Origin of the sequence: Bacillus fungorum (assembly GCF_002746455.1) — a bacterium.
In the GTDB taxonomy this organism is placed as follows: domain Bacteria; phylum Bacillota; class Bacilli; order Bacillales; family Bacillaceae_G; genus Bacillus_A; species Bacillus_A fungorum.
Genome location: NZ_NWUW01000004.1, coordinates 173,015 through 230,685, shown reverse-complemented (window position 1 = coordinate 230,685; position 57,671 = coordinate 173,015). Strand labels below are relative to the sequence as shown.

Below are 57,671 nucleotides of genomic sequence, written 5' to 3'. Positions count from 1 at the left end.
GCACCGCCAAGTACTGATTTCGGAATAATAGTTGTAATAGCTGCGATTTTTGGAATGAACCCAAGAACGATTAACATACCACCACAAGTATAAATAATAACGCGATTTCTTACTCCTGTTAATTGAACAAGTCCTACGTTTTGAGAGTATGTTGTATATGGAAACGCGTTGAAAATACCACCTAACACCATTGCTAATCCTTCTGCGCGATAGCCTTTTGTTAATTCTTTTTCACCGATCTTTTTATTGCAAATATCAGATAATGCAAAGTAAACACCTGTTGCTTCTACAATCCCTACGCAAGCAACGAGAATCATCGTAATAATTGGCGTTAATTCAAATGTTGGTGTACCAAAATAAAATGGCTGAATACCATGGAACCAATCCGCTTCTCCAACCGCTTGTAAACTAACTTTCCCCATGAAAGCTGCAACAATTGTACCGAACAATAGACCTAGTAAAATAGAGATTGAACGAATAAATCCATCAAAAAAACGATACATAATGATGATAAATAGTAACACGCCAAATGCTAACGCTAAGTTTTCAAGACTTCCGAAATCTTTGCTTCCTACTCCTCCAGCCATATCATTAATAGCAGCTGGAACAAGTGTAACTCCAATTACAGTAACGACAGATCCTGTTACAACAGGTGGAAACAGTTTTACAAGCTTTCCAAATAATTTCGCAAAAATAACAACGAATAACCCGGCAGCAATAATTGCTCCATAAATAGAAGACACGCCGTATTGTTTTCCGATTGCAATCATCGGCCCAACCGCTGTAAATGTACAACCAAGTACAACTGGAAGTCCAATACCGAAAAAGCGATTTGATAATGCTTGTAAAATTGTCGCAACGCCGCACATTAATAAATCAATTGAGACTAAGTATGTTAACTCTTTTTGATTTAAACCAAGTCCGCCGCCGACAATAAGCGGAACGATAATTGCGCCAGCATACATAGCAAGCATATGCTGCATACCAAGCGATGCGATTTTAAATGGATGTTGCTTCATCGTTTATTTCACCTCCGCAGTTTCTTGCTGTACAAATGTAACTGTGCCGTTATCAAGTGATGCAATTTCTGCTAGTGATTCAACACGAATTCCTTGTTCACGAAGCTTCTTTCCTCCATCTTGAAATGCTTTTTCAATAACAATTCCAATTCCTGCAATACTCGCTCCAGCTTGCTCTACTAAACTCATTAAACCTAAAGCAGCCTGGCCGTTTGCTAAAAAGTCATCGATGATTAATACACGATCATTTTCATCGATATGATTTCGAGATAATGAAATTTCATTTGTTTCTTGTTTTGTAAATGAATATACGCTTGCAACATACATATTATCTTGTAACGTTAACGATTTACGTTTTCTTGCAAAGATTACTTTTACACCAAGCTCTAATGCAGCCATAACTGCCGGTGCAATGCCTGAAGATTCAATCGTCACGATTTTTGTAATGTTCTCTTCTTTAAAACGTTTAGCAAATTCTTTTCCGATTTCTTGCATAAGTACTGGATCAATTTGGTGATTTAAAAAAGAATCTACCTTTAATACGTCACCAGATAAAACCTTTCCTTCATTCAAAATCTTTTCTTGTAATACTTTCATGTTTGTTCCCCCTCTTATGCAATAAAAAAACTCCAAAAGCCGCCACCACTCGTTACAAGTGAGAGACGCGCTTTTGGAGTTTCGCAAAAAAAGAATGCTAAACAAGCAAATATATTCGTCCTCACTCATAGTCAAAGTATTTACGGTACTTCGGTAGAAACTTGCAGGCCATATCCCCGCGATTATATGAGTGTAGCTAACTATTTATTTTATAGAAGGATTATAACGCAATTTTTATACTTTGAAAAGCATTTCTTAATAAAACACGTACAAATGTTATAAAAATATCATTTTCGTTCGATTTTTGTAAACTCTTACATATCATATTAAATCTTTGTTAAAATGATTGGCCCATCTTTTGTAATCGCAATTGTATGCTCATATTGAGCTGATAATTTCCCGTCCATCGTTCTCGCGGTCCATCCATTTAAATCTACTTTAGAATATCGCATACCTACATTGACAATAGGCTCAATCGTAATTACCATTCCTTCTTCTAGCTCCGGCCCTTGCCCTTGCTTACCAAAATGAAAAATTGCTGGTTCTTCATGAATTTCTTTACCGATTCCATGTCCCGTAAAGTCTCTTGCGACAGAAAAACCTTCATTTGCTACATAACTTTCAATTGCATAGCCAATGTCTCCTACACGATTACCAATTACCGCCTGATCAATCCCTTTATACAAAGCATTTTCAGCTACTAACGATAACCTTTCTACTTCATCAGAAACTTTTCCAACTATATACGTCCAAGCAGAATCTGAAAGACCACCATTTAAATTTACTACCATGTCAATTGTTACAATATCACCCTCAGTTAAAGGAACATCGGCCGGAAACCCATGACACATTTCATCGTTTACAGATGCACATATCGCATATGGATACCCATTGTAACCTTTCTGTTCAGATGTTGCACCATGCTTTTCTAAATACGCTTCAACAAACGTATCAATTTCTTTTGTCGTAACACCCGGTTTCATCATTTTCGCAATTTCTCTATGACATGAAGCAAGTAACTTTCCAGATTCGTGCATCAAATCTATTTCATTTTTCGTTTTAATTGTAATCATGCTATCTCTCCTTACTAAACTTGCTATTTGCTATTTGCTATTAAACTTCAATCATACACATCATCTATCAAAATTTCAAAACTCCCAATTACAAAAAGTATTATTTATTTCTTAATCATTTTACATATATAATTCATCTTCAAAAACTCAAAACAACTACCATTTGTTTTTTGAATAAACGTTCCAACAGCTTCAAATCCTGCTCTTTTATACACTTTAATTGCTCTTTTATTAAATGTCGCTACTGATAGCGTTATATTATTACAACTATATTTTTCTTTACTAAAATCTAATCCAGCGTTTACGAACTGTAAACCTAATCCACTTCCAGTTATATCAGGTCTCATTCCCAGCCCTATATCAACCGTTCCATTATTTATTTTACAAAAACTAAAGAAACCAATGAGAGTGCCATTTTCCTTCACAGAAAAAGTATGATCTCCTCTACTCTCATCATGTAAAAATTCAGCTAAATCTTCTTCATCTGCCTCTATATCGTAAAAGGAATATTCCCCTTCATAATGCCAGTTATATGCAATTTCTTCCGCTTCTTCTTGCGTCATTACTGTATATGTATAAACCATTCTTCTACCCCCTTAAAAAAAAGAGCTGCAATTAAGAGGCCACTGAAAAAGTCCACCTAATAAGAAAAAGGAGACCACCACCTACTGTATACAGGTGATGGTCTCCTTTGTTTTTCTATATATTGATAAAATACACGTTATTTTTTCAAAGCAATCACTTTTTCAGTGCCTTCGCAATTAAGCAGCTCTTTTTTATAACTCATAAATTTCTTTATACTTCGCTTCTAAATAATCCGCTAAGTAGTTTGCATTTAAGCCTTCGCCTGTTACATCTTCTAAAATTTCAAGTGGCTTTTTCGTTTTACCATATTGGTGAATATTTTCTGTTAACCATTCACGAATTGGCGTTACATTTCCTTCTTCTAATAATGCATCAAAGTTCGGAATGTCTTTTAACATTCTTTGCTTAAATTGTGCTGCATACATATAACCAAGCGCATAAGATGGGAAGTATCCAAATGAACCGCCAGCCCAGTGAACATCTTGCAATACACCTTGCGCATCACTTTCCGGACGAATTCCTAAATATGCTTCCACCTTATCATTCCAAGCTGCTGGCAAATCCTTCACTTGTAATGTGCCATCAAATAATTCTTTCTCAAGTTCATAACGAACCATAACGTGAAGCGGATATGTAAGCTCATCTGCTTCTATACGAATGAATGATGGTTTCGATTCGTTAATCGCATCGTAAAACTCATCTACTGATATATCATTGAATTGACCATCGCTATACTCTTTTAATAAATCATAATTTTTCTTCCAGAATGATTTATTACGACCGATAAAGTTCTCAAAGAATAATGATTGTGATTCGTGAATACCCATAGATGTTCCACTACATAGCGGTGTACCTTCAAATTGTTCTGCAATATTTTGTTCATATACAGCATGACCACATTCATGAATTGTTCCAAACACAGCCATACGGAAATCTTTTTCATCATAGCGTGTCGTAATACGAACATCTCCTCTATTTAATGTAATCTCGAATGGATGTACCGTTTCATCAAGACGACCTGCTTCAAAGTCATAATTCAATTGTTTTAATAGCTCTAATGTAAAGGTTTTTTGTTTCTCTTTTGAAAAATGTTCTGATAAAGCACTAGTCTTTAATCTCTTTTGCGACTCTGATATTTCTTTTACGAGCGGAACGATACGCTCACGAAGTTGACCAAATACGTGATCTAACACTTCTACTGTAATACCAGGTTCATACATATCTAATAATGTATTATATTTATATGTTTCGTAACCCCAATATGTAATGAATTTCTTTTTATATTCAACTATTTGTTCTAAATACGGACGGAACATTTCAAAATCAGATTTTTCGCGTGCTTCTTCCCACACACTTTCTGCTTTCGCTTCTAATTTCACATACGCTTCATATTCCGCTTGTGGAATTTTCTTATTTCTATCATATTCTTTACGACACTCTTCAACCATTTTCTTCGTCGTTTCAGAAAGTTTGTCTTCACTTATTAAAGCTTCAAGCTCTATTAAATAATTTCCCATCTCCTCTGAAGTCGACATGGCAAACACTTCTGATGAAAGCATACCAATTACTTCTGATCGCTGGTCTACACCTTTTTTAGGCGCACCTGTTCTTAAGTCCCAAAACATTAAACTTAATGCTTCTCCGTAGTTCTGTATCTTCTTCACATATGTTAAAAATTGTTTTTCTACTTCATATGTAGCTACTGTCATCGTATAAAAACCTCCCTTTTCTACCTCAAACTTAATTCGACATGAAAATCTAAATTCCTTTTATAATAGAAAAAAAGCTTGGCAAACGCCAAGCTCTCTCCTTATAATTCTTTACCTTCTACTGGTAGTACCTTTTTCACCGCTTCTACCACTTTCTCATCTTCTGTATCAGATAAGAAGATTGATATAGCACCTTTATCGTCGCTCGTACGAATTAAACGACCAATCCCTTGACGAAGACGTAAAATCATATATGGTACATCTACATCCCAGAATGGATCATTTACATGTTTACGCTTCGCTTCAAACACAGGATCGTTTGGAGGGAATGGTAATGACCAAATAATAACATGTGATAATGATGAACCTGGAATATCTAAACCTTCCCATAAATGAACGGCACAAAGTACAGTCGCTTCTTCATTTTGGAAACGTGAAACGAGCTGACTAATTTCTTGATCCCCTTCATATAAGAACGGAACTGACATTTGTTCTTTACTTACATATTCTTTGAACGCCGCAAGTTCTTGCGTTGTACGGAATAATACAAGAGTACGTCCATTTGTCTTTTGTATATTTTCAAGTGTATATTGACACTTTCTTTCCCATTCATTTTCTCTCGTATGCGATAGTAAGTTTACTGCCATTTGTTCTTCGTAATCAAATGGTGAAGCAACTGAGAATGATAAGTAATCTTTTACCCCTAGGCTATTTGCTGTAAACGTGAATGAATCGTTGTTAGATAATGTAGCAGAAGAGAAAATATACGGGATTTTCTTCGAGAACACTTTCTCTTGTAATACTTCTTCAACTGCACGTGGCATAATTACTAACGTGAAGGCTCCATCACCTTCTTCACCCCATGTAATTACATTTTTCTCGTGCATAAACAGACGAAGTGAATGTTCTAATACATCTAAATGTTCATCAACGATATTTAAATCATACGTGTTTACTGTATGCATTTCACTTTCAAATACTAATGCATCACCGACTTCACCAATTTTCGCATAAAGTCGCTTCGCTTCAGCAGTTACTTTTTCTGTCACAGTAATTTCTAAACGATCAGAACCGGCAATTTCCTTTTTATTCTCTTGTAACACATCAAAGAATCGCTCTGTTTGCCAAATTGTTTCTTCTACTAAATGTGCAAACTCTTCACGAATATCATTTTGTAATAATCTTGTTAAAAGTTGCTCCATCATCGTTTGCTTTAAACGGTATGTTAAAGCTTTTTGAGCTGCATATTCTACAAGATGTCCTTCATCGAATACAACGCAGCTACTTTCTGGTAATAACGGCATTTGCCCTTCACGCTTACGAGCATCGTACGTCCAAATATGATCCATATAGAAATCTTGAGAACAAATAATTAAATCTGCTGCTTTACGATAATGCTCACGAGAAAGAGTTTGACCACAACGATGACGCGAATCGCAAGTGAAGCAATCTTGGAAGTAATCCCAGTTTACTTTCGACCATTCCTCATCATTTAAAAGCGGAAATTCTTTTCGGTCACCATAGTGAGTAAAGTTTTGCATCGTACCGTGATCGAATACAAACTGTGGTAATTCGTAGTATACATCTTCAATTACTTCTGGAGCTCGTCCACTCATAACATCTTCAAGTTTACGTAAACATAAATAATTATCCATTGATTTTGCAAGTCTTACATCAACAGATAGTCCTAGTGCTTCAGATAATTTAGCAATGTCCCCTTCTTCTTTCACAAGCTGCTCAATTAACGTTTCATCTGCACAAGCGATAATAGCTGGCTTTCCAGTATAACGTGCATAACAAATTGCATATAGAAGATATACAATTGTTTTCCCAGTTCCTACACCTGCTTCTGCGAACATAACTTTCTTTTCTTGGAAAGCACGTTCTAATTGAAACGCCATAAAAATTTGTTCATCACGCTCTTCAAAGCCTTTTTCCGGAAGGATGTCGTAAAACACATCTCCAATCCACTCATTCAACTTATCATAAAAATTATCTTGTTTTCCTACTTCAAATGGTAATCTCTTCTCAGTAAACATCCTTAGCCTCCAACCAAAAAGTTTTTCTATAAAAGATACAACAACCGCTACTCATATGTATACAGTCGCTTTCCCCTGTTGCAATACATAGAAATACACGAAAAAAAATTTCCCTTCCGAAAAAGGAAAATTTTCTTCTATATTAATGACTTTAAATACCGTTTATCAATCGCTGTTTCATGTGAAAGAGCTGACAAATATTCTTCTTGTGCTTTTTGTATTTCATCTACCATCGCACCTTGACTATCCACTTCTTTTCCGAGCTCATCATACGTGCGGTGAATAGCCTTTTGAATCATTGATAATTGGAAACTATCCATATCAGTTCCTCCTTTACGCATTACATAATAGCCAGTATATGCGCGCTGGAGGAGTTTTATACTATGAATTACGCGGTGGACGTTTTCCGAAGTATTGGTAGTAATCTGTACGGATAAATCCGTTAAACAGTTTACGCTTCTTCGATGCATCTTTTCCGTAGCACTTCTCAAATGCTTCGTAACTTGTTAATACATATGCTGACCATGTATCTAATGGACGGAATACTTGTCCCATTTCTTTATACAATTGTTCAACAAGTGCTTTTTCACTTAAACGTTCTCCGTATGGAGGATTCGTTACAACATAGCCATAATCCTCTTTTGTTGTGAAATCTTTTACTTGCATTTGTTTAAATGTAATTAAATCACCTAAACCTACTTCTTCTGCGTTATCTTGGGCAACTCGAATCATACGATGGTCAATATCTGATCCAATGATTTGCAGTCGTTGATCATAATTCGCTAAATCTTCGGCTTCTTGACGAGCTTCACGCCAGTTTTGTTTACCTACCCAGCCCCACTCGTCAGACGCGAAACCACGATTAAATCCTGGTGCAATATTTTGTCCAATTAATGCTGCTTCAATCGGAATTGTACCTGATCCACAGAATGGATCAACAAATGGACGATCTGGCTTCCAGTTTGTTAATTTAATTAAAGACGCAGCTAATGTTTCTTTTAAAGGAGCTTCCCCTTGATCCATACGGTATCCGCGTTTATGAAGTCCAACACCACTCGCATCAATCGTTAATGTTGCAATATCTTTTAACATTGCGATTTCAATACGGAATAACGGGCCATCTTCTTCAAACCACGTTGTACGTTTATATGTTGTTTTTAATTTTTCAACGACAGCCTTTTTAACGATACGTTGACAATCCGAAACACTGAATAACTCAGATTTTAAAGATTTACCGATAACAGGGAACTCACCGTTCTCTGGAATATAATCTCCCCAGTTTAATGCTTTCGTTTTCTCAAACAGCTCATCAAATGTTGTCGCTTTAAATTCACCAACTTTAATTTTCACACGGTCCGCAGTACGTAACCATAAATTTGTTCGACAAATCGCCTTTTCATCTGCTTCAAATGTTACTTTGCTGTTTTCTACTTGGCATTCATAACCAAGATCACGAACTTCTCGGGCAACTAATGCTTCAATACCCATTGCCGCTGTTGCGATTAAAGTAACTTTTCCCATTTGCATTCACCTCTTATGTATAATCAAACAATAATTAATAGCAATATGTCCTATTAATTATTACATTTTACGAAGAATTTTCTCATTAACCATTTTAACTCATAAATTATAACTTCATACAAATAAAAAGCCCTCCTCTAACAAAGGAGAGCTGAGTTATTTCATAGTTGGTTCATAACGTTCTGTAAGCCATGTTCTGTTCCTTTGTACTGCAAACGGCCCACGCCTCGTACTCCGGTGGCAATCATCTATCTACAGGTTATACAACCTGTCCTTTCCCATCGTTCATTTCCTTGGAAAAGATTCCCCTACCATTATTTGGGTTTCTCGCTCGTGGGGTTTACCTCGTTCCACTCCTATCATTTCTTCAAGGACTTCGTCACTGTGGCACTTTAAAGGTAGTCAAACCATATCCGAAAGGACTTAGGTTTTTTCCCTGCCGTTAAACCAGCCTTACAGCCAGAATACCCTAGCTTATGAATTGGCTAGGCACGAACACTACAGCCATCTCAGGCCGTGCGAGCATGGACTTTCCTCTACAACGTTGGCGTTGCAGCGATTACCCAAACGTTATGACATCCATTAGTATAGTGGAAACAAAAAGATTTTGCAATGTTTTTTTCTATGTAAACTGCTTTAACCATTTTCCACCAGAAATTATTCGTATAACTTACTTCCAAATACAGCTTTTTCTAAATTAGATAGACGTTTTAAAATATCCGTATTCGTGCTGTTATATACCGGTTGTGCAACTGGTGTCTGTACAGGTTGTTGTGGAACTTGCGTTGCTGCTAGTTTTTGTTCTTCTAGTTCACGTTTTAAACGAGCATTTTGTTGCTTTAATTGCTCAAACTCCTTGTGGAAAGCTTCATAGTCTTTAATGATCATATCAAGAAACTTGTCTACTTCTTCTTGTTGATAACCTCTCATACCTGTTTTAAATTCTTTTTCTAAAATATCTTTCGCCGTTAATTTAATTTTATCCGAAATCATTTTCTTCACCTCAAATTTTTGCCAAAACTTTCATTAACTAAATTTTTTCAGAAACAATGCTTTTTGTCAATCATATATACGAGTACTATATTACATATTACTCAGCATTATTCCATTGTTCCTCTTCTATTATATCTTGTAAATCGGAAAAAAGAATGAAATAACTGTGATAATTTTCTATTTCTCCTTTTTTCTTTGCTGCTTCTACAATATATTTAGGGCTCCCTGGTTTTTCTTCATCATATACAGCTAAAAGCGCATCACTTTTTTCAATAAAAAATTGATTTTTTAATTTAAATTGCTCTGGGCTTTCGTACTTCCGTTTCGTAATACTATCAATATGGTCTGCTTGAGAGAGAATAAATTCGTAATATTCACGGTTATCTTCCTTCCAGCCTTCTTCTTGTTCTAAAAACGGAGTAAACACCGCTAATTTTAAATCTGGATATTCTACTTGAATTTCAAAAACAACTTCAGCAGCCCATAATTCGACCCCTAACTGCCCACTTATTATCACCCATTCCAAACCCTCTTCTACAAAAGTAGTTAATTTTCGGTGCAATGCCTTTTTTATACATTCCACCCCTGGATGATCATTTTTAAATATACCAAGTTCAAATGGTTTATATCCCGTTACAGCAATAACTTTCATATTAACACTCCAATTACAAAAAAAGAACTAGCATTTTGCTAGTTCTAACATATCATTTACTATTTAAATATTCCACCAACGTTTGGTCCAATATTCGGACCTACTGGTGATACATTTGGTCCTGGTCCGAATGGTGATACATTTGGTCCTGGCCCAAATGGTGATACGTGATGTCCATGATGGCCATGACCACACGGTCCACATCCGCCCCCGAATCCGCCCCCGAATCCTGGATCAACTGGGTCTACAACATTTACATTTGAGTTTGTTTGTGGGAAGAAGTTTTGGTTTTTAATTTGTTGATGGTGTACATGTGTTGTATGTGTCGGGAAAATGTGTGGCACCACCGTTGTTGAAAAAGAATGTGTGACGCATTGTTTCGTCGGATGAATGACAGGAGCAGTCGTACAAATAGGTCCTGTAGGCTTATGCCCTCCAAAGCAAGGATGACAATGATACATAGTTTTTTCTCTCCTCTCTCATAAAAAAAATCTGATTACACTTTACAATATGAGAAAAGAGGGAAAGCCGTTTGTTATATATACCCATTTATTACAAGGAAATTTGTCTAGTCCCTACTTCATATACAATACTTTTTGTAGACAAACCTCCAAAATTACTTACCAAAAAATCCTCCAACTTGCTTTACAATACCTGTCACTTGATTCATCGCATTCATCATTTGTCCAGCTGTATTCATCATTTTATTTACATCATAGTTACCATCTGAATTTTTAAATTGAGAAACAAAACTAGAAAACTGACTCGGTTGCTGTTGTTGTTTTTGTTTATTCTGCATCGGATACGGTTGTTTTGGTGGATAAAACATCGCTTGTTGATTTCCATAAGGGGATGGCGGCATATAATATTGCGAATTCATATACGGTTGCTGTTGTTGGTTCATATATGGTTGCTGCGGTTGTTGCTGATTCATAAACGACACTTCAAATGGTTGATAGTAATTTTGGTTTCCATAATAAGGCTCGAAAGGATACATATTATACCGTAAATATGTATCTGTATTATATTGGTACATATTTTGCTGTGTATATGGATTAGCTTGCTGATATACGTTGGGTTGTTGAAACATGCATTCTCTCCTCCTTCACATAAGTTTCTACATATATAATATGTACCTGCAAAATAATATGTGTGACGGAGTATCTGTCTATTTTTGTCGGAAGTTTAAATTTTTAAAAAATTAAAAAAGAAAACCCTTCCATGCTATGATAATGAAGAAGAAGATTCTCATGGGGGAGGAATCAACATGGTATTAGGGGATTTAAAACAAGCGTTTTCTCAAAAAAAAGGGTATTACACAGAAAATGTAAATGAATTGTTAGACTTTGCGAGACATTGGTATCTCGAAGGAAAAATATGCATTTCAGATTATCGAACATTAATAAAAGAATTAGAAATAAACGGGGCAACAAAACCTACAACAATGACAGAAGCATAAAAAAAACAAGAGGGTTTCCCCTCTTGTTACTTACATTGCTCAATTATATTTTGCAAAGTATACGAAATGGCTTGGTGTGTTTCAAAGAATCGCTTACCTTTACCTTTATTTACAAAACATTGCAACACATTTGTTTGTAAATTATCGTACACTTGATCAATTTGCTGTACATGTATATACTTCGGTTTTTCTTCCTTAATCCATTTATAAGCTAATTCTTTCCACACTTTTAATTCTGCATCTACCATATCTACGAATGGTTTCATATCCTTATAAAAATCGTATTCAATCATTTCTCTTTTTTTCACATTCGCTTCATTATTATGCTGCATAAGTTTTTCCGAAGACTGTATTAATGCTTCATACTTCATTTTATTCCCACCTTATTATGCACTCACTACGACGTTTTGAAATGCCTTCACCCAATTCCCTTTTTCTTCGTGATGCACTAATTTATTTTCCATATGCTCAATATGCATTTCGGTTATTTCTATCTTATTGCATATTTTTTCCCTTTTATCCTTCAATGCATGATTCATTCTAATCCCTATATTCATTTGCAGCAAATCGAGAGAACTTAACATTTGATCCATTGTTTTCATTACATCTTCCTTCTGAACCATCGCCATATACAAAACGCCCCCTTCTTTGCTTTTCCTTTGTCATGTAATTTCGCCGAATGATTCCTCACTCCTGCCCACATGACAAAACTAGTTGTTATTCGTCAAAGAAATCATTTTGTATGTCATTTATAGAAATGGTAACAATACAAAAAGGAGGTGTATGAAAATGCCAAAAAATAAAAACGAAAAAAAGAAAAAACAAAACAAACAAAATAAACCCGAGACCGGCAATCCAAAGTTAGATGGTCCAAACTTCCCTGCTACATAAAGTGAAACTTTAATGCTTTTACAAAAAGCTAAATTCTGAAACGTCCTTGATCTCTTATATTTATTACGTTTTGAGATTAAATTTTTAACACACATGGCAGGATTACTTCACATTAAGAAGTCCCGTCTTCATTTATGAAGACGGGACTTCTTTTTTATTATATCACGAACTCATCCATCCTTTTAACAAAACGATTTATAATAGAAGCAACATAGATTTGCTCCCTTTTTCTTTTATACCATTCTGTTATATCGACTTCCCCCTTATAGTCTTCCAATAAAAATAGCTCATTTATTTCCATACCTCTACAAAACCAATCTCTCTTACTTATTTCCTTATGTGTAACAACAGGATAAACCTCCCTAAGGGCTGGCGTACAAGATTTTCTAGCTTCTCTTACATAACATTCATAATCTGCTCTTGATCCTGTGTGTATAGTTTGCAATGCAAACCTATGGAATAAACTTTTGTAATTTGGATGAAACAGTAATTCCGCTAATTTCTTCCCTAGTTCTATACGCTTTTGTAACGTTTCAAATTGATAAACTGAAAAACCATACATATTCCCTTCAACGGTTGGAAAAATAACGGCACTAACATGAAGCATTTCTTGTAATTTAAAAAGTGCTGTATGGAATACATGTTTTTTAAAATATGCATTCTCAATAACTGGTTTTTGAATTTTATTTTGTTCATTTATAATAAGCGCTATCATGAGCCTATTTATATCTTTTTCCTCCCAAAAATATATCCATTCTTTTTCCATGAAAATTGATACGTTGAAATATTGTAACAAATAGAATAGTGGCACCTGCCTCCTCTTACTTTCTTCGTATAACAACAGCTGAGGAAATGCATCTAAAAAAATAATCCAATTCGCTTCTTCATAAGTCAGAAACAAATGTTCTTTTACTGTTTGAGGTAAAACAGTAGCATAATACCTCCCTTTTAAATCAGTCATATTCCATCCCGCATTTCTCGAAACCATACTCGCCAAAAAGGCCCACCTGATTTCACTATTTCTTACATAAAATTCTTGATAAGACTGTGTTCGAGAAATGTTATCCATATTAGCTATTTTCGTTTCCTTCTTAATGTTGTAAACGATTGTTTTTTCTTCTTCTGTACAAACCATATTTTTACGATATTGTTCAATTTTTCTATAATCATTCCATGTAAACATAAACTAGTCATCATACCTTTCTTCAAAAAGGTCACATCTTTTTTCATTTTTTGTTATAATCACCTTTGTAAGTAATTCTTAGTAAGTTGGGAGTGGACACACTATGACCATTCGTTACCCAAATGGAAAACGGTACAATCAAGCTTCACAACCTCATAAAACACCAATTAAAAAACATGCTTATAGTAATAGAGGTATGTCCCTTGAAGAGGAATTGAATGAAACAAATGAATATTACTTAACCCATAATATTGCCTGTGTACATAAAAAACCTACACCTCTTCAAATTGTAAAAGTAGATTACCCCGCTCGAAGTGCTGCAGTGGTAAAAGAAGCGTATTTTAAACAACCTTCTACAACAGATTACAACGGTGTATATAAAGGGAAATACATCGATTTTGAAGCGAAAGAAACAAAAAACAAAACCAGCTTTCCACTTCAAAACTTCCACCTTCATCAAATTGAACATATGAAGCAAGTAATCGCTCATAATGGAATCGCATTTGTTATTATTAAATTTACACTTTTTGATGAACTTTATTTATTAGATGCAAAACATATTATTGCATTTTGGAATCGTCAAAATACTGGTGGACGAAAATCGATTACGAAAGAAGAAATAGTAGAGCATGGATCTTTATTATCATGCGGTTATCACCCTCGGATTGATTATATCCGTGTACTAGACACCGTTTATTTTTCGTGATAGAGTCATCACTAAGGCTCTTTTTTCGACTTTTGGGGAGAGAATGAAAGGTAGGAGAAAGTATAATGTCAGATAATTATCGTTCTCGTACAGAACGAAATCATGTAAAAAATCAAAAGCAAGAAACAAATACAGAGAAAAAACCAAAGAAAAAAGGCTCCTTTTTAAAAAAATTCCTTATAGGTTGTCTACTTCTTGGTATCGTTGGTCTTGTAGCTGGCGTTTCCGCTTTCTTTGTTATGGTGAAGGACGCTCCAAAATTAGACAAATCAAAACTTGTCAATCCTTTATCAACAAAGTTTCTTGATAAGAATGGGAACTTTTTCTATGAATACGGTGCTGAAAAAAGAACCCACGTCACTTATGATCAAATTCCAAAAGTAGTTGAAAATGCATTCCTTGCAACTGAGGATTCACGTTTCTATGAGCATAATGGAATTGATTTTAAACGAACTACAAAAGCAGTTATGGAAAATGTCACTGGAGGATTCGGATCTCAAGGTGGTAGTACGATTACACAACAAGTAGTCAAAAACTATTTTCTAACGATGGACAAAACTGCAAAGAGAAAAGTACAAGAATGGTACCTATCTTATAAATTAGAGCAACAATACTCTAAACATGAGATTTTAGAGATGTACTTAAATAAGATTAACTTAGGTAACCGTTCATATGGTATTGCAACAGCAGCCAAAAAATATTATGACAAAGATTTAAAAGACTTACAGTTACATGAAGCTGCTATGCTAGCTGGTTTACCCCAAGGTCCTAATATTTATGATCCAACAAAACAAGACAACGTTGAACGAGCTACACAACGTCGTAACGTCGTATTATCATTAATGCATCGACATGGTTATATAACAAAAGATGAAATGAATAACGCAATGAAAATCCCTGTAACTGAGGGTCTTCAACCGTCTTCAGAAGTAACTGAGATGAAGTATCAAGCATTTTTAGATGCTGTTGTAAAAGAAGTTGAAAAAGAATATCCGGATATAAATATCGGTTCAGATGGTTTAACGATCCATACAACACTTGATCAAGATGCTCAAGATTACGCTGATAAAATTATGGATGGCAATCTTATTAAGTATCCGAACGATCAATTCCAGGGATCATTCGTATTTATGGATACACAGTCTGGAGAAGTTCGAGCAATTGGAGCTGGGCGCAAAGAAAGTAAGTCTACTTTCAAAGGTCATAATATGGCCATTGATTTAAAACGCCAAGTTGGTTCAACCATGAAACCAATTTTCGACTACGGTCCAGCAATTGAGAATTTACAATGGTCTACATACCATCAATTAAATGACTCAGAGTATACGTATTCCAATGGTAAAAAAATACGAAATGCAACAAATAGTTACAAAGGTGACGTTTCACTACGTGAAGCTTTGAAAAAATCATTAAACATCCCGGCTTTAAAAACAGCCCAAGCGGTTGGCCTTCCTAAGTCACAAGCGTTTGCTGAAGGCTTGGGTATGACATTTAAAGACGGTAAAACATATGAATCAACAGCAATTGGTAGTAACGATAGTTCTCCATTACAATTAGCGGGGGCATATGCAGCCTTTGGTAATGATGGTAACTACAATAAACCGCACTTTGTAAAAGAAGTTATCTTCCCGGATGGGAAAAAGAAAAGTTTTAAACCGAAAGAACAACGTGCGATGCAAGACTACACAGCTTACATGGTGACTGACGTTCTTCGTGACGTAGTAAAACCTGGTTCTGGTGGTACAGGTCCAACAGCATACGTTTCAGGTGTTGATGTAGCCGGTAAAACAGGAACACAAAACTTTGATGAAGACGTTATTAAAAAATATGGTATTCCGGCCGATGCAAACCGAGATAGCTGGTTCGCTGGATATACACCGCAATATACAATGGCAGTATGGACTGGTTACGAAAAGGATGGTCCAGAAAATTATATTGGCGATCGTTCTACTAGAATTGCGCAACAAATGTTCCAAGTAATGATGAGCAAATTCGCTACAGATAAATCTCGTTTCGAACGTCCTTCTTCTGTACAAGAAATAAACGGAGAGTTATATGTAAAAGGTGCGAAAAAAGATGCAATTAAACAAATTAAAGTAGATGCACCTAGTGGTCTTAATGTCACTTTCGATGGTGCTAGCACAGTTACACTAAACTGGTCTGGACCAGCAGAAGTTGATGCGTATGCAGCAAGCTATAAAGCGACTGACGGTTCAAGTGGTAGTTTATCAATAAAAGGTACGACAGCTACTCTTGGTGGTATTAAACCAGGCGTTACTTACAGCTTCTCTGTAGTAGCGAAAAAAGGTACTGGAACAAGCCCTGCAGTTGGTGCATCCTTCACTGCGCCTGGTGGAACTCCAGACCCAAAGAAAGCTGAAGAAGAGGCTGCTAAGAAGAAGGCTGAAGAAGAAGCTCAGAAAAAAGCTGATGAGGAATCTCAGAAAAAAGCTAATGAAGATAAACTAAAACAAGAAGAAGCTCAGAAAAAGGCTGCTGAAGAACAGCGTAAACAACAGGAGCAACAAGAACAAGAACAACAACGTAAACAACAAGAAGAAGCTCAAAAGAAAGCTGAAGAAGAAACTGCTAGAAAGAAAGCCGAAGAAGAAGCTGCTAGAAAGAAAGCTGAAGAAGAGGCGGCTAGAAAAAAAGCTGAAGAAGAACAACACAAGCAACAAGAACAACAACAAAATACCGGAGGAGATACACCTCACGCAGACGGAAATGTTGTTACAACAGAGTCTTAATCCAAAAAAGAAGTCCTTTCTCTTAACGAGAAAAGGACTTCTTTTTTGTTATCATTTTCTTTACATAAAGCTTTTCTAATTCAATATACAACTGCGCTAACTGAATATAAGAATGATAATTATTCGATTTCTTTATAATGAACGAATATCGCTCTATAAAATTAACTGGTTGTACTTCCAATTTACTCGTGTAATCTTCCATTTCGGTCAAACTATGAACAGGTTGCTCATTTAGCCAATATACAATTGATAACAAATGTGCTGCAAAAAGAATCATTGGGCCTTCAGCTTCTTGCTTATTTCTGTTTCGAAATAGTGTAGCAATCTCTTCATGCTTATTTTTCCATGCATTCAACAGTATAGGAATACTATTTTCAATTTCATTCCACGGCTCATATTGTCTTTCAATATCAAATATAAAGTAAGTATTTTGTATTATTTCTTCAAAAGATTGTTCTGTATGATACTCAATCGAATTTTTATTTTCTTTAAAAAATGGTAATGAACGGAATTCTTTCGGTATCTCTATCACTCGCTCCATCCTTTATTTCCCCTTCATTCGCTTCTTTCCTTCACGACATACTTCTAGTAAGCGGCACTCTTCACATTGTGGACGCTGTGCTTTACAGTGATAACGCCCAAAGAAAATCATACGATGATGTGTAACGCCCCATTCATCCATCGGAACTTTCTTCATTAATGTCTTTTCCACTTCTAACACCGAATCTTTCCATCTACAAATCGCTAACCGTTTACTGACTCTCTCTACATGCGTATCGACCGCAATTGCCGGAACTCCAAACGCTACCGACACTACAACATTTGCCGTCTTTCTTCCTACACCTGGTAATTTCGTCAGTTCGTCACGGTCTTTTGGAACTTTTCCGTTATAATCATCCAGCAACATCCGGCACAATTTTTGAATGTTTTTTGCTTTATTTCGGTATAATCCAATAGAGCGTATATCTTGTTGTAACTCTTCTAGAGAAACACCTAAATAATCTTCTGGTGTTTTATATTTTTGAAATAAATTTTTCGTCACTTTATTTACAAGTGCATCTGTACATTGTGCAGATAATGCCACCGCAATTACTAATTCAAATGGATTATCATGAATTAATTCACAATGTGCTTCTGGATACATATCCGCCATTGTGTCTAAACAATAGCGAATTTGCGTTTTATTTAACATATACTTCCTCCTACATTACTGCTCCAACCAATTATAAAAAGGCACTTTTCCAGTAAATTTCGTCTCTTGTTTTGTCGTTTGCTGCGTTCGTTGTTGATTTGCTCTAAATTTTCGTCCTTGGTTTTGGGCTTGATCTACTGTTTTAATACCATTCTTCTTCCACTCAAATAAAATACGATCAATATATCGGAAATTAAGCTTACCACTCATTACAGCTTCCCTGAGGGCCGCTTGAATTAAATTCGGATGATGTTGATCTTGATCTTCCCACATTCCCAACGTTTCACATTCAAATGGAGAAAGTGGTCTTCCAAATTCTTTTTCAAATACTGTATATAAATTTACTTGCAGTTGTTTTATTTCTTTTTGTTCTTCCTCTATTGATTCATTCATTAAGAAATGCAATATTTTTTCCCATAGCGGTTGTAAAGAATAACTTTCACACATCATCGCTTCTGATTTTTGTCCACCTTCTAGTGATAAAAATCCTTTTTGAATCAATGTCTGAATTACTTCCATACATTTCATTTCAGTAATTGTCATCCGTTCTGAAATCTCTGACGGAGTCGGAAACGAATTGCCCGATTCTAAAAATGTGTGTACATGAAGTACAACCATAAATTCTGTTTCATTTAACCCTAGTTTTTTATAATGCATCATAAGTAATTTTGGAATTGCAATGCTTCCCTGTTCAAACCACTGTAACATCATTTTCTTTTTCATCACCAAACACCTCGCTCTCTAGTATAACACACCTTTTGCTATTTCTTTTTGCCACAATTCGTCAAAAAAACCTCCCTATTATGTAGGAAGGTTTTTTTGTATTGCGTTAATAAAATATACAATTAAGCTTGCACTTTACTTTTCATAAACGTATGAATACGTTCTAATGCTTTCTCTACTTGTTCAAGAGATGTCGCATATGATAAACGAACGTTATTTGGAGCACCGAATCCTGTACCTGGTACAAGGGCCACTTTTTCCTCTTCTAATAGAGCTTTTGCCCAATCATCAACAGTTTCGTATCCTGATAAAGCTACAGCTTCTTTTACATTAGGGAATAAATAAAATGCACCTTGTGGCTTAATGCAAGTAAATCCAGGAATTTGAATTAATTTATCATAAATAATGTTTAATCTCTCTTCAAATGCTTGACGCATTGTTTCTACAGGTTCTTGTGAGCCTGCATATGCCGCGATTGCGCCGTATTGAGCGATTGAAGTAGGGTTTGACGTACTATGACTCGCTAAGTTCGTCATCGCTTTAATAAGCTGCTTATTTCCTGCTGCATATCCAATACGCCATCCTGTCATAGAATGAGATTTAGATACACCATTAATAATAAGTGTTTGTTCTTTTAATGCATTAGAAAGCTGGGCAATTGAAGTATATTCCGCTCCACCATAAATTAATTTCTCATAAATTTCATCTGAAACGATTAAAATATCATGTTCTAAACATACTTCTCCAAGCTGTTGTAATTCTTCTTTGCTGTAAATCATTCCTGTTGGATTGCTCGGTGAATTAATAATAACTGCTCTCGTTTTCTCTGTAATTGCCTCACGTAGCTGCTCTGCTGTAATTTTGTACTCATTACCTTCCAGACCTTCTACATAAACTGGCTTACCTCCAGCGAGTTTTACTTGTTCAGGATAACTTACCCAGTAAGGCGTTGGGATGATAACTTCATCTCCTTCATCAAGTAATACTTGGAATAATGTATATAATGCATGCTTTGCGCCGTTACATACAATAATTTCAGACGGATCATACGCAATTCCTTGATCACGAGTAAACTTCTTCACAATTTCTTGTTTTAACGCTTGTAATCCACCTGTTGGTGTATACTTCGTATGTCCTTCTAACATCGCTTTATGTGCAGCATCCATAATATGTTCTGGCGTATTAAAGTCAGGTTCTCCTGCCCCTAATCCAATTACATCATGACCTTCTGCTTTTAATGCTTGCGCCTTTGCTGTAATTTCTAAAGTTGCAGATGGTGTTAAAGCAGCTACTCGCTTTGCTAATTTCATTTGTAGTTCCCCCTACATCTATTTTTCAATGCTATATCGTCGTAAAAACTGACCATCTTTAAATGCAAGATAGTAATAACTATAACGATTTTCATCATCAATATATGTAACTTCCCATAATGGTATATTGTTTTCAAAGCCTAATTTTGCTTTTAAAATTTCTTTCGGCTTACTTTTTGATTCTTTACTTTCATCTCCGACTTGTTCAATCGTTCTTTGTAAAGCATCTTTTTCAGAAATACCTTCGCTCTTTTTCCTTACTATTGTTTCCCCTTTTTTCTCAGGCACCCAAACGATAAGTTGCTCTCCTTTTTCATCTGTACCTTGTACGACTGTATATGAAGATTCTCCGTTATAATAATCAACAGATTTTACTTTTGTAAGCTTTGCCTTTTCTTTCGCAATTTCTACAGATTTTGCCTCTTTCGGAAGTTTCTTTTCCATTGCTTTATTATAAACATACGCCCCATATATTCCGCTAGCAACGATTACGATAACGATTGCAAAGATCCACTTTTTCATTGTATCACTACGTTCTGTAAATCGTAAATACAGCTGTTTCTTTATCTTTTTCGTCTAATGCCAATCCGAACATGAGGTCCTGCTCTTTTAACGTACGATTCAAGCTATCAACAATTTTATACAAGTCAGACGAATATTTAATACGCGTCGTTGATAGGACTTCGATTTTCTTATCCATGAAAAAACTCCTCCGTTACACAAAAATTTCTAATTATAGAAGAACGCAATGCGGTTACAATAAGAGTACATTCTTTACAACCCCTGCTTCATCACCCATCTATTATAGCAGGACATGTACAGCAAAAAAAGGTTTCAAGTCGAAAACTCATACATTTTGTATACAAGAAGTAAGAAAAATAAAATTCCTCCTACCCACATTTTTTACGCCTGAAGTTTACATGTACTTCAGGCGTATTTTTCTTCCAATTTTATTCAGCTGGCCGTTCCTTTACTTGTTCTAACAATTCTTCTAAAGGACCTTCATAGAGCGGGACAGTTGGAATTGATTGTAAAAAATATTTTCCATAGGAAGAGCTTGTCAAACGACGGTCTAATACAAATACTGTTCCAGTATCTGTGCTTGTTCTAATGAGACGACCAAATCCTTGTTTGAAACGCAGTATTGCTTGCGGGAGTGCTAACTTAGCGAATACGTCCTCTCCTTGATTTTTTAACCATTCCCCTTTTGCTTCTATCATCGGTTGATGAGGAGGCGTAAAGGGAAGGCGGACAATAACAAGACAACTAAGGGCATCTCCAGGTATATCGATCCCTTCCCAAAAACTACTTGTTCCTAACAAAATCGATTTGTCGAACTCTTGAAACTTACGAATGAGACGACTTCGGCTCTTATTATTCACACTTTGCGTTAATAATAAATACCCTTCTAACTCCTCGTCATTTTTCAAATTCGTATACGCTTCTTTCAACATTTCATACGAGGTGAATAAAACGAGCATTCTACCTTTTGTAGCTTTCGCTATTTTTGCAATATGTGCCGACACAGATTTAATATATTCTTCATTACTTGCTTTCTTAATAAAAGGCACATCCGTTGAAACCATTAATTTCATCTGTTCTTCAAAACGGAATGGTGATGGAACCTGTAATGTATTAGGAGCAAAATCATGTAAACCTAGCTCTTCTTTTATATAGTCAAATGAATCGTTTACTGTTAACGTTGCTGATGTGAAAATAACGCTCTTTTTCTGTGTTAAAAATTCATCAGCAAATCTTTCACCAATATGAACAGGCTGCCCATATAAAACAGTTGAATGAATGGTTCCCTTCGTTTCAGTCTCCATCCATGTCACATATGAATTTTTTTCTAAAATGAGTAACTGTAAAGATTGTGCCATCTTTCTCAACAACGCAATTAAATGCATAAATTCACCAGTAACAACATGCATCTCCCATTCTAATTTGCTTTGCAATATATCAACTTGCTTCTCAAGTGTAGTCAATAATTTTCTTACATCATATACAAAACGATTTGTTAGCTCGGTAATGCTATCCCATAACTTACCTTTCTCTACTTCTGTGTTATATCGATAAATGAGTGGCATATTGCTTATTCCTTGTTCCTGCTTTGTTTGTTTAAAGATGAAAGCACGTAACATTTGGAAGAGCTCATCCGCATCAAATTTCAATTCCTTCAAACTATGACTCACCATGCGGAAAGTCGAACGGGAGGTTTGTTCTGATTTTTTCATCATTTTATATACTTTAGAAAGTACATCATCTGTTTCTAGCGTACCAAGACGAGATAAAACTAGTTGAAAATACATACAGGAGAACTGTTCACCTAATGTTCTACTCGCCGCTTCCTCGATATGATGAGCCTCATCAAAAATAATATGTTCACATGAAGCAAACAATGGTTCTTCACTTGAAAAATCTTGAAATAATAACGCATGATTTGTAATAACGATATCTGCAAATAACGCTTTATTCTTTGCTCGTTGATAAAAACAACGACTAAACCAGTTACTTTGCATGCCGCCCGGACTATGTACATCACTACAAATACGGTTCCAAAGTAGCTTTCCGCCCTCAGGAATATTTAATTCATCCCGATCGCCAGTTTCCGTTTGCAATAACCACACTAAAATTTTTGCCTTTGTGAGCGCCATATCATAATTTTTCTCTTCCTCTTGCAAAGCATATTCAAATTTATGTAGGCAAAGATAATGCTTTCTTCCTTTCAAAAGAGCTACTTCAAATGAAAATGGCATGATTTTCTGTAATAATGGAATTTCTTTCTCTAGTATTTGTTGTTGCAGTTGTACTGTTTGGGTACTTATGATGACGGGTTCTTCTTTTTTCCTTGCAAAATAAATACTTGGAAGCAAATATGCAAGAGTCTTCCCTGTTCCTGTTCCTGCTTCGATTAGGGAAAACCTAGAGTCTCTTAGTGCTGTATATATTTCCTTCATCATAATTTGTTGGCTTTCTCTTTTTTCAAACTTTGGCATATTCAATGCAAGTTTATCGATTGTCTTATGCAAAAAAGCATCAAATTTAGATGAACATGTTTCACTGAGATTTAAAGAATAATTTCGTTTTCGAAGCGCAATATTTCGATACACTTCATACCCCTCTGCCGCTTTTTTACCATGCATCATTTTCTTTAAAATATTTTCAGAAAGTACATCCGCAATATCACTTTGAAAAACATCACTCAATTCATAAAGCGATTGCAAGGTGACAAGTGGTAACTTTTCAATTTCATTTAAAAATTGTAAAAACAATTCCGCTGTAGCAAGAGCATCACTATCCGCACGATGTGGTTGATCGTGCTCTAGTTCATGTTGTTTAGCTAAATCACGTAATTTATAACTATCAGCCGTCGGCAAAAGAATTTGCGCCAACTCAACTGTATCAACTTTTGGACAATGTACTTCTGTATATCCAGCTTGCCTTAATTCTTCCGTTAAAAAATTCCAATCAAAGTGAACGTTATGGGCAACAAAAGCTGCACCTTGTAACAGCTCAACAACCATCGGGGCTACATCTTGAAATAACGGGGCTTGCTTAACCATACCCTCATCAATCCCTGTTAGTTCTGTAATAAATGGCGGAATCTCTCTCTTCGGATTAATAAAAGATGAAAAAATCTCCAATATCTCTCCATCTTCCACTACAACAGCTGCAATTTGGGTAATTTTATCCTTCCCATCCTTCCAGGAGTTCCCTGTCGTCTCTAAATCCACAACGACATAACGCTTACTCATATATGTAACACCTCAATTTCTTACCTATCAAACACAAAATTATATAATGTTACTATACCACGTTTTATCTTATCTTAATGAAAAGATGCACAAAAAAGCTATCTCTGTAATAGAGATAGCCTTTCTACTTATAATATCGTACCCGCTTTTTCAGCACCTAACATTTCAATAATTTGATTTTCATCGTCTAATACTGCAATTTTCGGCTCTTGTTTATGAATATTTTCTTCTGCCACTAAACCGTAGCAAATAATAATAACTTTATCCCCCGGCTGTACAAGCCTTGCAGCTGCACCATTTAAACAAACAACACCGCTACCGCGTTCTCCTTTAATAACATATGTCTCTAAGCGAGCGCCATTATTGTTATTTACAATTTGTACTTTTTCATTTTCTACAATATTTACTGCATCCATTAAATCTTCATCAATTGTAATACTACCTACATAATTTAAATTTGCTTCTGTTACTGTTGCGCGATGTAACTTCGCTCTCATCATTGTGCGAAACATAGATGCTCCCCCTTATTTCACCGTTAATGTTATATTGTCAATTAATCGTACATTATCAAATTTAACTGCAATTGCTAAAATAATTCGTCCTTCAATTTTATCCATTATTTGTAATGAAGGATAGGCATATAAATCAGCATAATCTACAGTGCCTTTCGTATACGTCTCGATATACTCTTTCACAAGAGTTGTAATGATTTCTGAATTACGTTCGCCTGCCTCAATTCTTTCTTTCGCTATACATAAACTGCGGTATAAATGAGGAGCTTCTTCACGCTCTTCTTGTGATAAATACACGTTACGAGAACTTTTTGCTAATCCATCTTCTTCCCTTACAATATCCACTGGTACGATCGTAACCGGAATATTAAAATCAGCGACAAATCCTTCAATGACAGCAACTTGCTGTGCATCTTTCATACCGAAATAAGCACGCGTTGGCAATGTAATATTAAATAGTTTCATGAGTACAGTCGCAACTCCAGCGAAATGACCAGGTCTTTGTTTGCCGCATAATACATCGGTACGCTTCACAACTTCTACTGTTGTCGTTTGTTCTACTGGATACATTTCTTCTACGCTCGGATAAAATAAATAATCTACACCGCTTTCTTTTGCTACATTTTCATCTCTATCAATATCACGAGGATATCGATCTAAATCTTCATTCGGTCCAAACTGTAGCGGATTGACAAACACGCTTAAAACTACAATTTCATTTTCTTCTCTTGCCTTACGTAATAAAGTCGCATGCCCTTCATGTAAATAACCCATCGTTGGAACAAAACCGATACTTTTTCCACTTCTACTGTTGGCGTTTGTAATTTGCTGCATCTCTTGCACTGTAGTTACGATTTTCATTATTGTTTTCCTCCGTATAACGCTAAGCATTCTTCCTCTTTCATTGTGAACGAATGTTTTTCTTCAGGAAATTGTCTTGTCTTTACTTCAGCAACATATTGAGAAATCCCGCGTACAATTTCCTCTTGAACAGACGTATATTGCTTCACAAATTTCGGAACACGATTTACGCCATATGAGATAAGATCATGATAAACAAGCACTTGCCCATCTACTTTTTGTCCTGCGCCAATCCCGATTGTTGGAATTGTTAATTGCTCTGAAATAAGTTCTGCTAACTGCATTGGCACACACTCTAACACGAGTGCAATTGCACCAGCTTCCTCACATTTCTTCGCATCTTCTATTAATTTTTTTGCACTTTCAACGTCTTTTCCTTGTACTTTATATCCACCTAGCACTCCTACAGATTGAGGAGTTAAACCTAAGTGCGCCACAACAGGAATTCCCGCATTCGTCAAGTAGTGAATAGTTGATATCACTTCTCCCGCACCTTCTACCTTCAGTGCATGGGCGCCACTCTCTTGAACGATGCGGCGTGCATTCACCATCGTATCTTGAGGCGACACATGATACGACATAAATGGCATATCAGTTACAATAAACGTTTCTTTCGCTCCGCGGCGTACAGCTTTCGTATGATGAATCATATCCTCTACTGTTACAGGTACTGTCGAATCATAGCCGAGTACAACCATCCCGAGAGAATCTCCAACTAGAATCATATCAACTTCAGCTTCTTCTGCTAATTTAGCAGAAGGGTAATCATACGCCGTTAGCATTGTAATCGGCTCACCTTGCTCTTTCATTTTCAAAAAATCTGTTTTTGTTTTCAAAAACTACTCCTCCTTTATGCAGGAGAGAGGAGATGGCCGAAATCATATAAAAAACCCCTCTGGCCACAAAAGGGCAGAAGGGTTGTGTGTTAGTCGGCATTATTCATCCCTCTGTCCCAGTCCGTTATTGGATCAAGGCAGAATCCAAGTTATTATTTTTCGTATTGCTTCGAATCATGGTGCAGTTCGCTCTGATACTGCCCATATTCGAACTAATTATAGCAAACTCCCAAAAGGAATTACTACATTTTTTTGAAAAAATAATTTTTATCCTCATTATGGTATGTGAATTTTCAATAAATTACTCAATCATAGAAATATAAACAGCTTTTTAAATACATAGTATAACTCATAAAATAATGATGCAGGTTAATTGAGGAAACATACTTACAAAAGGAGAATTGCGAATGTCTATAAACAAATGGTTATTTCGATCCATCGGTTTGCTTGTGATGATTGTAGGGATGATAACTTTTGGCACCCTCCATACATTTGCCTCAGTTAACGTCGTAACACAACCTATCGATTCAACGAAAGTAATTGAGGTTGAACTAAATGATGATTACTTTAATCCAAATGTCATCACGATTCCACTTGAAGGATCAACAACATTACTATTGAAAAATAAAGGTAAAAACGAGCACACCTTTACAGTGAAAAAACTCGGCATTGACGTCGTAGTCGAGTCAGGAAAAGAAAAGAATATTACCGTGAAACCTAAAAATACTGGCACATATGAATTAATATGTCGATACCATCTTCTTAAAGGAATGGAAGGCAAAGTAATCGTCAAATAACATGCCAGGCCAACTAGACGGAAGATATTTTGAAATGAACTTTAAATATTAAAAGAATTTATTATCATGTTACAAATTAAACTCAAAAATATTGAAATAAAAAGAAGTTCCAAAAGAGGAACTTCTTCTACTTAATTTCGATATCCGCAGAATGAATATGATGTACTTTTCCTTCATGGTCCTCTAAAAGCAATACACCCTCTTCTGTAATTCCTTTTGCTAGCCCTGTAATCGACTGTCTCATCGTTCGGGCGGTAATTTCTTTCCCGATGCTCACAGCGTAGCTTTCCCAAAGAATTTTAATGACAGAGAAACCATTTTGTAAATACTCTTCATATAATTTTTCTAGTTGTAAAAAGATTTGTTGCATAAGTTCTGCACGAACAATTGGCTTACCAGATTCAATCGCTAAAGAAGTAGCAATATGCTGAATTTCCTCATCAAAATGTTCTTGCTTTTGATTCGCATTAATACCAATGCCCATAATGACAGCATTGATTTTATCAGGATCCGCTTGCATTTCCGTTAATATACCTACAGCCTTTTTCCCTTGAATTAAAATATCATTTGGCCATTTTATTCCTACGTTTACACCTGTGCATTTTTCAATTGCTTGCGCAACACTAACAGCCGCTAACAAAGTAAGTTGTGGTGCATGATGAACCGGGATTGATGGACGTAAAATAATACTCATCCAAATTCCTGTCCCTTTCGGTGAATGCCATTTTCTGCTTAAACGACCTCTGCCCGCTGTTTGTTCTTCTGCCACAACAATTGTTCCTTCTTCTACACCTTCATACGCTAGTTTTGCTGCAATATGCTGCGTAGATTCAACAGACTCTTCAAAATACACTGTTCTACCAATATGTTTCGTTTGTAATCCTAACTGAATTTCATTCGCAGTCACTTTGTCCGGCTTACTCGCAATTCGATAACCTAATCGACGTACAGCTTCAAGTTCATAGCCCTCATTACGAAGGTCCTCCATATGTTTCCACACAGCAGTTCTCGAGCAACCAAGTTTATCACTAATCGTCTGGCCAGATACAAACTCGCCATCCGCTTCAGAAAAAACTTGCAATAACTGCTTTCTTATAGTAGATTGCATCCTTGCAGCCACTCCCTTATACGCTCTTTCTCATTAACTACGTTTCCTTGTACGATTGCTTCCTCAATTTTTTGAAGCATTTCAGCAACCCATGGACCAGGCTTTTTGTTTGTCCAGCTTAATAAATCATTCCCCGTCACATTCATTTCTTGACGACTCTTTATTGGCAATGCTTGAAACAATGTTTGTACTCGTTTAACAGATGTACGGTCATAGCTTTCAATCATCGCTTCATATACTCTTTCAGCCATTTCAGCGATATGAATTCCCGTTTTATAAAGAAGGACTGTATCCCAATCCTTCTCCTTTCTCGTACGGATTGCCAATAAAACTGCAACAATATCTTTTATTTTTTTATTCGAAAACTTCCATTGACGTAAAAAGACAGATGGATGTTCTTCTCCGATACAATATAAGAAAAATGCCCACGCCTCAATATCCGTTTCGAAAGAATCCCATTTATACTGCGTAGCTTTTAACAGTCTCTCTTCTGACATTTGTAAATATGGCAAATGAGAAAATAGCTTCGTCTCTACTAATTCTTTGAGACCTTTCACACAATATGTACCAGTTAACAGTTTCTCAAACTCTACTGTAATACGCTCAATTGCTATATGTTCTAGCAAATGCCCATACGTTTCGATCGCTTGCTTCGTTTTCATTTCTAGTGAAAAACCTAACGTGCTTACAAACCGAATACCACGCATCATTCGCAGGGCATCTTCTTGAAAACGATCCGCAGCATTTCCAACTGTCACAATTTCCCTCTGTTGAATGGCTTCCTGTCCAGCAAATAAATCAACCATTTTGCCTTCTTCTGTCATAGCAATTGCATTCATCGTGAAATCACGACGTTTTAAATCCTCTTCTAATGAACGAACAAATTGAACACTACTAGGTCTTCGAAAATCTTCATATTCGCTTTCTGTTCGAAAAGTAGTTACCTCATAAGGCTCACCATTTTCTACAACAATTACAGTTCCATGTTCAAGACCAACAGGAACATTTCTTGGGAATATAGCCATCACTTCTTCTGGTAGAGCAGATGTCGCAATATCAATATCTCCAATCGGCCTATCGATAATAAGATCTCGTACGCTCCCACCAACAAAGTAAGCCTCATGTCCTTGTTGCTTTAATGTCTCAATAATAGAACTAGCTTTTTTAAATCTTTCCATTTTTGTCATCCCTTAGTACGTCATAATAAATCGTTTCATATTGTGAAACAATTTTTTCTGAGCGAAATTGCTCATAAACACTTTCTCTTGCTCGTTCTCCCATATTACGGTGAAGTTCCTCGTCCTTTAATAGCTGCGTAGCTTGATGTGCCACTCCTGTTGTATCGCCAACTTCACATAAATATCCTGTTTCCCCGTGTTGAATAACCTCTGGAATACCTCCAACACGTGTTCCGATACAAGGTACACCACACGCCATTGCTTCTAATAAAACAAGACCAAAACTTTCCTTCTCTGATAGAAGCAACATTAAATCACTCATCGCAAGTAGTTCTGCAACATTATCTTGCTTTCCTAGGAATAAAACGCGATCTTCAATATGTAAATTCTTCACTATCTGTAAAATCGTACAGAATTCTGGTCCGTCTCCAACAAGAAGCAACTTCGCATCTACTTCTTTAACAATTTTAGCAAATGCCTGAACAACATCCTGCACACGTTTTACTTTACGGAAATTCGAAATATGAATAAGTACTTTTTCACTCTCACTTATACCGTATTCTTTCTTTAATTGAGACATATTACGCTTGAAATATACACGTTCGTCTATAAAGTTATATACCGTTTGAATGTCTTTACTTGGTTTTACAAGCTCATGCGTTTCGTTAATTAATGAATGTGAGACAGCCGTAACAACATCCGATTGCTCAATACCAAAACGAATTAAATTATTTAACGAAGGGTCGGAACCTAACACAGTAATATCTGTTCCATGCAAGGTTGTAACAATTTTAATACGCTCTCCAATCATTTGTTTCGCTAAATACGCGCAAATTGCATGCGGTATTGCGTAATGTACATGTAAAATGTCTAGGTTTTCTCTTTGTGCAACCTCGGCCATTTTACTTGCTAACGCTAAATCGTATGGTGGATATTGAAATACAGAGTATTGATTTACCGTCACTTCATGAAAATAAATGTTTGGATATACTTTATTTAACCGGAATGGTAAACCCGATGTAATAAAGTGAATTTCATGCCCACGTTCCGCCAATTGCTTTCCTAATTCTGTTCCAACAACTCCAGAACCACCTACAGAAGGATAACATGTAATACCTATTTTTAATTTCATTTACATCCCCCTAATAAATCAGCATGTAATAAAACCGGTTTCTTACTCATAAATCCCTCGGCATACAAGACTCCAACTTCTTTTCCAAACATCTTCTCACGAGCGATTACAGTTTCAACGTAACCTTCTGTTAACGGCGTTTTCACACCATCACTCCCTGTTGAAAACTGACTTTCATACGCTTCTAATGCTTCCACCTTTATAGAGAGGTACTCACTTATATCTATACAAAAATTCGGTTTATGAAAACCATTAATCATATAATGATAAAAAGACTCCACACGATGTGGTGAAAGTTCCGGCATATATTTACGGATTCCTGCTGAAAAAATAGCCTCTTCCACAAGCTTTGCACAATTTGCATGGTCTGGATGACGATCTTCATAGTACGGCGCAAAAACTAGTTTTGGTTTATATGTACGGATCACCTTGACAATTTCACGTATATATTCTTCTTTCATATACAAACCACGGTCTGGCATCGCTAAATTCAGCCTCGTTTTTACTCCCATTATACGAGCTGCGACCTTCGCTTCTTCTTTTCTCAACTCTATCGTTCCATTTGAAGAAAGATCAGCTTCTGTTAAATCACAAATACCTACTTCATACCCTTGCTTTGTATATTTAGCGATGGTACCAGCCATGCCGATTTCAACATCATCGGCATGAGCACCAAACGCTAATATATGTAATCCACTCATAATTGTTCCCCTCATTTTCTTAACTTGCGATAATCTAAATCTCCTCGCTCTAATGCGTGCATTAACATTTCAGCACTTGCCATATTCGTTGCAAGTGGAATCGCATATACATCACATAAACGAAGTAATGCATTTACATCTGGCTCATGCGGCTGAGCAGTTAGTGGATCTCGGAAGAAAATCACCATATCCATATCGTTTTTTGCAATCATGGCACCGATTTCTTGATCGCCACCAAGAGGACCCGACTGATATCTTGTTACAACTAAGCCAGTTGCCTCCATAATACGAAGTCCTGTCGTTCCTGTTGCAAATAATTCATGTTGTTCAAAAATTGGTTTATATGCGTACGCAAACGAAACCATGTCATTTTTCTTTTTGTCATGTGCGATTAAGGCAATTTTCATCCGTTTTCTCTCCTTTAATCGATAATATTTTCTAAGCCGTACACAAGATGATCTAGATTCATTACTGTCTCAATTGATAGTTTTACACCTGACATAAATGATGCACGATTGAATGAATCATGACGAACTGTTAGCATTTGTCCATCTCCACCGAACATTACTTCTTGGTGAGCAATAAGTCCTGGTAAACGTACGCTATGAATGTGAATACCGTCTACATTTGCACCACGAGCGCCTTCCAGTTGCTCTACTTCATTTGGATGACCTTGCTGCTTTGATTCACGATTTTGGCGAATTAATTCTACTGTTTTTACCGCGGTACCAGATGGTGCATCTAATTTTTGATCATGATGCAATTCAATTACTTCAACATCTTGGAAATACTTCGCTGCCATTTGTGAGAATTTCATCATAAGAACTGCACCAATTGCAAAGTTTGGAGCAATAATTGTTCCTACTGCTTTTTCTTTTGCATTCTCAGTTAAACGTGCCAATTCTTCTTCTGTAAATCCAGTTGTACCAATAACCGAACGAAGTCCACGCTCAACTGCAAGTGTAACGTGTTGTTTCCCCACTTCTGGTGTTGTTAGATCTAACAACACATCTGCTTCTACTTCCTCTAAACAAGTATGTAAATCAGCGTAAATCGGTGCATGTAATGCTGGCATGCCAGGTAAATCAGAAATCTTCTCACCACCATGCTTATAATCCACTGCTGCTACTAAATTAAAATGTTCCGTTCTTTCCATAAGAAGGACTGCTTCATGTCCCATACGTCCTCTTGGTCCGGCGATAATTACTTTAATTTCTTTCATTATTCTTTCTCTCCCTCATCAATACGTGTCCAGCGATCTTTATCACGTGTATTAAATTTATTCATTACAATGTTATGTGCTGTCTCTAAATCAATATTTAAACTATTTGCCATACAAATCATAACAAATAATACATCTCCAAGCTCTTCTTCAATACTTCTTTCTTTTTCAGTTGTTTTCTTCGGTTTCTCACCATAATAATGATTTACCTCTCTTGCAAGCTCTCCCATTTCTTCCGTTAAACGAGCCATCATTGCAAGCGGACTGAAATAACCTTCTTTAAACTGACCAATATATGCATCTACTTCTTTCTGCATATCTTTCATTGTTTTTGCTTCCATACTATTCACCTCTAATCCTTCCTCTTTCATGTTAGCCAATTCATCACGATTTGACAAATATTATTCCCCGCCAAACACCTATTTGCGACCCATTTTTGGATAGACTATAATAAAGTGAAACTTCTTTTGCGATTTTTGCAAAAGATTAGTTGAACTAATCGGGTTCCTACAGCTGGTTTGTCCCTCTTCTTTGCTTCATCTCCTATCAGCCGTTAGTATGGGGTAAAGTGAAACTTCTTTTGCGTGCTTTTCGCAAAAGATGAACCCGCACCAATCAGATTCTTACTATTTTCACTAGCAACTAGAAATTACTTATTATTATGTTTTACCGTTTCAGCGGAGCAATGCAATCATTACATAATTAGGGGGATTTCTATATGACATCAAAATTAAAGATGCGAAATATTATTTTTATTTTAATCGGTTCCGCTATATTTTCTTTCGGTATTGTCAATATCAATATTGAAAACCACCTTGCAGAGGGTGGGTTTACTGGTATTACACTATTATTGTATTTTTTATTTAAGTTTGATCCTTCCTACTCAAACTTGATTTTAAATATCCCTATATTTTTTATTGGTTGGAGGTTACTTGGCAGAACGACATTTTTATATACATTAATTGGCACCTTTAGCGTATCTTTATTTCTATGGATTTTCCAGCGTTACGAAGTGCTCAACTTACATTTAAACTTGCAAAATGATATGACACTCGCAGCTTTATTCGCCGGGGCATTTATCGGTATCGGTCTTGGGATAATATTTAAATATGGCGGGACTACTGGCGGTGTAGATATTATCGCACGACTAGCTCACAAATATGTTGGCTGGAGTATGGGGAAAACGATGTTTATGTTTGATGCTATCGTCATTATCGTCTCTATTCTTACCTATTTATCATACCGCGAGGGTATGTATACGTTAGTTGCTGTTTTTATCGGGGCGAAAGTCATTGATTTTATGCAAGAAGGAGCATATGCAGCAAAAGGAGCGACTATTATCTCAGATAAAAACGATGAAATTGCTGCCAAAATTTTATCTGAGATGGAGCGCGGAGCAACCTTTTTAAAAGCTGTTGGATCGTATACAAAAGTAGAACGTAACGTATTGTATTGCGTTGTTGCTAAAAATGAAATCGTGAAATTAAAGAATATCATTACTTCTGTAGATCCTCATGCTTTTGTCGCTGTAAGTGACGTACATGATGTAGTTGGCGAAGGATTTACGTTAGATGAGAATAAAAACCCTTTACATAATTAAATGTAACTAGAAAAGCGCCTTAGCTTTTCTAGTTTTTTATTACAAGTCTTTTAAGCTTCTCCAAATCCTCATAAATAAGCTCCAATAAACTCCGATTATAAAAAATGGAAGCTGGATGAAAAGTCGGAAAAACATGATATTCTTTCTCTGACCATGTAAACTCTGCACTTTGCATATCCTTTAATTTTTGAATGGGCTGTTTTAATAATTGCCCGTGTATATCTGTGATTTTTTTATTTTTTCCTGTTAAACGTTGAAGACCGATATTTCCAAGCGTGACGATAAGCTTCGGATGTATTTTCTCTAATTCATAATCTAACAAAGGCGCATGGGCAACTATTTCTCCCTGATTTGGCGTTCTATTATACTTTTTTTGTATGATTTCACCATTTCGTTCTTTTTTCTCTCGCCATTGATAAGGTCTACTCCGAACAGCACTCGTAATATATACTTCTTCCCTTGTAACGTGAATACGTTCTAAAAAACCCATTAATTGTTTTCCCGCCCTCCCGCTAAACGGAATCCCATTATGAATTTCTGTTTCACCAGGCGCTTCTCCTAACAACATAAATTTGGGATTTCCAGGACCTTGTCCACTTAAAAAACCTTCTAATTGATAAGGCGCACTACGTTCTTTCACTTGTTTTACTAAATGGTCTGGATATTTCATTCCCCCACCGCCTTTCTGCATTACTTCTATTATTTCTATTTGCAATACATTATATAATTCAATCCACACAACAAAAAAGACTATCAAAATTGATAGTCTTTAGTCGTCGCTACGCTGCATACCAGTGTACATTAATACGAGACGTAATAATTCAAATACCGCTACAGCTGCAGCTGCTACATATGTTAATGCTGCCGCATTTAATACTTTACGAGCTTGCCCATATTCATCTGTTGATACGATACCTAACGCTTCAATTTGTTGCATTGCACGCTTTGATGCATCAAACTCAACTGGTAATGTAACAAGTTGGAACACAACACCTGCTGCCATTAAGATAATACCTAATAACAATAAGTTAGCCATAGATGCAAAGGCACCAATCATAATAAATATCCAAGAAATATTCGATCCAAAGTTTGCAACTGGCACTAACGAATGACGAATACGCATAAAGTTATAATCTTTTGCATCTTGAATTGCGTGTCCTACTTCGTGTGCTGCAACTGCTGTACCAGCAACTGAATGACCGTAATAGTTATCTGTTGATAATCGAACTGTTTTAGCAGTTGGATCATAATGGTCTGATAAATGACCTGGTGTTTCTTCTACAGCTACGTTGTATAATCCATTCTCATCTAAAATTTTCCGAGCCACTTCCGCTCCTGTCATACCTGATGTTGAATAAACTTGTGAATACTTGCTATAGGCACTACGTACTTTTGACTGTGCATACAACGGTATGATCAAAATGATCGCGAAGTAAATTAAATAAAACATCATGAACCTCTGAACCTCCATTGAAGTTTTAATTATAGTACTTCTCATTCTATTTTCTTCTGCCATCATTGTCAATTAATAAACCTTACAATCCGTATCTTTATTTATTGCATTATCTATTTTTAGAATGTACATTACTTTTTCTTTTTTCTCTCTCTCCTTTATACTTTCTCCAACCAACATAAGTTAATGTGAATAAAATAAGACCTCCAGTAATTGTCATAAACCAAATGAGAGAGGGTGCAATTTCATCTTTTTTTACTGTGTGAAATATTTTTTGCAAATCCCCTTTAATAATCCCTAATTGCATTTGGCCGCCTTTCGTTTTTAACATAACGTTACGAAATTCATCTAAATAAGATAAATGAACATTTACACGCTGCACTTCGTTTTCTGGCAAGGCGATCATTAAGCTTGGATAAATAATATTAAATTCATGTAAAAATGTGTTTAACGTTTGTTGAAACTGCCCAGTATCTTCTTTTGTCATCGCTTTTTCCATTTGAGAAAAGGCATCCATTACTTTCCTTTCTCTTTCCATCCAAAGTGGTTGATATTTCGATACTTGTGCATCAACAGCAAGTTGTAATGCCAGCACATTATCAATTTTAGCTTGCTTACCTAAACCTTCTTCAGAGAGCGATTGTTGCGCCTTATCGTAAGCTAACGAAATAACTCTAACTTGATCTGGCGTTACTTCTTGCTTCTTTTCATTCCCCTTTATTACAAACTGCTCCGAGAAATGTTGTAATACTTGTACCGCTTTTTCATCTTCATTACGCTTCACTAATTGTAATGAGTCATCTAACAATCCTGTTAGTTCACCCCACTCCTCAGCATATATACGTAACGGAAACATTATAATTAGAAATGCGATCAATCCAATTAATGTTCTCTTCATCCCGGTCCCCCCTATAACTACTAGTACAAAATATGTTAATTTGGACAAGAATAGAACAGAACTGAACCGAAAAATATATTATCGTTTTACAAACAAAAAAATTCTCTTAAACAGAGAATTTTTCCTTTGAAATCCTTTTCTTTTTTACGAAATATCTATACAAGCTGTAACACAATATGCTTCCAAATAAAATAAATAATAAAATAGCACAAGCAGCATGCATAAAGAATTCTTCTGGTAACATTAATATAATTGGATCCGTTTCAATATCAAACATCCAATAATCATTACTGAATAAAAGCTTATGGAATAATACAAAACTCTTTTCAAAATTAATAGCGATCGGCAACATCAGCGCGATCGGAAAGATAATTGTTAAAATCGATCCGTGCAATAAAAACTTTTCATTTTTCTTTTTTAATAAATAAATGCCGCCTACTATTGCAATCATAATTGTCGCATACATTACATATTGAATTTTCACTAAAATATTTTTAACATCTACAAAATGAATACGACCATTTGTAGACATATCTAATGTTGGAAACTGTAATGCTCCGTCATAAAACGGAGATAAGTATGTGATAAGCACATCATAATTTCTTTTAATATCATCCTTCGTCATATCTGCTAAATCTGGAATGTTTAAAAAATCAATTTCAAAATAATATAGCCATTTTCCATATACAATCGCCGTTGTTGCGAGTGCAAATATAGAAAATGCGATGCTATATGAAACAACTATCGTAATCAATCGATCCAATATTTTTGTACCACTCTTATTTTCCTTCATTTTCTCCCCCTAAATGTTCTAACTATCATAAAAAAACTGTTTTCGGTTCTCACGCAAGCAACAATAATATGTAATACAAAGCACTGCGATACTTAGCCAAAACGTAAAATAACCAATTTCTCCTACAAACAAATGCATAATTCCATATCTCGGCATTTGCCAAAATAAATAATCAATTGCATCATTATGTAATGTCCATATAGCAGCTACCGCAAAATGCCATTTTTTTATACGGTAAAACGGTGCATATAACAATCCCTGTACTGCCATCGCAAAATGCGAAAGCATTAACATATACCCAATAAAACCGATAGGACCTTTTACATAAATCATAACCCCATTTACAACAACAGCCCATATACCATATTTTATTAAAGTAACAATCGCTAGCGCCTCTATTAATCCCCAACTTCTCTTTATTAAAAAAGCAATTAAAACAAAAACAAAAAAGAGGCTCGCCATAGGGCTATCGGGTACAAACGGCCAAAATATAGGTGACGTTTCTTTTAATTGATTTCCATACCATATAAATCCGTATATTGTACCTAATATGTTAACAACTAATAAAAATAATAATACGGAGCGTTGTCTTAACATTGCATACAAATAAACCAAGTTGTATGTCCAACACCTTTCAAACAAATTCATTCCTCAAACTCTACTCTATTATATAGTAAACTTTCTTTCATCAAAATAAAAAGCTGACTACAAATTTTTGTAGTCAGCTTTTTATTATTTTTTATTATACTTTGCAACGAATTCCGAAAGCTTCTTCAGTTCCTCATCCGTACCTTTAAATACACCTTTAGGCATCGAACCTTTTCCTTCTTTCGCAATTTTAGCAATTTCTTCTGGCTTTAAAGTTAAGTTTTGCAATGCTGGTGCTGCTGCCCCGCCCTGTAAATTGTCACCGTGACATGTTAAACAAGTATTTTTTTGCATTAATTTATAACCCTCATCATTTTTATCAACTGGGGCTGTTTTTACAATTGCTCCTTGTTTTTTTGCAGCTTCCCAGTCGTGGTGTGCTACAGATTCCCAAGTTAAAAAGATAATCGATGCAATTGCTAAAAGCATAAATCCAGTTGCTACAGGACGCTTCAATGGGCGTCTTTCTGGTCCTCGATCAAGAAATGGAGCTAACAGTAATGCGCCAAACGCAATCCCTGGCATAATAAACGCTCCAATTACAGTAAATGAGCCAGAAGCATAAGAATATTTTAATAACTGATACAAGAATAAGAAATACCAATCTGGAAGTGGTATATATCCGGCATCAGTTGGATCCGCCATTCTTTCAAGCGGTGACGGATGCGCCACTGTTAAACATAAATAACCGATTAAAAAAACTGCACCTACCATCCATTCTTTTAACAAAAAGTTCGGCCAAAATGCTTCTGTTTTCCCTGGGTATTCAGAATAATCTTTTGGAATATTTGGTTTCCGAGCTACTGGTACCCGAGAATCTCCTACAAACTTCATCCCTTTGCCGCGATGCATAATCTCCCTCCTTTAGTTCTTTCCCCTTTAATTTAGCAATCTCTTATAGCGGACCGGAAATACCTTGTTTGCGAATCATGATGAAGTGGAAGGCCATTAAACCTAGAAGTGCTGCTGGTAAGAAGAAGACGTGAATAGCAAAGAAGCGAGTTAATGTTTGAGCGCCAACAATTTCGGAATGACCAGCGAGTAATGTTTTAATGTAAGGACCAATGAGCGGCGTTTGCTCTGCAATTTGAATCCCTACTTTCGTAGCAAATAACGCTTTCATATCCCACGGTAATAAATATCCGGTAAAACCAAGACCTAACATAACAAAGAAAATAAGAACACCAACAATCCAGTTTAGCTCACGAGGCTTTTTATACGCACCCTGGAAGAAAACTCTAAGTGTATGTAAAAACATCATTACAATAACGAGACTAGCACCCCAGTGGTGCATACCACGAACAATTTGTCCATATGCAACTTCATTTTGTAAATAATAAACCGATTCCCAAGCATTTTTAATATCAGGCACATAATACATCGTCAAAAACATTCCAGATAAAATTTGAATTACAGTAACGAAAAAGGTAAGTCCTCCAAAGCAATAAACGAATGCAGAAAAGTGATGTGCCGGGTTTACATGTTCAGGTACTTCATGATCAGCAATATCACGCCATATTGGGGTAATATCTAACCTTTCATCTACCCAATCATAAATTTTATTTAGCATTTACTTTGCACCCCCTCTTGGCTTCGCTTTTCCTAAATACAGCGTTCCATCCTTCACTTTAGATTCGTATACATCAAGTGGGGCAAGGGGCGGCGTGCCTTTAATGTTTATCCCGTCTTTTGTGTAACGGCCCCCGTGACATGGACAAAAGAATTGATTCGGATGTGCTTTGTCCGAATTCCAGTTCACTGTACATCCTAAATGTTTACATACTGGAGAGAACGCAACAATGTCTCCGCTTTCATCTTTATGAACCCAAGCTGATTTTGGCTCTTCGGACTTGTACCAACCATCAACCTGCTTCACCTTAAAGTCGAAACGTTTCGGCTCTGTTGTAATATCCTTTACTTGTGCAACAGCAACCATATCCGTTCCCGCTTCTTTTCTTAACACCGGATCAAGCGCAAATCGCGTCATCGGCATTAAAATACCCGCCGCCATAAAGCCTCCTACCCCTGTAAGGGTATAATTTAAAAACTGTCTTCTTGACACACGATGTTCTTTCTCGCTCACGAAAATTTCCCCCCTCTATCAGAAATTGTCCCCTCGTGATAAATTATATAAAAAATAAAAACTAGGACACTATCATGATATAATACGCTCATGCACAGGTCAATATCATACTACTCGTAATAATAAGAACTTTCTGTTTATTGATACTTTTCCCATTTTCCTTCTAACATCACCATTATATTTTTTATATGTGCATGAATCACTTCTCTTTTCGCTTGATCACTAAATTGTTCTAACGCTAATGAAGGAAACCAAAATAAATCCCCCTGCAATTCTTGCATATCTTCTTTCCATGAAAAATCACTTGTAACATAAGCAATATGCTTAAAACCTTGCTTTTGTAAATGATTTGTCCATTCTTGCAAACGACCTTTTTCATTTTTTTGACTTTCTACTAAATAGGTAAATGCAGGTAGTAAAAGGACTCTTCCTTTATATTCTCTTTCCAGCTCCATACTCAACAATTCGATAAATTCACCTTGTTCCACTACCATTTTCATTTCTTTCGCTGCCGAAATTGATAAAAGTGGTATAACACCTGTATCTACATATTCTCTTGCTTGCTCAAACTGTTCCACATCTTTTACAATCCATTTCAAAATTCTTCCCTCCTTCACCTATAAATGACAGAACTTTCACTTTATATATATTAAACCATACTAAAAGAGGTAAAAAAAGAAAAACTACCTATATTAAGGTAGTTTTTCTTAAAAAGTCTGAAATTTGTAAAATTTCATGAATCCAAATGAATTCTATAACATCTTTAACTCCGCTGTTAACCTATGAAACGCTTCCTTATCTTGCTTATCCAGCGCTTCATCAATTTGTTTCAATAGACGTTCTCTCCTAAAAGAAAATACGCTTTCTTCTAAAAATCTTTCTGCAAGTAAACGATCTTTTTCATTTACTTCAATATGCTTTGGTAAATACGGGTTTTCTTCTAATACAGCTACATAATTGGCATTTTGAAACGATGATTTAAAATTGAGTTGAATATAAATATCTTCATCTCGATTTAAACGAATATCATGAAACGATTTTTCAGCATCTGTTGTCATAACATTTTGTTTAAAAAAGTGAAATGGTGTATCTTTTACACAATTCGCGGACATCACTAAGCCACGCGGACAATATTTTGCATGCTCTACGAAGTGGACTTTATGCATCAATTGGTCGTGACTCATTAAATAATTCAAAATCCATACACATTCACGCTGTTTCAGTTGGTAATTATTCAAAAACCATTTTACAAAATCCTTCTTCTCGTTTACAGAAACAGGGGTATTCATAGCAATTAAGTCCCTCCTCTGTCTTTCTCTTTTCTTTTTAGATTCAAGAAGCGGCATTCAGTTTCCTTCCAACTTATGAAAAATCCTCTAAATTATATAACAATTCTTCAATATGAATTTGTGTCGGGTCTAGTTGTATTAACTGAGTAAATACTTCTTTCGCCTCTTTTCGCATACCTTCTTCCAATAAGAAATAACCGTACTCTTCCAAGAAGTCTGGATGATTCTTAAAAGAAGTATATGCACTTTCATAGTGTTTTAATGCATCCGAATACATTTCTAATTGTTTTTTTGCAAACGCAAGATCCCAAAGTAGTTGTGTATCTGGTTCTCCGCTGTCAATCGCACGCTCTACAATAGCAATTAGCTCTTCATACTTTTCTTGTTCCTTTAAGATATACGCATATTTTAATGTTGCACCTAAATGTCCTGGATCTAACTCAAGCGCTTTTTGAAGCACTTCCTCTGCTTCCGCAGTTTTCCCTAATTTCGCCGCAATGTTCGCTAGTTCTACATAAAACGGTACAGAAAGCTCATCTACTTTAATTCCTTCATGAAGTGTTTCATAGCTTTCTTGAAGCATTCCTTCTTTTTCATAGCTTTTCGCTAAATACATGTAAAGCGATGCATACTCAGGATCTAATTCTTTTAGTTCTTGCCAAACACCAATTGCTCTTTGGTATTCTTCACCTTGGTATAATGTGAAGGCATATCCAAATAATGAGTGGATATCTTTTTGTTCCTCTAAACCTGCTTCATAGTAAGAAATCGCTTCTTCCCAATTACCAATCGCACTTAACGTTTCTGCGAGGCGAAGTGCAATGACAACACCACCCATTACTTTATGTTCCACTAATAGCGACTCATAATGAGTAATTGCCTTTTGTTCTTCACCTTTACTACTATATAACTCTGCTAATCCAAACGTAATAACAGGTTCGTCAGGCATCATTTCTTTCGCCTTTAATAGTTTTTGTTCTGCTACATCATCGAAACCTTGCATTTGGAATAAATCCGCAACAAGTAATAACGATTGAACATATAGATCATCATTTTCTGGAATATCATGAAGCACTTCAATTGCTTCATCTTCCTTGTCTAGATCAATATATAATTCTGCTAAAAACACAGTGAATTCACTTTCTTCTGGATACAATAAACGCAAGTCTTCTGTAATCGCTAACGCTTCATCCGTAAATCCAAGTGTATGATAATAACGAGCAATATCATACTTCTCTTCATCATTCGCAATTTTTAATTGTTCTTTTAATAATTGTAATCCTTTTTCCGCTTCACCATTTTCAATATATGAAACAGCTTGTTCAAACTTTTGCATAAACGTCTCCTTTAATTCTAAAAAATATTCTTTTCTGTTCATTTATCATAAGCAACCAGGTGTAAGAACGCAACCTTTAGAATGAGCCTACTTGTACTTTCACTGATAACGATTCGAATATGACACCGATACCGCATTACTACTTTCTATTGTACCGTTTTCTTTCATTACCGTGCAAATAACTTCCCTTATTAATTATTGCCCCGCACGGATCAAGCTTTACAGGCCTTCTTAACTTCAACCTTTATTTAAATAAAAAAGACTCCTATAATAGGAGCCTTCACAAACTCTTAAGAGTATGTTTCTTCTTTCTTTACTTGCTCTTTTACGAGCTCTTTCAATAATTCTATAATTTCATCATTTTCTTCTTTCAAACCGACAGTAATACGAATACCATCATGGATACCAAATGCAGTACCAGAACGAACAATATATCCTTTCTTCATTAATCGTTCGAAAGCCTCATTACCAGGAATACCAAGTTTTAAGAAAATGAAATTTGTTTGAGATGGATAATAGAATACGTTATATTCCTTACAAAATGCGTAATATTGATTTAATCCTTCTTCATTCTTTTTCACACATTCTTGTAAAAATACTTGATCTTCTAATGCAGCAAGTGCTACAGATTGCGCTACAGTCGATGTATTAAATGGTAACCTTGCTACTTCTAGCTGCCCAATTAACTTCGCATTACCAACCGCATATCCGATACGGAAAGCAGCTAAGCCATATGCTTTCGAAAACGTGCGTAAAACCATAAGATTTTCATGCTTTTCAAGAAGTGGTAATGTTTGCGGATAGTCTTCTGCCCCCGCATATTCATAATATGCTTCGTCCATAATAACGAGCGCTGACTTAGGAACTGATTCTAAAAATGAAAGTAATTTTTGTTTTTCTACATATGTACCTGTCGGATTATTCGGGTTACAAATCCATACAATCTTCGTTTTATCATCTACTTGCTGTAACATCGCATCTAAATCGTGAATGCCCTCTTTAAGTGGTACTTCACGAACTTCCGCTCCTTCAATAACAGCATGGTGATGGTATTGCGAGAATGTTGGATTCGCCATTACAACATTTGTTCCTTCTTGTAGTAATGCACGGCTAATCATTTGAATGACTTCATCTAATCCACTACCAAATAACAGTTGTTCCGCCTTGATTCCTAGATGTTTCGCTACTTTTGTTCGAAGTTCAAAGGCATATCCATCTGGATAAAGAGCGTATTGACTCGCTAAAGAAGTTAATGCTTCTGTTACACGCGCTGAGCAACCGAATGGATTTTCGTTCGATGCTAATTTCACAATTTTTGATAACCCATATTCCCTTTTTACTTCTTCAATATTTTTCCCAGGTACATATGCTCTCAAAGTTAACAATTGCTCTTTCACTCTCATTTTTCTTCCCCCAGTCATTTTATTCAATTCGACTACAATACGGTTATCATTCCTCACTATAATCGTTTATCATTACCGTCACTATTACGAGAATACCTCTAAACAAGCACTTCGCACTTCTTAAACCATATCCTTTTGAAATGCCTCTAACGCAATATGAACAGTCTCATCTGGAATAGATACGACATTCACTACCCCATATTCCTGCATAAGCACCATATGAATTGCTCCAGCATTCGCTTTCTTATCTTGTTTCATCAATTGAACGAGACGCTCTACATTCAAATCACTTGGCATTTTGGGATAGCCGTACTTTAAGAACCACTGCTTCATCTCTTTATAGGAAAGATCAACCTTATACACTTGCTCACTTAAAAACAAGGCAAATAGCATTCCAACCGCTACTCCGTCACCGTGAGTAATATTTCCATAGCCTAGTTCTTTTTCTAGAGCATGGCCTAACGTATGTCCAAAGTTTAAATGAGCACGTACACCTTTTTCTGTTTCATCTTGCGCTACAATGTTTGCCTTTACAGGAATCGCATTCGTTAATATATGGATTAACTTCTCATCACGAAGATCTGCTAATGTTTGCACTTCTTCTTTTAGCCAATGATATAGCTTTACATCACCAATAAGAGCATGTTTTATCACTTCTGCATAACCTGAACGCCACTCTTTTTCAGGAAGAGACTGTAAAAACGGCGTATGATATACAACTGCTTCTGGTTGATGGAATGCCCCTATCATATTTTTACCTAACGGATGATTAATCGCTACCTTCCCACCTACTGCGCTATCGTGAGCTAATAAAGTCGTTGGAACTTGAATAAAGCGGATTCCACGCATAAACGACGCGGCAACAAAACCAGCTAAATCTCCAATCATCCCGCCTCCAAGTGCAATAATTAAAGAATTTCTATCTAATTTATTTTCAAGAGCTGACGTATGAGCCGCATAAAAATTTTCAAAAGACTTCTCTTTTTCACCACTCGGTACAACAAATGAAAATACTTTTTGCTCTATTTGCAACGCATCTACAACTGTCTGTAAATGTAAAGATGCAACAGCTTCATCTGAAATGATCATGATGTTTGATATAGATGGCTGCATGTTTTGAACGATTGTTGTCAAATGTGACAACGATTCTTTTCCTACATGTACATCATATTCTTTTGATTTCGTTTGAATATGTATGTTTCCCATTAAAATCCCCTCGCATATTCATTATGTTTCTCAATATTTTCACGAATAAGGTCCATACGATCTAATCCGAATTGTTCTATTAAAGCTGTCGCTAATTCCCAAGCCACAACCGCTTCTGCAACGACACTAGCTGCTGGAACAGCACAACTGTCTGAACGTTCAATGCTCGCTGTAAAAGGCTCTTTCGTATCAATATCTACACTTTGAAGAGGTTTATATAGTGTAGGTATCGGTTTCATCACACCGCGCACAACAATTGGCATTCCAGTCGTCATGCCGCCTTCTAATCCACCTGCATTATTTGTTCTTCGTGTATATCCATGTTCCTCATTCCACAGAATTTCATCATGAACTTCACTTCCCGGTCTATGTGCTGCTTCAAAACCAATTCCAATCTCGACACCTTTAAATGCATTAATGCTCATAATTGCAGCTGCTAATTTTGCATCCAGTTTTCGATCATAATGCACATAGCTGCCTACTCCAATTGGCATTCCTTCCACAATTACTTCAACGATGCCACCGATTGAATCACCATTTGCTTTCGCATCATCAATTGCTTTTATCATTTGATTACCAGCTTCTTCATCTAAACAACGTACAGGTGACGCTTCTGTAATACTTTTTAATTCTTCAATTGAACTATACGTAGTCTCCTTAGCCTTAACACCGCCAATTTCAATTACATGACCCGCAACTGTAATACCAAGTTCCGCTAACACTTTTTTAGCAACCGCACCAGCAGCAACACGCACTGTCGTTTCGCGTGCTGAGGAACGTTCCAGTACATTTCTCATATCTCTATGACCATATTTAATCGCACCATTTAAATCAGCATGTCCAGGTCTTGGTTTTGTTACTTTCCTTTTCATTTCTTTTTCTTCTTGTTCCGTTAACGGCTCTGCACCCATAATTTTTGTCCAATGTGCAAAATCACGATTTTCAACAACAAGTGCAATTGGAGAACCTAATGTCTCTCCATGTCTAACACCACTTACAATTTGCACTTGATCTGTTTCAATTTGCATGCGTCTACCACGCCCATATCCCTTTTGCCTTCTAGCTAACTCTTCATTTATATCATCCGCTACTAAAGGCATGCCTGCTGGAATACCTTCTATAATCGTTGTAAGTTGTGGACCATGAGATTCACCAGCTGTAATATATCGCATACGTTATTCCTCTTTTCGTATATGTATTTATCTCGCTATATTAAGCAATGATATTATCTTTCATTACTCTAAAAATATGAAAGAAATTATATAATTGATCAGCCATTCGCTTATTCTCCGATAGGCCTTTTACTTTACATATCAATATATCATAACAGCTCTAACTTCGTAACTAATTGAAATAAAAAAAGTGCAAGAAGAATACCCCTATTCTTCTTGCACTTTTTACTATTGTCACAGTTATTAAAGCGTTTACAAATTATTTCAAAATAATTAGTAAATCCATTCATTCATTAATTTTGAGTAGTCAACTAATTCTTCTTCCTTAAAGAAAATAGCAATCTCGCGCTCTGCACTTTCTAACGAATCAGAACCATGGATAATGTTTTTCGCAACAGTTACACCGAAATCTCCACGAATTGTTCCAGGAGCTGCTTCATGTGGTCTTGTTTTACCCATCATGTTACGAGCTGTATCTACTACACCTTCACCTTGCCATACCATTGCAAATACAGGGCCAGATGTAATAAAGTCTACTAATTCACCAAAGAAAGGTTTCTCTGTGTGCTCAGCATAATGTTGTCCAGCAATTTCCGGAGTGACTTGCATTAATTTTGCACCAACTAATTGAAAGCCCTTCTTCTCAAAACGAGCTACAATTTCCCCAATGAAGGCACGTTGTACACCGTCTGGTTTAACCATTAGAAATGTTTTTTCCATAAAAAATCTCTCCACTTCTGAATTATGTATGTAATTGTATATCCCCACACACATATTAACACCCTTATCACAATTGTGCAATAGTTTTGAAATAGAGAGATTATTTTATTTTTTAGAAAAAACACTAAAATTTTCGTTTTCCAATATACTTTGCTACATTTTGTAATGCATACTTTGCTTGTCCACGCGGGAGTGGTTTTATGATTTCTAATGCTTTATGTAAATAACGTTCACTAAACGCAAATGCTTGATCAATAGCCGCACTATTTTTCACAGCCTCAATAATTTCTTTCATTTCATCCGCTGTTGTATTTTCATGTACAGATGTGATTTTCTTGCGAAGTATTGGATCTTCCATAGCGTATAGAGCAGGAAGGGTAATATTTCCTTGTAACAAATCACCACCAGCAGGTTTTCCTAGTTTTTCTTCTGTGGAAACGAAATCTAGAATGTCATCAATAATTTGATACGACATCCCTACGAAATATCCATACCAAAACAGACGATTTGCCGTATCGCGATTAGCGCCAGCAGCAATTGCTCCTAGTTGGCAACTCGCAGCAATTAATAACGCTGTTTTTCGCTTTATCCTTCTTAAATACGTTCGTAAATTTTGGTCATAATTGTATTTATCTTTAATTTGTTCAATTTCACCTTTACAGACTTCTAAAATGGTATGCGACAGCGCCTGATGCGCCTCCGGAATCTCGATATTCGTTATACATTCAAGAGACTTAGCGAATAGATAGTCCCCTGTATACATTGCAATACGATCTCCCCATTTCGCATTCACAGTTGCACTACCACGTCGTAAAAATGCAGCATCAATAACATCATCGTGAACAAGAGAAGCCATATGAATAAGTTCTAACGCAACAGCTACATGCTTAATTGCGTCTAACTTATAATCTCCAAATTTCCCCGCAAGCAACACAAATACAGGACGAATTCGCTTCCCACCAGCTTCAATAAGTTGTAATGCCGCCTCTTCTACTAATGGCTGCTCAGAAGCAACTGTCTTTTTTAATTCTTTTTCTATCACATTAATATCCGATCGTAAAAAAGAGTACATAAGTTGTAACTTCATATTGTTCACCTTAACCTAAAACTTCTTTTTTCTTTTTTCTATTTTCTATTTTGATTCTGGTTTCATGCCTAAATGCATCGCTGCTACTCCAAAAGTAAACGGCTTCACTTGTACACGTTCAAGTCCAGCTTTTTCGAACATATTAGCCAATTCTTTCATACCAGGGAATGTACTAGCAGATTCTTGGAGCCATGAATATTCTTTATAACTTTTCGCAAATAACTTTCCAAATAACGGCATGATGTATTTAAAGTATAAAATATACCCTTGTCGAAAACCAATCATTGTTGGTTGGGATGTTTCTAAACAAATTACTTTTCCACCTGGTTTTACTACACGCGTCATTTCTTTTAATACGTGCATATAATCCGGTACGTTACGTAAACCAAATCCAATCGTTACATAATCAAATGTGTTATCTTCAAATGGAAGTTCCATTGCATTCCCATGTAGAAGTTCTACTTGTTTTAATTGTAACGCCTCTACCTTTTGCTTACCGACAGATAACATGTTTTCACTGAAGTCTAAACCAACAACCTTGCCCTGTTCACCTACCGCTCCAGCTAGCGCAATTGTCCAGTCCGCTGTTCCGCAGCATACATCAAGCGCTTTACTACCTGGTTTTACATCCATAATGCGCATTGTCTCTTTACGCCACGCTTTATGTCTTTGAAAACTAATTACAGAATTCATTACATCGTATTTATCAGAGATTTTCTCAAATACATCATGTACTCTTTCTTCTTTTGATTGTTGCATGCTCGTACCTTCTTCCAATGTAAAATTGCTTATGTCTTCGATTTATCTCTTAACACAGAGTTTATTTCACTTATATCTGTGTGATTTTCTAAAAATTGATTTTCTTTTTCTCTCAATTCCATCATCCATCCATTAATAACTGTTTCTACATCCGCTTTATCGTTCAAAACTTCTTGAACTGCTTGAAAAACAGGTGAATGTTGTTTATCAGCATGTAGTTCACATTCTTTTTGAAGACGATTTTTTCCTAGTACATACGTTATAAACGGCTTCCAATGCGCTAAATGAAAATGATCACATGTTTTTTGCAAGAGTGCAGACTCAATCGTTACTACACTTTCCATTATGTCATCCATCGTTTTATGCGCTTTTTGATATAACATTATTTTGTGTTCATTAATTTCTTTAATTCCTTCAGCAAGCGCACGAATTAAAACAATATCACGATTCATAGACAATAAGTAATAATATAACCCGCTATAGTAATCACCAGCAAGTACTGTTAACTGGCGACGTTTATGCGATTCATTTGCTTCTTCCCCTGCTTTATTTGATACTCTTTCATGTGTATCAAGCGCAATTTGCACAAGCATAATCGTTACTACATAATGCTCAATTTGTTCTATATGTAAGTTTGCACTTTTTAAAGCACCATATAACAATGCTATTTTTTCTTCATCAATAAATGGTTCTTCAATATAGTTTATAAAATAAGGATGGCGTAATTTCTCCATCAATTTCTCTCGTATACCCGCATACCCTCCGTAGATGTCACACACAAAAATCACCCTTGTTTTCTAATTCATAAAACTTATTATAACACATACATTCTATTTTCTATAACCAAAACTTGGCTACTCTTTCCAAACTTCCACCGAACTAAATAACATCTTCCATTCTTTTTAGTAGTCTTTCTATTCTCGCTCTGCCTTGTTAAAACTATATCATTTATTTACATAAAAAAAAAAGAAAAGCAGTTTCCCACTTTTCTTTACTTCGTTTTAATAAAAGATAAAATTTCACTACGTGCTGCAGCATCATTTTCTAACACACCACGTACTGCTGTTGTTACTGTTTTCGCACCTGGCTTTTTCACACCACGCATCGTCATGCACATATGTTCCGCTTCTACTACTACCATTACACCATGCGGCTCTAGTACTTCCATAATAGAGTTCGCTACTGTTGATGTAATACGTTCTTGCAGTTGTGGACGACGTGCAATTGTATCTACAGTACGAGCTAATTTACTTAGCCCTGTCACTTTTCCGCCTTGCGGAATATATGCAACGTGAGCAACTCCATAGAATGGAACTAAATGATGCTCACACATCGAATAAAACGGTATATCTTTTACTAATACAAGCTCCTCGTGATCTTCTCCGAACACTTTATGCAAATGTTCTTTCGGATCTTCGTGCATACCCGCGAACACTTCTGCGTACATTTTTGCAACACGCTTTGGTGTATCAAGTACTCCCTCACGATTTGGATCATCTCCGATTGCCTCTAAAATAAGGCGTACTGCATGCTCAATTTGTTCTAAATTTACTTTTGCCATCCGCTAGCCCTCCCGAAAACCTAAAAGTGATACGAACACATTCTAGCATATTTATGTTTTTAAAAGCAAAAAGAAGAGTTCCCAAAAAGGAAACTCTTCTTCCCTGTTAATATGTAAGGATTATTTAACCGCATCTTTTAACGCTTTACCAGGTTTGAATGCAGGTACTTTACTTGCAGCGATTTCAATCTCCTCACCTGTTTGTGGGTTACGACCTTTACGAGCCGCACGCTCACGAACTTCGAAGTTACCGAATCCGATCAGTTGTACTTTATCACCTTGTTTTAAAGCTTCTAAGATAGAATCAAAAACAGCGTCTACTGCTTTTGTTGCGTCCTTTTTAGAAAGGGAACTTGCTTCTGCAACAGCATTGATTAAATCTGTCTTGTTCATGCCATTCACCTCCTCCCAAAGATAAGACTGTATAATGATCATAAAATGAGTCTTACTTTCATTTGTAGGCAATTTTTGCAAATTCTATACTACAAAGATGTAGATAAATCATTATCAACGCCTATATTATACGATTCTCCTTTATAATTCAATATTTTTAAGGAAATTGTTACTCTTAAAATGTGAAAATCTGATGAAACTTGACAATTTACAACAATATATTAGATAATGACTGTTTATTTTTCTATTCTATACACGAAAATCAAAAAATCCCTCTACGATGAGAGGGATTTTTTCTTATAATATAATCGCAATTAATCCGCCAGATCCTTCATTAATAATTCTTTCTAGCGTTTCTTTTAATTTATATCTCGCATTTTCTGGCATTAAAGATAATTTCGCTTGAATACCTTCTCGAACAATAGAGCTAAGCGAACGTCCAAATATATCAGAATTCCAAATTGATAATGGGTCATCTTCAAAATCTTGCATTAAGTAACGAACTAGTTCTTCACTTTGCTTTTCCGTACCAATGATTGGCTCAAACGTAGACTCCACATCTACTTTAATCATATGAATAGATGGAGCTACAGCTTTTAATTTCACACCAAACCTTGAACCGTGACGAATAATTTCTGGCTCATCTAAGCTCATATCAGCTAACGCAGGCGCCGCTACACCATATCCTGTTTGCTTTACCATACGCAGGGCATCCGCCACTTGATCGTATTCTACTTTCGCATGAGATAAATCGAGCATAAGCTTCAATAAATGATCTTTCCCTCGAATTTCTACCCCTACTACTTCTTTTAAAATTTGATCATATAATTCATCTGGTGCATATAAATCAATCTCTGCTACACCTTGCCCCATATCAATGCCAGCTAGGCTCGCTCGATCAATAAATTCATACTGACTAAACTGCCAAACGACACGGTCCACATCACGAAGACGTTTTATATCCTTGACAGTTTCCTGAACGGCTTCTTGATAACTTTGACGTAACCAATGCCCTTCGTTTAGCACCATTACCCAGCTCGGAAGGTTAACATTCACTTCTAAAACCGGGAACTCAAATAACGCCTCTCGAAGCACATTGTACACATCTGTTTCTCTTAAACTTTCGACACTCATTGCAATGACTGGAATATCATATTCTTCAGATAAACTTTGGCGTAATTGCTCTGTATCTGGATGATACGGCTGTACAGTGTTGATGATCATAATGAAAGGTTTCCCTACTTCTTTTAACTCATTTACTACGCGTTCTTCTGCCTCTATATAATCTCTTCTTGGAATTTCACCAATCGTTCCATCTGTTGTAATTACAACACCAATTGTTGAATGTTCTTGAATTACTTTACGTGTTCCGATTTCTGCAGCTTCATGGAATGGAATAGGTTCTTCATACCAAGGAGTATTAATCATGCGCGGGCCATTCTCATCTTCATAGCCTTTTGCTCCTGGAACCGTATATCCGACGCAATCTACCAATCGAATATTCACTTCAAGACCTTCATCTACTTCAATAGAAACCGCTTGGTTTGGAACAAACTTCGGTTCCGTCGTCATGATTGTACGTCCAGCAGCACTTTGAGGCAGTTCATCCTGCGCCCTTTGACGGTCAGACTCATTCTCAATATTAGGAATAACTACAAGTTCCATAAATTTTTTAATGAATGTTGATTTTCCTGTTCGAACAGCTCCTACAACTCCAAAATAAATATCACCGCCTGTGCGTTCCGCAATATCTTTAAAAATATCTACCTTTTCCAAGTGATTCCCTCCCTCAAAATTTTTGGGAATAATTCCACGTTTATAGTCAACTAATACCTTCTCTAACGTTGCCTATAATATCTGATATAATATAATGGTATTCTAGAAGTTCGGACAATATATCATATAATTTTGTCCAATTTCATATGACTATTTAAAAATATCGTTTGTTTGCATCATAAGTTGTATAACATAAAAAACCTTTCTTCTAGAACTTATTCGCTAAAAGAAAGGTTCATGACTTATGATTTAAAAAAAATTGGTTCTCCGTCTTTTACCGTATACGGTAGAGAATAGGCAGGAACAAATGGAGAATCTTTCGATAGTATATTCCGAATATCTTCTCCCTCCTTAAATTGGCCTTCATTTTGTTTTAATGCTTCATATAGATCCATTCTATAGTCAACAAAAACTTCCCCTTTTTCATTGATTACTAAAGGCAATCCTTTACCAGAATACGGACTTGTTACTTGTGGTATATCTTTATATCCTAGTTTTTTGAAATCTAATTCATAGACACCATCTGAAATTACTTTTTTAAAAGGTGGATATTGATGGTCATCACAGTACATTTTGAGTTTTAATGTTAATTCCTGAATTTGCTCAGCCATCCTTATATCAATTAGCTTTACAGTTGGGTTCGTTTCAACATCTATTAATACATACTGATACACTCCACCACTTTCATATGCGTTTCCTGGCGCTTCTTGTATGTAACGCGGAGCAATCTTTTGAAAATCGATTGGATACTTTTGATAAATAGGCGTACTCATATCCCGCGTCTTAATTGGCAATATCCCATCATTTTGTTCTTTAAATGTCGTAACAGCTTTTTGAACAACTTGTAGCTGATCTTCATAAGGAACAGCATTTTGTTTCATATTTTCTTTCGGATACAAACACCCTGTTAAAAGGCTCATACAACAAAATATTAAAATAATATGGACTTTTTTCACTAGCAATCACCTTTTCATACTAATATAACTTGCTTCGTATGTAACATTTTCGAGACCATCCTCTTTACTGCTGTACAGGTCCACTAAATACAACAAGAAAAATAACAATTCCTGACACAATCATAAGGGTGTAAGCTACTAACGCTGTAATCCCTTTCAAAAATTTATTCTTTATTTTATATCTGCTTAGTAAAATAAAACTTACTGCAAAAAACATAAATCCAATTGCCCCTAAAGCAAACCACATTTTTATAAGCCCTTCCGACATATACACACCCCTTTTTATCGATCTATTTTTATACTATTTTAACAAATTAAAATCTTTAAACAAATAAAAAAAGAACATTTTACTACGAATTTGCGAATATGTAACTTTAATCAACAGGATTTCCATATTTTCTATTAATGTATATAAAAATAAAAACCGAAGCGAGTGTATCCCTCGCTTCGGTTGACCAAATATGCCCAAAACAGCTCTATTCCTATACTTTCATGGCTATCATATGCAATCTACAAACTCTTTGTTTCTCATATTTTATTTTTTAAACATTTTGCTTAACGAGCCAAAATCTGCCGGCATATTATTGTTAATAATCGCTTTTACAATTTGATCCTCTTGTTCTTTCGGCACTTCACGTCCTGCCATAAGAGCCACTTGATGAATCAATTGACGAAGTACAGTTTCATCACGTAAATTCGCATTTTGTACAGATGATGCTAATTTAAAAATATCTTCTTTATTCACTTTCGCTTCTTTTTCAATGTTATTAAAAATGTTATTATCCATTCTTTTCACCCTCTCCTCAAGTTACTCTTCATCCTATGCAAAAATAAAAAAATGGTGAAAAGACCCAAAAAAATAAAAAGCGACAGAAGTACAAATGTACTTCTGTCGCTTTTCTTTAAAGCAAGTCAGGTATAGCTTCCACTTCATGTTTTCGAACACGTCCCATTAATGAGCCTACCGCATCTTTTACGTTATTCCCATTGAACAGCACGTCATATAAAGCAGCTGTAATCGGCATTTCAACTTCCATTTTCTCTGCTAATTCATGAGCAGCTTTCGTTGTTCTTACACCTTCTACAACCATACCCATACTTTCTAACACTTCTTCTAAAGAGTGTCCTTTTCCAAGCATATTTCCAGCGCGCCAATTGCGGCTATGAACACTTGTACACGTTACAATTAAGTCTCCCATACCAGTTAAACCAGCAAACGTTAACGGATTTCCGCCCATCTTTCTTCCTAAACGAGCAATCTCTGTTAAACCACGTGTCATTAATGCCGCTTTTGCATTATCACCTAATCCAAGTCCATCAGTTATTCCGGCAGCTAATGCGATAATATTTTTCAACGCACCGCCAAGCTCAACCCCAACGATATCTGGATTTGTGTATACACGGAAGTAACTATTCATAAACAAGTCTTGTACTTCCTCAGCCGCTTCCATACGCTTTGCTGCAGACGTAACAGTTGTCGCTTGACGTAAGCCGACTTCTTCAGCATGACTCGGTCCAGACAGTACAACAACGTCTTTAATCAAGTTCTCTGGAATTTCTTCCTCAATCACTTCCGAAATACGTTTTGACGTACCAGGTTCAATTCCTTTACTTGCATGAATCCAAGTAGTCGGACCTGATACATATTTCTTCATATCTTGCAGCACTTCTCTATAAGCTTTCGTTGGTACTACAAGAAGTACTACATTTACATCTACTAATGCTTCTTCTAAAGAAGAGTAGGCTACGATTGTGCTTGGCAATGTAATGCCTGGGAGATAGCGACTATTCTCATGTTTCGTATTAATCTCATCCATAAGTTCAGTACGATTTCCCCAAATACGTACATCATGTCCATTGTCAGCTAATACCATCGCTAACGCTGTTCCCCAGCTACCTGCTCCTACTACTGTGATTTTTGTCATAAAATCACATCCTCTCCATTAGTCTCTTGCTCTAGCGATAATGTGAATCGGCGTTCCTACAAAGCCAAATGATTCACGTAAACGATTCTTTAAGAAGCGCTCATATGAGAAGTGCAATAATTCTGGATCGTTTACAAACACAACAAATGTTGGTGGTTTTACCGCAACTTGTGTTGCATAGAAAATTTTCAGACGGCTACCATTATGAGTTGGCGTTGGATTCATCGCTACCGCATCCATAATTACATCATTTAATACATTCGTTTGAATACGGATACTATGACTTTCATTTACTTCATCAATAACCGGGATTAACGTTTGTGTACGTTTTCTCGTTTTCGCAGATAAGAATACAATCGGTGCGTACTCCAAAAATTGGAAATGAGCACGGATATTTTCTTCAAATGCTTTCATTGTTTTCTCATCTTTTTTCACTGCGTCCCATTTGTTTACAACGATAACAACAGCTCGTCCTGAATCATGAGCATATCCAGCGATTTTTTTATCTTGTTCGATAATTCCTTCTTCACCGTCTAAAACGACTAAAACAACGTCAGAACGTTCAATTGCTCTTAGCGCACGAAGTACACTATACTTTTCTGTACTTTCATACACTTTCCCTTTTTTACGCATACCAGCTGTATCGATAATTACATAATCTTTTCCATCTTTACTATACGGTGTATCGACAGCATCACGAGTTGTTCCTGCTACATTACTAACAATTACACGCTCTTGACCAAGAAGAGCATTTACAAGTGATGATTTCCCTACGTTCGGACGTCCAATTAGAGAGAAACGAATTGTATCTTCATCATATCCGTCTTCTTCAATCTTTGGAAAATGTTGTGCAGCTTCGTCTAATAAATCACCTAATCCTAATCCATGTGTACCTGAAATTGGGAATGGCTCACCAAATCCTAATGCATAGAAATCATAGATATCACTGCGCATTTCAGGATTGTCCACTTTATTTACCGCAAGTACAACTGGTTTATTTGAGCGATATAAAATTTTCGCAACTTCTTCATCCGCTGCTGTTACACCATCACGACCATTTGTCATAAAAATGATAACATCTGCTTCATCAATCGCTACTTCAGCTTGTTGACGAATTTGTGTCAAAAATGGCTCGTCTCCAATATCAATTCCACCTGTGTCAATAATGTTAAATTCATGATTTAACCAATCTCCAGCGCTATAAATACGATCGCGCGTTACACCTGGAATATCTTCTACGATTGAAACTCTCTCTCCAACAATTCTATTGAAAATAGTAGATTTCCCTACGTTCGGGCGGCCTACTATTGCTATTACTGGTTTCGGCATATACTTTCATCCTTTCAACTTACATCTGTTTATTATGTAAAAAACCCTTCTTTGTGCAAGAAGGGATTTGCATTCCAGAATATTTCTCAACGTATCAAAACACCTCACATTATAACACACGTTGCTAATGTTTCACAATAATATATACATTCTCTTGTAAGCGATGCGCAATACCATCTAAAATTGCCTCTAAATTATTTGCAACAAATTCTAATTCCTCTGTCGATTCACAAGTAAATAAAGGGGCACCCCCAGCAAATTTCTCCGGTGTTGTTGTAATAACCGCGAGAATTACACTTTCTAACATCATCTTTTATCTCCCCTTCCTTTCGGGGCTTCCGATGACATATGAACAGCACTTTCTAACGTCGGAACATTCCCTATGACACCTATCGCTTTCTCTGCATCTTGATCTTGTGGCAGGACAAAGATTCCAACCCTGCCATCCTCTAAATCACGCTTTGCTAGCGGTACAAGCGCTGGTGTACCAGAATCTCTATAAATCCCTAAAGCAACAGAAACATCATGTAAAATAGCCTGTCGTTGTCCTAAATTTGCAATTGTAACCATCGCATCAATTGATTTCGGCTTTAGAATAAAACCCATTCCATATTTCATAATTTCCTCTTGTCTTGCTGGCAATCCAATATTCATAATGTAAATATTATCAATATACAACCCCGCCCCTTCAAAACGAAGCGGAACATGCTCGATATCAACAAGATCATGTAACCTCTTACCAGACATTAATGTTTTCGCGATAAAAAATGCGATGATAGC

The 57,671-nt window shown here is 36.1% G+C and carries 66 protein-coding genes, 1 other RNA gene and 1 riboswitch (2 of these 68 running past the window's edge); of the genes, 6 read left to right on the top strand and 61 right to left on the bottom strand.

Annotated elements, in window-relative coordinates:
* The 13 genes from pbuX to CO726_RS07830 form a co-directional block, all read right to left on the bottom strand.
* On the bottom strand, positions 1 to 1,019 hold the 5' portion of the coding sequence (gene pbuX, locus CO726_RS07890) for a xanthine permease PbuX (protein WP_058839595.1). 304 nt of this gene lie to the left of the window's left edge; 1,019 of the gene's 1,323 nt are visible here — the first part of the coding sequence; the start codon lies at positions 1,017 to 1,019; the stop codon falls past the left edge of the window.
* A 3-nt stretch (positions 1,020 to 1,022) separates the two neighbouring features.
* Entirely contained in the window at positions 1,023 to 1,616 is a 594-nt protein-coding gene (locus CO726_RS07885) for a xanthine phosphoribosyltransferase (protein WP_099683879.1), read from the bottom strand.
* A gap of 108 nt (positions 1,617 to 1,724) precedes the next feature.
* A riboswitch (purine riboswitch) is annotated at positions 1,725 to 1,826 on the bottom strand.
* Between the two features lie 116 nt (positions 1,827 to 1,942).
* Positions 1,943 to 2,689, bottom strand: coding sequence for a type I methionyl aminopeptidase (locus tag CO726_RS07880; protein WP_099683878.1), 747 nt, complete (start codon positions 2,687 to 2,689; stop codon positions 1,943 to 1,945).
* A 104-nt stretch (positions 2,690 to 2,793) separates the two neighbouring features.
* Complete coding sequence (locus tag CO726_RS07875) at positions 2,794 to 3,273, bottom strand: GNAT family N-acetyltransferase (RefSeq protein ID WP_098759476.1); 480 nt, start codon at positions 3,271 to 3,273, stop codon at positions 2,794 to 2,796.
* Between the two features lie 192 nt (positions 3,274 to 3,465).
* Positions 3,466 to 4,983 carry a carboxypeptidase gene (ypwA, locus tag CO726_RS07870; protein ID WP_099683877.1) on the bottom strand — a complete coding sequence of 506 codons (1,518 nt, stop codon included), beginning with the start codon at positions 4,981 to 4,983 and terminating at the stop codon, positions 3,466 to 3,468.
* Between the two features lie 101 nt (positions 4,984 to 5,084).
* Complete coding sequence (locus tag CO726_RS07865) at positions 5,085 to 7,022, bottom strand: ATP-dependent DNA helicase (RefSeq protein ID WP_099683876.1); 1,938 nt, start codon at positions 7,020 to 7,022, stop codon at positions 5,085 to 5,087.
* Positions 7,023 to 7,159: 137 nt separating this feature from the next.
* Complete coding sequence (locus CO726_RS07860) at positions 7,160 to 7,342, bottom strand: DUF3921 family protein (RefSeq protein WP_060630215.1); 183 nt, start codon at positions 7,340 to 7,342, stop codon at positions 7,160 to 7,162.
* Positions 7,343 to 7,403: 61 nt separating this feature from the next.
* Complete coding sequence (locus CO726_RS07855; RefSeq protein WP_000521224.1) at positions 7,404 to 8,543, bottom strand: THUMP domain-containing class I SAM-dependent RNA methyltransferase; 1,140 nt, start codon at positions 8,541 to 8,543, stop codon at positions 7,404 to 7,406.
* 180 nt (positions 8,544 to 8,723) lie between these two features.
* Positions 8,724 to 9,114, bottom strand: an RNA gene (gene rnpB / locus CO726_RS07850) — RNase P RNA component class B.
* A gap of 86 nt (positions 9,115 to 9,200) precedes the next feature.
* Positions 9,201 to 9,536 (bottom strand): cell division regulator GpsB, encoded by a 336-nt coding sequence (gene gpsB / locus CO726_RS07845; protein ID WP_098759479.1) that lies wholly within the window; start codon positions 9,534 to 9,536, stop codon positions 9,201 to 9,203.
* Between the two features lie 97 nt (positions 9,537 to 9,633).
* Positions 9,634 to 10,188 carry an SLOG family protein gene (locus CO726_RS07840; RefSeq protein ID WP_099683875.1) on the bottom strand — a complete coding sequence of 185 codons (555 nt, stop codon included), beginning with the start codon at positions 10,186 to 10,188 and terminating at the stop codon, positions 9,634 to 9,636.
* Positions 10,189 to 10,247: 59 nt separating this feature from the next.
* Positions 10,248 to 10,649, bottom strand: a complete 402-nt coding sequence (locus CO726_RS07835; RefSeq protein WP_099683874.1) for a CotD family spore coat protein — start codon at positions 10,647 to 10,649, stop codon at positions 10,248 to 10,250.
* Between the two features lie 155 nt (positions 10,650 to 10,804).
* Positions 10,805 to 11,278: a YppG family protein gene (locus CO726_RS07830; protein WP_098759482.1), complete on the bottom strand. Its 474-nt coding sequence runs from the start codon at positions 11,276 to 11,278 to the stop codon at positions 10,805 to 10,807.
* A gap of 177 nt (positions 11,279 to 11,455) precedes the next feature.
* On the opposite strand from CO726_RS07830, the gene CO726_RS07825 reads away from it, so the two are divergent.
* Complete coding sequence (locus tag CO726_RS07825) at positions 11,456 to 11,647, top strand: YppF family protein (protein WP_000242661.1); 192 nt, start codon at positions 11,456 to 11,458, stop codon at positions 11,645 to 11,647.
* Between the two features lie 26 nt (positions 11,648 to 11,673).
* Here CO726_RS07825 and CO726_RS07820 read toward each other — a convergent pair whose 3' ends face one another.
* Both CO726_RS07820 and CO726_RS07815 read right to left on the bottom strand, forming a co-directional pair.
* Positions 11,674 to 12,018, bottom strand: coding sequence for a YppE family protein (locus tag CO726_RS07820; protein WP_098759483.1), 345 nt, complete (start codon positions 12,016 to 12,018; stop codon positions 11,674 to 11,676).
* Between the two features lie 15 nt (positions 12,019 to 12,033).
* Positions 12,034 to 12,276 (bottom strand): hypothetical protein, encoded by a 243-nt coding sequence (locus tag CO726_RS07815; RefSeq protein ID WP_136699465.1) that lies wholly within the window; start codon positions 12,274 to 12,276, stop codon positions 12,034 to 12,036.
* 85 nt (positions 12,277 to 12,361) lie between these two features.
* Between CO726_RS07815 and CO726_RS31725 the strand changes: the two genes are divergently transcribed.
* A complete protein-coding gene (locus CO726_RS31725) occupies positions 12,362 to 12,538 on the top strand; it encodes a phage portal protein (RefSeq protein ID WP_080345072.1) in 177 nt (58 codons plus the stop codon).
* Between the two features lie 157 nt (positions 12,539 to 12,695).
* On the opposite strand, the gene CO726_RS07805 is transcribed toward CO726_RS31725, so the two are convergent.
* A complete protein-coding gene (locus CO726_RS07805; protein WP_099683873.1) occupies positions 12,696 to 13,721 on the bottom strand; it encodes a DUF2515 domain-containing protein in 1,026 nt (341 codons plus the stop codon).
* Between the two features lie 103 nt (positions 13,722 to 13,824).
* Here CO726_RS07805 and recU point away from each other — a divergent pair, with 103 nt between their 5' ends.
* Both recU and CO726_RS07795 read left to right on the top strand, forming a co-directional pair.
* Entirely contained in the window at positions 13,825 to 14,427 is a 603-nt protein-coding gene (recU, locus tag CO726_RS07800) for a Holliday junction resolvase RecU (protein ID WP_098759486.1), read from the top strand.
* Positions 14,428 to 14,492: 65 nt separating this feature from the next.
* Entirely contained in the window at positions 14,493 to 17,177 is a 2,685-nt protein-coding gene (locus CO726_RS07795; RefSeq protein ID WP_099683872.1) for a PBP1A family penicillin-binding protein, read from the top strand.
* A gap of 22 nt (positions 17,178 to 17,199) precedes the next feature.
* Here the strand turns inward: CO726_RS07795 and CO726_RS07790 are convergent, their stop codons facing one another.
* The 10 genes from CO726_RS07790 to panB all read right to left on the bottom strand — a co-directional run bounded on the left by CO726_RS07790 (position 17,200) and on the right by panB (position 26,366).
* Positions 17,200 to 17,718, bottom strand: coding sequence for a YpoC family protein (locus tag CO726_RS07790; RefSeq protein ID WP_099683871.1), 519 nt, complete (start codon positions 17,716 to 17,718; stop codon positions 17,200 to 17,202).
* Positions 17,719 to 17,721: 3 nt separating this feature from the next.
* Positions 17,722 to 18,369 (bottom strand): endonuclease III, encoded by a 648-nt coding sequence (gene nth, locus CO726_RS07785; RefSeq protein ID WP_099683870.1) that lies wholly within the window; start codon positions 18,367 to 18,369, stop codon positions 17,722 to 17,724.
* Positions 18,370 to 18,384: 15 nt separating this feature from the next.
* Positions 18,385 to 19,092: a DNA replication protein DnaD gene (gene dnaD / locus CO726_RS07780; protein ID WP_000728549.1), complete on the bottom strand. Its 708-nt coding sequence runs from the start codon at positions 19,090 to 19,092 to the stop codon at positions 18,385 to 18,387.
* A gap of 122 nt (positions 19,093 to 19,214) precedes the next feature.
* Positions 19,215 to 20,402 (bottom strand): aspartate transaminase AspB, encoded by a 1,188-nt coding sequence (gene aspB / locus CO726_RS07775; RefSeq protein WP_099683869.1) that lies wholly within the window; start codon positions 20,400 to 20,402, stop codon positions 19,215 to 19,217.
* Positions 20,403 to 20,420: 18 nt separating this feature from the next.
* Positions 20,421 to 20,924: a cell wall elongation regulator TseB-like domain-containing protein gene (locus tag CO726_RS07770; RefSeq protein WP_099683868.1), complete on the bottom strand. Its 504-nt coding sequence runs from the start codon at positions 20,922 to 20,924 to the stop codon at positions 20,421 to 20,423.
* A gap of 7 nt (positions 20,925 to 20,931) precedes the next feature.
* The gene (locus CO726_RS07765; protein WP_000358352.1) at positions 20,932 to 21,102 is read right to left on the bottom strand and encodes a YpmA family protein; all 171 of its coding nucleotides are present in this window, start codon (positions 21,100 to 21,102) and stop codon (positions 20,932 to 20,934) included.
* Positions 21,103 to 21,352: 250 nt separating this feature from the next.
* A complete protein-coding gene (dinG, locus tag CO726_RS07760) occupies positions 21,353 to 24,157 on the bottom strand; it encodes an ATP-dependent DNA helicase DinG (RefSeq protein ID WP_099683867.1) in 2,805 nt (934 codons plus the stop codon).
* A 128-nt stretch (positions 24,158 to 24,285) separates the two neighbouring features.
* Positions 24,286 to 24,669 (bottom strand): aspartate 1-decarboxylase, encoded by a 384-nt coding sequence (gene panD, locus CO726_RS07755; RefSeq protein WP_099683866.1) that lies wholly within the window; start codon positions 24,667 to 24,669, stop codon positions 24,286 to 24,288.
* 12 nt (positions 24,670 to 24,681) lie between these two features.
* Positions 24,682 to 25,530: a pantoate--beta-alanine ligase gene (gene panC / locus CO726_RS07750; protein WP_099683865.1), complete on the bottom strand. Its 849-nt coding sequence runs from the start codon at positions 25,528 to 25,530 to the stop codon at positions 24,682 to 24,684.
* On the bottom strand, positions 25,530 to 26,366 hold the full coding sequence (gene panB, locus CO726_RS07745) for a 3-methyl-2-oxobutanoate hydroxymethyltransferase (RefSeq protein ID WP_099683864.1): 837 nt from the start codon (positions 26,364 to 26,366) through the stop codon (positions 25,530 to 25,532). Before panB ends, panC begins: the two co-directional genes overlap by 1 nt.
* Before the next feature lie 407 nt (positions 26,367 to 26,773).
* Between panB and CO726_RS07735 the strand changes: the two genes are divergently transcribed.
* On the top strand, positions 26,774 to 27,163 hold the full coding sequence (locus CO726_RS07735) for a cupredoxin domain-containing protein (RefSeq protein WP_099683862.1): 390 nt from the start codon (positions 26,774 to 26,776) through the stop codon (positions 27,161 to 27,163).
* Between the two features lie 127 nt (positions 27,164 to 27,290).
* Here the strand turns inward: CO726_RS07735 and CO726_RS07730 are convergent, their stop codons facing one another.
* Genes CO726_RS07730 through CO726_RS07700 form a run of 7 tightly spaced genes read right to left on the bottom strand, consistent with a single transcriptional unit; the run spans position 27,291 to position 32,845 of the window.
* The gene (locus tag CO726_RS07730) at positions 27,291 to 28,271 is read right to left on the bottom strand and encodes a biotin--[acetyl-CoA-carboxylase] ligase (protein ID WP_098759498.1); all 981 of its coding nucleotides are present in this window, start codon (positions 28,269 to 28,271) and stop codon (positions 27,291 to 27,293) included.
* Positions 28,256 to 29,449, bottom strand: a complete 1,194-nt coding sequence (locus CO726_RS07725; protein WP_099683861.1) for a CCA tRNA nucleotidyltransferase — start codon at positions 29,447 to 29,449, stop codon at positions 28,256 to 28,258. Before CO726_RS07725 ends, CO726_RS07730 begins: the two co-directional genes overlap by 16 nt.
* A complete protein-coding gene (bshA, locus tag CO726_RS07720) occupies positions 29,436 to 30,581 on the bottom strand; it encodes an N-acetyl-alpha-D-glucosaminyl L-malate synthase BshA (RefSeq protein ID WP_099683860.1) in 1,146 nt (381 codons plus the stop codon). The genes CO726_RS07725 and bshA overlap by 14 nt, the downstream gene beginning before the upstream one ends.
* Entirely contained in the window at positions 30,578 to 31,282 is a 705-nt protein-coding gene (bshB1, locus tag CO726_RS07715) for a bacillithiol biosynthesis deacetylase BshB1 (RefSeq protein ID WP_098759501.1), read from the bottom strand. Before bshB1 ends, bshA begins: the two co-directional genes overlap by 4 nt.
* Positions 31,283 to 31,293: 11 nt before the next feature.
* Entirely contained in the window at positions 31,294 to 31,689 is a 396-nt protein-coding gene (gene mgsA, locus CO726_RS07710) for a methylglyoxal synthase (protein WP_000684767.1), read from the bottom strand.
* Between the two features lie 14 nt (positions 31,690 to 31,703).
* Complete coding sequence (dapB, locus tag CO726_RS07705; RefSeq protein ID WP_099683859.1) at positions 31,704 to 32,504, bottom strand: dihydrodipicolinate reductase; 801 nt, start codon at positions 32,502 to 32,504, stop codon at positions 31,704 to 31,706.
* Positions 32,504 to 32,845, bottom strand: a complete 342-nt coding sequence (locus CO726_RS07700; RefSeq protein ID WP_002108639.1) for a nucleotide pyrophosphohydrolase — start codon at positions 32,843 to 32,845, stop codon at positions 32,504 to 32,506. Before CO726_RS07700 ends, dapB begins: the two co-directional genes overlap by 1 nt.
* 377 nt (positions 32,846 to 33,222) lie before the next feature.
* Between CO726_RS07700 and CO726_RS07690 the strand changes: the two genes are divergently transcribed.
* Positions 33,223 to 34,104, top strand: coding sequence for a YitT family protein (locus CO726_RS07690; protein ID WP_099683858.1), 882 nt, complete (start codon positions 33,223 to 33,225; stop codon positions 34,102 to 34,104).
* 28 nt (positions 34,105 to 34,132) lie between these two features.
* Here the strand turns inward: CO726_RS07690 and CO726_RS07685 are convergent, their stop codons facing one another.
* The 28 genes from CO726_RS07685 to CO726_RS07545 all read right to left on the bottom strand — a co-directional run.
* Positions 34,133 to 34,774, bottom strand: coding sequence for a uracil-DNA glycosylase (locus CO726_RS07685; protein WP_099683857.1), 642 nt, complete (start codon positions 34,772 to 34,774; stop codon positions 34,133 to 34,135).
* Between the two features lie 99 nt (positions 34,775 to 34,873).
* Positions 34,874 to 35,554 carry a zinc metallopeptidase gene (locus CO726_RS07680; RefSeq protein ID WP_025988738.1) on the bottom strand — a complete coding sequence of 227 codons (681 nt, stop codon included), beginning with the start codon at positions 35,552 to 35,554 and terminating at the stop codon, positions 34,874 to 34,876.
* Between the two features lie 112 nt (positions 35,555 to 35,666).
* The gene (ypjB, locus tag CO726_RS07675) at positions 35,667 to 36,455 is read right to left on the bottom strand and encodes a sporulation protein YpjB (protein WP_099683856.1); all 789 of its coding nucleotides are present in this window, start codon (positions 36,453 to 36,455) and stop codon (positions 35,667 to 35,669) included.
* 106 nt (positions 36,456 to 36,561) lie between these two features.
* The gene (gene lit / locus CO726_RS07670; protein ID WP_099683855.1) at positions 36,562 to 37,248 is read right to left on the bottom strand and encodes a lipoprotein intramolecular transacylase Lit; all 687 of its coding nucleotides are present in this window, start codon (positions 37,246 to 37,248) and stop codon (positions 36,562 to 36,564) included.
* Positions 37,249 to 37,266: 18 nt separating this feature from the next.
* Positions 37,267 to 37,863: a lipoprotein heptaprenylglyceryl N-acetyltransferase LhaT gene (lhaT, locus tag CO726_RS07665; RefSeq protein WP_136699463.1), complete on the bottom strand. Its 597-nt coding sequence runs from the start codon at positions 37,861 to 37,863 to the stop codon at positions 37,267 to 37,269.
* Positions 37,864 to 37,980: 117 nt separating this feature from the next.
* Entirely contained in the window at positions 37,981 to 38,748 is a 768-nt protein-coding gene (gene qcrC, locus CO726_RS07655) for a menaquinol-cytochrome c reductase cytochrome b/c subunit (protein ID WP_098759508.1), read from the bottom strand.
* A gap of 43 nt (positions 38,749 to 38,791) precedes the next feature.
* On the bottom strand, positions 38,792 to 39,466 hold the full coding sequence (qcrB, locus tag CO726_RS07650) for a menaquinol-cytochrome c reductase cytochrome b subunit (RefSeq protein WP_000932700.1): 675 nt from the start codon (positions 39,464 to 39,466) through the stop codon (positions 38,792 to 38,794).
* On the bottom strand, positions 39,467 to 39,979 hold the full coding sequence (qcrA, locus tag CO726_RS07645) for a menaquinol-cytochrome c reductase iron-sulfur subunit (protein WP_001290418.1): 513 nt from the start codon (positions 39,977 to 39,979) through the stop codon (positions 39,467 to 39,469).
* 137 nt (positions 39,980 to 40,116) lie between these two features.
* Positions 40,117 to 40,578, bottom strand: coding sequence for a YpiF family protein (locus tag CO726_RS07640; RefSeq protein WP_099683853.1), 462 nt, complete (start codon positions 40,576 to 40,578; stop codon positions 40,117 to 40,119).
* 153 nt (positions 40,579 to 40,731) lie between these two features.
* Complete coding sequence (locus CO726_RS07635) at positions 40,732 to 41,268, bottom strand: ReoY family proteolytic degradation factor (protein WP_001095923.1); 537 nt, start codon at positions 41,266 to 41,268, stop codon at positions 40,732 to 40,734.
* A gap of 73 nt (positions 41,269 to 41,341) precedes the next feature.
* Positions 41,342 to 42,604 carry a tetratricopeptide repeat protein gene (locus tag CO726_RS07630; protein WP_099683852.1) on the bottom strand — a complete coding sequence of 421 codons (1,263 nt, stop codon included), beginning with the start codon at positions 42,602 to 42,604 and terminating at the stop codon, positions 41,342 to 41,344.
* 290 nt (positions 42,605 to 42,894) lie between these two features.
* Positions 42,895 to 44,007 (bottom strand): histidinol-phosphate transaminase, encoded by a 1,113-nt coding sequence (hisC, locus tag CO726_RS07625; protein WP_099683851.1) that lies wholly within the window; start codon positions 44,005 to 44,007, stop codon positions 42,895 to 42,897.
* A gap of 120 nt (positions 44,008 to 44,127) precedes the next feature.
* Positions 44,128 to 45,213 (bottom strand): 3-dehydroquinate synthase, encoded by a 1,086-nt coding sequence (aroB, locus tag CO726_RS07620; RefSeq protein ID WP_099683850.1) that lies wholly within the window; start codon positions 45,211 to 45,213, stop codon positions 44,128 to 44,130.
* Entirely contained in the window at positions 45,213 to 46,385 is a 1,173-nt protein-coding gene (aroC, locus tag CO726_RS07615; RefSeq protein WP_099683849.1) for a chorismate synthase, read from the bottom strand. The genes aroB and aroC overlap by 1 nt, the downstream gene beginning before the upstream one ends.
* A gap of 273 nt (positions 46,386 to 46,658) precedes the next feature.
* Entirely contained in the window at positions 46,659 to 47,105 is a 447-nt protein-coding gene (gene ndk / locus CO726_RS07610) for a nucleoside-diphosphate kinase (RefSeq protein WP_000415885.1), read from the bottom strand.
* Positions 47,106 to 47,229: 124 nt separating this feature from the next.
* The gene (gene hepT / locus CO726_RS07605) at positions 47,230 to 48,192 is read right to left on the bottom strand and encodes a heptaprenyl diphosphate synthase component II (RefSeq protein WP_098759514.1); all 963 of its coding nucleotides are present in this window, start codon (positions 48,190 to 48,192) and stop codon (positions 47,230 to 47,232) included.
* Positions 48,193 to 48,237: 45 nt separating this feature from the next.
* Positions 48,238 to 48,951, bottom strand: a complete 714-nt coding sequence (gene menG / locus CO726_RS07600) for a 2-heptaprenyl-1,4-naphthoquinone methyltransferase (protein WP_001187667.1) — start codon at positions 48,949 to 48,951, stop codon at positions 48,238 to 48,240.
* Positions 48,952 to 48,980: 29 nt separating this feature from the next.
* The gene (locus CO726_RS07595) at positions 48,981 to 49,730 is read right to left on the bottom strand and encodes a heptaprenyl diphosphate synthase component 1 (protein ID WP_136699461.1); all 750 of its coding nucleotides are present in this window, start codon (positions 49,728 to 49,730) and stop codon (positions 48,981 to 48,983) included.
* Between the two features lie 212 nt (positions 49,731 to 49,942).
* Positions 49,943 to 50,512 (bottom strand): GTP cyclohydrolase I FolE, encoded by a 570-nt coding sequence (gene folE / locus CO726_RS07590; RefSeq protein WP_001151478.1) that lies wholly within the window; start codon positions 50,510 to 50,512, stop codon positions 49,943 to 49,945.
* Positions 50,513 to 50,632: 120 nt separating this feature from the next.
* Positions 50,633 to 50,905 (bottom strand): HU family DNA-binding protein, encoded by a 273-nt coding sequence (locus tag CO726_RS07585; RefSeq protein ID WP_001043860.1) that lies wholly within the window; start codon positions 50,903 to 50,905, stop codon positions 50,633 to 50,635.
* A 297-nt stretch (positions 50,906 to 51,202) separates the two neighbouring features.
* Entirely contained in the window at positions 51,203 to 52,681 is a 1,479-nt protein-coding gene (spoIVA, locus tag CO726_RS07580) for a stage IV sporulation protein A (protein ID WP_000416522.1), read from the bottom strand.
* Positions 52,682 to 52,923: 242 nt separating this feature from the next.
* Positions 52,924 to 53,637: a hypothetical protein gene (locus tag CO726_RS07575; RefSeq protein WP_136699459.1), complete on the bottom strand. Its 714-nt coding sequence runs from the start codon at positions 53,635 to 53,637 to the stop codon at positions 52,924 to 52,926.
* 64 nt (positions 53,638 to 53,701) lie between these two features.
* A complete protein-coding gene (locus CO726_RS07570; RefSeq protein WP_001288995.1) occupies positions 53,702 to 53,905 on the bottom strand; it encodes a DUF2768 domain-containing protein in 204 nt (67 codons plus the stop codon).
* Positions 53,906 to 54,172: 267 nt separating this feature from the next.
* Entirely contained in the window at positions 54,173 to 54,424 is a 252-nt protein-coding gene (locus CO726_RS07565; RefSeq protein ID WP_000369753.1) for a stage VI sporulation protein F, read from the bottom strand.
* Positions 54,425 to 54,539: 115 nt separating this feature from the next.
* Positions 54,540 to 55,562, bottom strand: coding sequence for an NAD(P)H-dependent glycerol-3-phosphate dehydrogenase (locus tag CO726_RS07560; RefSeq protein ID WP_099683848.1), 1,023 nt, complete (start codon positions 55,560 to 55,562; stop codon positions 54,540 to 54,542).
* An 18-nt stretch (positions 55,563 to 55,580) separates the two neighbouring features.
* A complete protein-coding gene (gene der, locus CO726_RS07555) occupies positions 55,581 to 56,891 on the bottom strand; it encodes a ribosome biogenesis GTPase Der (RefSeq protein ID WP_001125891.1) in 1,311 nt (436 codons plus the stop codon).
* Between the two features lie 124 nt (positions 56,892 to 57,015).
* The gene (locus CO726_RS07550; protein ID WP_000979054.1) at positions 57,016 to 57,201 is read right to left on the bottom strand and encodes a capping complex subunit for YIEGIA; all 186 of its coding nucleotides are present in this window, start codon (positions 57,199 to 57,201) and stop codon (positions 57,016 to 57,018) included.
* Positions 57,198 to 57,671: the 3' portion of a YIEGIA family protein gene (locus CO726_RS07545; RefSeq protein WP_098759519.1), read on the bottom strand. The gene runs 420 nt beyond the window's last position; only the last 474 of its 894 coding nucleotides appear in the window; the start codon falls outside the window, past its right edge — the gene reads right to left on this strand; it ends in the stop codon at positions 57,198 to 57,200. Before CO726_RS07545 ends, CO726_RS07550 begins: the two co-directional genes overlap by 4 nt.

Bases quoted from the DNA above. Each gene is read 5' to 3' on its own strand.
- CO726_RS07885 (WP_099683879.1), bottom strand. From the start codon at position 1,616: ATGAAAGTATTACAAGAAAAGATTTTGAATGAAGGAAAGGTTTTATCT.
- CO726_RS07880 (WP_099683878.1), bottom strand. From the start codon at position 2,689: ATGATTACAATTAAAACGAAAAATGAAATAGATTTGATGCACGAATCT.
- CO726_RS07875 (WP_098759476.1), bottom strand. From the start codon at position 3,273: ATGGTTTATACATATACAGTAATGACGCAAGAAGAAGCGGAAGAAATT.
- ypwA (WP_099683877.1), bottom strand. From the start codon at position 4,983: ATGACAGTAGCTACATATGAAGTAGAAAAACAATTTTTAACATATGTG.
- CO726_RS07865 (WP_099683876.1), bottom strand. From the start codon at position 7,022: ATGTTTACTGAGAAGAGATTACCATTTGAAGTAGGAAAACAAGATAAT.
- CO726_RS07860 (WP_060630215.1), bottom strand. From the start codon at position 7,342: ATGGATAGTTTCCAATTATCAATGATTCAAAAGGCTATTCACCGCACG.
- CO726_RS07855 (WP_000521224.1), bottom strand. From the start codon at position 8,543: ATGGGAAAAGTTACTTTAATCGCAACAGCGGCAATGGGTATTGAAGCA.
- gpsB (WP_098759479.1), bottom strand. From the start codon at position 9,536: ATGATTTCGGATAAAATTAAATTAACGGCGAAAGATATTTTAGAAAAA.
- CO726_RS07840 (WP_099683875.1), bottom strand. From the start codon at position 10,188: ATGAAAGTTATTGCTGTAACGGGATATAAACCATTTGAACTTGGTATA.
- CO726_RS07835 (WP_099683874.1), bottom strand. From the start codon at position 10,649: ATGTATCATTGTCATCCTTGCTTTGGAGGGCATAAGCCTACAGGACCT.
- CO726_RS07830 (WP_098759482.1), bottom strand. From the start codon at position 11,278: ATGTTTCAACAACCCAACGTATATCAGCAAGCTAATCCATATACACAG.
- CO726_RS07825 (WP_000242661.1), top strand. From the start codon at position 11,456: ATGGTATTAGGGGATTTAAAACAAGCGTTTTCTCAAAAAAAAGGGTAT.
- CO726_RS07820 (WP_098759483.1), bottom strand. From the start codon at position 12,018: ATGAAGTATGAAGCATTAATACAGTCTTCGGAAAAACTTATGCAGCAT.
- CO726_RS07815 (WP_136699465.1), bottom strand. From the start codon at position 12,276: ATGGCGATGGTTCAGAAGGAAGATGTAATGAAAACAATGGATCAAATG.
- CO726_RS07805 (WP_099683873.1), bottom strand. From the start codon at position 13,721: ATGTTTACATGGAATGATTATAGAAAAATTGAACAATATCGTAAAAAT.
- recU (WP_098759486.1), top strand. From the start codon at position 13,825: ATGACCATTCGTTACCCAAATGGAAAACGGTACAATCAAGCTTCACAA.
- CO726_RS07795 (WP_099683872.1), top strand. From the start codon at position 14,493: ATGTCAGATAATTATCGTTCTCGTACAGAACGAAATCATGTAAAAAAT.
- CO726_RS07790 (WP_099683871.1), bottom strand. From the start codon at position 17,718: ATGGAGCGAGTGATAGAGATACCGAAAGAATTCCGTTCATTACCATTT.
- nth (WP_099683870.1), bottom strand. From the start codon at position 18,369: ATGTTAAATAAAACGCAAATTCGCTATTGTTTAGACACAATGGCGGAT.
- dnaD (WP_000728549.1), bottom strand. From the start codon at position 19,092: ATGAAAAAGAAAATGATGTTACAGTGGTTTGAACAGGGAAGCATTGCA.
- aspB (WP_099683869.1), bottom strand. From the start codon at position 20,402: ATGAAATTAGCAAAGCGAGTAGCTGCTTTAACACCATCTGCAACTTTA.
- CO726_RS07770 (WP_099683868.1), bottom strand. From the start codon at position 20,924: ATGAAAAAGTGGATCTTTGCAATCGTTATCGTAATCGTTGCTAGCGGA.
- CO726_RS07765 (WP_000358352.1), bottom strand. From the start codon at position 21,102: ATGGATAAGAAAATCGAAGTCCTATCAACGACGCGTATTAAATATTCG.
- dinG (WP_099683867.1), bottom strand. From the start codon at position 24,157: ATGAGTAAGCGTTATGTCGTTGTGGATTTAGAGACGACAGGGAACTCC.
- panD (WP_099683866.1), bottom strand. From the start codon at position 24,669: ATGTTTCGCACAATGATGAGAGCGAAGTTACATCGCGCAACAGTAACA.
- panC (WP_099683865.1), bottom strand. From the start codon at position 25,530: ATGAAAATCGTAACTACAGTGCAAGAGATGCAGCAAATTACAAACGCC.
- CO726_RS07735 (WP_099683862.1), top strand. From the start codon at position 26,774: ATGTCTATAAACAAATGGTTATTTCGATCCATCGGTTTGCTTGTGATG.
- CO726_RS07730 (WP_098759498.1), bottom strand. From the start codon at position 28,271: ATGCAATCTACTATAAGAAAGCAGTTATTGCAAGTTTTTTCTGAAGCG.
- CO726_RS07725 (WP_099683861.1), bottom strand. From the start codon at position 29,449: ATGGAAAGATTTAAAAAAGCTAGTTCTATTATTGAGACATTAAAGCAA.
- bshA (WP_099683860.1), bottom strand. From the start codon at position 30,581: ATGAAATTAAAAATAGGTATTACATGTTATCCTTCTGTAGGTGGTTCT.
- bshB1 (WP_098759501.1), bottom strand. From the start codon at position 31,282: ATGAGTGGATTACATATATTAGCGTTTGGTGCTCATGCCGATGATGTT.
- mgsA (WP_000684767.1), bottom strand. From the start codon at position 31,689: ATGAAAATTGCCTTAATCGCACATGACAAAAAGAAAAATGACATGGTT.
- dapB (WP_099683859.1), bottom strand. From the start codon at position 32,504: ATGAAAGAAATTAAAGTAATTATCGCCGGACCAAGAGGACGTATGGGA.
- CO726_RS07700 (WP_002108639.1), bottom strand. From the start codon at position 32,845: ATGGAAGCAAAAACAATGAAAGATATGCAGAAAGAAGTAGATGCATAT.
- CO726_RS07690 (WP_099683858.1), top strand. From the start codon at position 33,223: ATGACATCAAAATTAAAGATGCGAAATATTATTTTTATTTTAATCGGT.
- CO726_RS07685 (WP_099683857.1), bottom strand. From the start codon at position 34,774: ATGAAATATCCAGACCATTTAGTAAAACAAGTGAAAGAACGTAGTGCG.
- CO726_RS07680 (WP_025988738.1), bottom strand. From the start codon at position 35,554: ATGTTTTATTTAATTTACTTCGCGATCATTTTGATCATACCGTTGTAT.
- ypjB (WP_099683856.1), bottom strand. From the start codon at position 36,455: ATGAAGAGAACATTAATTGGATTGATCGCATTTCTAATTATAATGTTT.
- lit (WP_099683855.1), bottom strand. From the start codon at position 37,248: ATGAAGGAAAATAAGAGTGGTACAAAAATATTGGATCGATTGATTACG.
- qcrC (WP_098759508.1), bottom strand. From the start codon at position 38,748: ATGCATCGCGGCAAAGGGATGAAGTTTGTAGGAGATTCTCGGGTACCA.
- qcrB (WP_000932700.1), bottom strand. From the start codon at position 39,466: ATGCTAAATAAAATTTATGATTGGGTAGATGAAAGGTTAGATATTACC.
- CO726_RS07635 (WP_001095923.1), bottom strand. From the start codon at position 41,268: ATGAATACCCCTGTTTCTGTAAACGAGAAGAAGGATTTTGTAAAATGG.
- CO726_RS07630 (WP_099683852.1), bottom strand. From the start codon at position 42,604: ATGCAAAAGTTTGAACAAGCTGTTTCATATATTGAAAATGGTGAAGCG.
- hisC (WP_099683851.1), bottom strand. From the start codon at position 44,007: ATGAGAGTGAAAGAGCAATTGTTAACTTTGAGAGCATATGTACCTGGG.
- aroB (WP_099683850.1), bottom strand. From the start codon at position 45,213: ATGGGAAACATACATATTCAAACGAAATCAAAAGAATATGATGTACAT.
- aroC (WP_099683849.1), bottom strand. From the start codon at position 46,385: ATGCGATATATTACAGCTGGTGAATCTCATGGTCCACAACTTACAACG.
- ndk (WP_000415885.1), bottom strand. From the start codon at position 47,105: ATGGAAAAAACATTTCTAATGGTTAAACCAGACGGTGTACAACGTGCC.
- hepT (WP_098759514.1), bottom strand. From the start codon at position 48,192: ATGAAGTTACAACTTATGTACTCTTTTTTACGATCGGATATTAATGTG.
- menG (WP_001187667.1), bottom strand. From the start codon at position 48,951: ATGCAACAATCAAAAGAAGAAAGAGTACATGATGTATTTGAGAAAATC.
- folE (WP_001151478.1), bottom strand. From the start codon at position 50,512: ATGGCAAAAGTAAATTTAGAACAAATTGAGCATGCAGTACGCCTTATT.
- CO726_RS07585 (WP_001043860.1), bottom strand. From the start codon at position 50,905: ATGAACAAGACAGATTTAATCAATGCTGTTGCAGAAGCAAGTTCCCTT.
- CO726_RS07570 (WP_001288995.1), bottom strand. From the start codon at position 53,905: ATGTCGGAAGGGCTTATAAAAATGTGGTTTGCTTTAGGGGCAATTGGA.
- CO726_RS07565 (WP_000369753.1), bottom strand. From the start codon at position 54,424: ATGGATAATAACATTTTTAATAACATTGAAAAAGAAGCGAAAGTGAAT.
- CO726_RS07560 (WP_099683848.1), bottom strand. From the start codon at position 55,562: ATGACAAAAATCACAGTAGTAGGAGCAGGTAGCTGGGGAACAGCGTTA.
- der (WP_001125891.1), bottom strand. From the start codon at position 56,891: ATGCCGAAACCAGTAATAGCAATAGTAGGCCGCCCGAACGTAGGGAAA.
- CO726_RS07550 (WP_000979054.1), bottom strand. From the start codon at position 57,201: ATGATGTTAGAAAGTGTAATTCTCGCGGTTATTACAACAACACCGGAG.